At 62.5% G+C, this 42,468-nt stretch carries 39 protein-coding genes, 1 tRNA gene and 1 pseudogene (1 of these 41 cut by a window edge); 19 read left to right on the top strand and 22 right to left on the bottom strand.

All coding sequences use genetic code 11. The features are described from left to right. A protein-coding gene (locus KVT39_RS18715; protein ID WP_217589951.1) for an acyltransferase crosses the window boundary here: on the bottom strand, positions 1-528 show its 5' portion. The gene continues 648 nt to the left of window position 1, outside the view; only the first 528 of its 1,176 coding nucleotides appear in the window; it begins with the start codon at positions 526-528; its stop codon lies off the left edge, out of view. Between the two features lie 228 nt (positions 529-756). Between KVT39_RS18715 and KVT39_RS18720 the strand changes: the two genes are divergently transcribed. After that, positions 757-900, top strand: a complete 144-nt coding sequence (locus KVT39_RS18720) for a hypothetical protein (protein WP_006479318.1) — start codon at positions 757-759, stop codon at positions 898-900. 230 nt (positions 901-1,130) lie between these two features. Then, positions 1,131-2,018, top strand: a complete 888-nt coding sequence (galU, locus tag KVT39_RS18725; RefSeq protein ID WP_034179975.1) for a UTP--glucose-1-phosphate uridylyltransferase GalU — start codon at positions 1,131-1,133, stop codon at positions 2,016-2,018. Between the two features lie 387 nt (positions 2,019-2,405). On the opposite strand, the gene KVT39_RS18730 is transcribed toward galU, so the two are convergent. After that, a complete protein-coding gene (locus KVT39_RS18730) occupies positions 2,406-3,524 on the bottom strand; it encodes an acyltransferase (RefSeq protein WP_034179974.1) in 1,119 nt (372 codons plus the stop codon). 261 nt (positions 3,525-3,785) lie between these two features. Here KVT39_RS18730 and KVT39_RS18735 point away from each other — a divergent pair, with 261 nt between their 5' ends. Together KVT39_RS18735 and KVT39_RS18740 are read left to right on the top strand one after the other, a co-directional pair. After that, positions 3,786-4,235, top strand: a complete 450-nt coding sequence (locus tag KVT39_RS18735) for an HU family DNA-binding protein (protein WP_034179973.1) — start codon at positions 3,786-3,788, stop codon at positions 4,233-4,235. 359 nt (positions 4,236-4,594) lie between these two features. Further along, the gene (locus KVT39_RS18740; protein ID WP_217589952.1) at positions 4,595-5,386 is read left to right on the top strand and encodes an AadA family aminoglycoside 3''-O-nucleotidyltransferase; all 792 of its coding nucleotides are present in this window, start codon (positions 4,595-4,597) and stop codon (positions 5,384-5,386) included. A 172-nt stretch (positions 5,387-5,558) separates the two neighbouring features. On the opposite strand, the gene KVT39_RS18745 is transcribed toward KVT39_RS18740, so the two are convergent. The 3 genes from KVT39_RS18745 to KVT39_RS18755 all read right to left on the bottom strand — a co-directional run bounded on the left by KVT39_RS18745 (position 5,559) and on the right by KVT39_RS18755 (position 8,933). Continuing rightward, on the bottom strand, positions 5,559-6,032 hold the full coding sequence (locus tag KVT39_RS18745; protein ID WP_217589953.1) for a VOC family protein: 474 nt from the start codon (positions 6,030-6,032) through the stop codon (positions 5,559-5,561). A 388-nt stretch (positions 6,033-6,420) separates the two neighbouring features. Next, positions 6,421-7,578, bottom strand: a complete 1,158-nt coding sequence (locus KVT39_RS18750) for a porin (RefSeq protein ID WP_217589954.1) — start codon at positions 7,576-7,578, stop codon at positions 6,421-6,423. Positions 7,579-8,012: 434 nt separating this feature from the next. Then, positions 8,013-8,933 carry a YihY/virulence factor BrkB family protein gene (locus tag KVT39_RS18755; RefSeq protein WP_131949288.1) on the bottom strand — a complete coding sequence of 307 codons (921 nt, stop codon included), beginning with the start codon at positions 8,931-8,933 and terminating at the stop codon, positions 8,013-8,015. A 141-nt stretch (positions 8,934-9,074) separates the two neighbouring features. On the opposite strand from KVT39_RS18755, the gene fdnG reads away from it, so the two are divergent. From fdnG to KVT39_RS18795, 8 genes are all read left to right on the top strand, one after another. Beyond that, positions 9,075-12,146, top strand: coding sequence for a formate dehydrogenase-N subunit alpha (gene fdnG, locus KVT39_RS18760; protein ID WP_217589955.1), 3,072 nt, complete (start codon positions 9,075-9,077; stop codon positions 12,144-12,146). A 10-nt stretch (positions 12,147-12,156) separates the two neighbouring features. Continuing rightward, positions 12,157-13,071, top strand: a complete 915-nt coding sequence (fdxH, locus tag KVT39_RS18765) for a formate dehydrogenase subunit beta (protein WP_034179967.1) — start codon at positions 12,157-12,159, stop codon at positions 13,069-13,071. Next, the gene (locus KVT39_RS18770) at positions 13,068-13,694 is read left to right on the top strand and encodes a formate dehydrogenase subunit gamma (protein ID WP_059599523.1); all 627 of its coding nucleotides are present in this window, start codon (positions 13,068-13,070) and stop codon (positions 13,692-13,694) included. The genes fdxH and KVT39_RS18770 overlap by 4 nt, the downstream gene beginning before the upstream one ends. A 107-nt stretch (positions 13,695-13,801) precedes the next feature. Next, a complete protein-coding gene (fdhE, locus tag KVT39_RS18775) occupies positions 13,802-14,737 on the top strand; it encodes a formate dehydrogenase accessory protein FdhE (RefSeq protein ID WP_217589956.1) in 936 nt (311 codons plus the stop codon). A gap of 75 nt (positions 14,738-14,812) precedes the next feature. Continuing rightward, the gene (selA, locus tag KVT39_RS18780; RefSeq protein ID WP_105390814.1) at positions 14,813-16,252 is read left to right on the top strand and encodes an L-seryl-tRNA(Sec) selenium transferase; all 1,440 of its coding nucleotides are present in this window, start codon (positions 14,813-14,815) and stop codon (positions 16,250-16,252) included. After that, positions 16,249-18,174 (top strand): selenocysteine-specific translation elongation factor, encoded by a 1,926-nt coding sequence (selB, locus tag KVT39_RS18785; protein ID WP_034179963.1) that lies wholly within the window; start codon positions 16,249-16,251, stop codon positions 18,172-18,174. Before selA ends, selB begins: the two co-directional genes overlap by 4 nt. A 31-nt stretch (positions 18,175-18,205) precedes the next feature. Continuing rightward, positions 18,206-18,301, top strand: a tRNA-Sec gene (locus KVT39_RS18790). A 170-nt stretch (positions 18,302-18,471) separates the two neighbouring features. Further along, the gene (locus KVT39_RS18795; protein WP_193093043.1) at positions 18,472-19,725 is read left to right on the top strand and encodes a site-specific integrase; all 1,254 of its coding nucleotides are present in this window, start codon (positions 18,472-18,474) and stop codon (positions 19,723-19,725) included. 347 nt (positions 19,726-20,072) lie between these two features. Here KVT39_RS18795 and KVT39_RS18800 read toward each other — a convergent pair whose 3' ends face one another. Then, positions 20,073-20,366: an H-NS family nucleoid-associated regulatory protein gene (locus KVT39_RS18800; protein WP_107313287.1), complete on the bottom strand. Its 294-nt coding sequence runs from the start codon at positions 20,364-20,366 to the stop codon at positions 20,073-20,075. A 684-nt stretch (positions 20,367-21,050) separates the two neighbouring features. On the opposite strand from KVT39_RS18800, the gene KVT39_RS18805 reads away from it, so the two are divergent. Further along, positions 21,051-21,617 (top strand): hypothetical protein, encoded by a 567-nt coding sequence (locus KVT39_RS18805; RefSeq protein WP_199855888.1) that lies wholly within the window; start codon positions 21,051-21,053, stop codon positions 21,615-21,617. 65 nt (positions 21,618-21,682) lie between these two features. Here the strand turns inward: KVT39_RS18805 and KVT39_RS18810 are convergent, their stop codons facing one another. The 12 genes from KVT39_RS18810 to KVT39_RS18865 form a co-directional block, all read right to left on the bottom strand. Next, positions 21,683-22,336 (bottom strand): acyl-homoserine-lactone synthase, encoded by a 654-nt coding sequence (locus KVT39_RS18810; protein WP_107313286.1) that lies wholly within the window; start codon positions 22,334-22,336, stop codon positions 21,683-21,685. Between the two features lie 225 nt (positions 22,337-22,561). Next, positions 22,562-23,362, bottom strand: a complete 801-nt coding sequence (locus KVT39_RS18815; RefSeq protein WP_107313285.1) for an autoinducer binding domain-containing protein — start codon at positions 23,360-23,362, stop codon at positions 22,562-22,564. Between the two features lie 344 nt (positions 23,363-23,706). Beyond that, positions 23,707-24,633 (bottom strand): 3-oxoacyl-ACP synthase, encoded by a 927-nt coding sequence (locus KVT39_RS18820; RefSeq protein WP_107313284.1) that lies wholly within the window; start codon positions 24,631-24,633, stop codon positions 23,707-23,709. Beyond that, the gene (locus tag KVT39_RS18825) at positions 24,630-25,679 is read right to left on the bottom strand and encodes a 3-oxoacyl-ACP synthase (RefSeq protein WP_242448963.1); all 1,050 of its coding nucleotides are present in this window, start codon (positions 25,677-25,679) and stop codon (positions 24,630-24,632) included. The genes KVT39_RS18820 and KVT39_RS18825 overlap by 4 nt, the downstream gene beginning before the upstream one ends. After that, on the bottom strand, positions 25,667-26,218 hold the full coding sequence (locus tag KVT39_RS18830; protein WP_242448962.1) for a GNAT family N-acetyltransferase: 552 nt from the start codon (positions 26,216-26,218) through the stop codon (positions 25,667-25,669). The genes KVT39_RS18825 and KVT39_RS18830 overlap by 13 nt, the downstream gene beginning before the upstream one ends. A 38-nt stretch (positions 26,219-26,256) precedes the next feature. Continuing rightward, complete coding sequence (locus tag KVT39_RS18835) at positions 26,257-27,366, bottom strand: acyl-CoA dehydrogenase family protein (protein ID WP_217589957.1); 1,110 nt, start codon at positions 27,364-27,366, stop codon at positions 26,257-26,259. Between the two features lie 28 nt (positions 27,367-27,394). Continuing rightward, positions 27,395-28,603, bottom strand: a complete 1,209-nt coding sequence (locus tag KVT39_RS18840; protein WP_217589958.1) for a pyridoxal-dependent decarboxylase, exosortase A system-associated — start codon at positions 28,601-28,603, stop codon at positions 27,395-27,397. Next, positions 28,600-30,219 carry an acyl-CoA ligase (AMP-forming), exosortase A system-associated gene (locus KVT39_RS18845; protein ID WP_217589959.1) on the bottom strand — a complete coding sequence of 540 codons (1,620 nt, stop codon included), beginning with the start codon at positions 30,217-30,219 and terminating at the stop codon, positions 28,600-28,602. The genes KVT39_RS18840 and KVT39_RS18845 overlap by 4 nt, the downstream gene beginning before the upstream one ends. A 50-nt stretch (positions 30,220-30,269) precedes the next feature. Beyond that, positions 30,270-31,217: a 3-oxoacyl-[acyl-carrier-protein] synthase III C-terminal domain-containing protein gene (locus KVT39_RS18850; RefSeq protein WP_217589960.1), complete on the bottom strand. Its 948-nt coding sequence runs from the start codon at positions 31,215-31,217 to the stop codon at positions 30,270-30,272. Beyond that, positions 31,214-32,113 (bottom strand): 3-oxoacyl-[acyl-carrier-protein] synthase III C-terminal domain-containing protein, encoded by a 900-nt coding sequence (locus KVT39_RS18855; RefSeq protein ID WP_217589961.1) that lies wholly within the window; start codon positions 32,111-32,113, stop codon positions 31,214-31,216. Before KVT39_RS18855 ends, KVT39_RS18850 begins: the two co-directional genes overlap by 4 nt. A gap of 121 nt (positions 32,114-32,234) precedes the next feature. Next, a complete protein-coding gene (locus tag KVT39_RS18860; protein ID WP_043177519.1) occupies positions 32,235-32,513 on the bottom strand; it encodes an acyl carrier protein in 279 nt (92 codons plus the stop codon). A 32-nt stretch (positions 32,514-32,545) separates the two neighbouring features. Then, entirely contained in the window at positions 32,546-33,805 is a 1,260-nt protein-coding gene (locus KVT39_RS18865) for an acyl-CoA dehydrogenase family protein (RefSeq protein ID WP_217589962.1), read from the bottom strand. Between the two features lie 230 nt (positions 33,806-34,035). On the opposite strand from KVT39_RS18865, the gene KVT39_RS18870 reads away from it, so the two are divergent. Next, the gene (locus KVT39_RS18870; protein ID WP_217589979.1) at positions 34,036-34,872 is read left to right on the top strand and encodes a FadR/GntR family transcriptional regulator; all 837 of its coding nucleotides are present in this window, start codon (positions 34,036-34,038) and stop codon (positions 34,870-34,872) included. A 41-nt stretch (positions 34,873-34,913) separates the two neighbouring features. On the opposite strand, the gene KVT39_RS18875 is transcribed toward KVT39_RS18870, so the two are convergent. From KVT39_RS18875 to KVT39_RS18885, 3 genes are all read right to left on the bottom strand, one after another. Next, positions 34,914-36,338 carry an amidase family protein gene (locus tag KVT39_RS18875; RefSeq protein ID WP_217589963.1) on the bottom strand — a complete coding sequence of 475 codons (1,425 nt, stop codon included), beginning with the start codon at positions 36,336-36,338 and terminating at the stop codon, positions 34,914-34,916. 359 nt (positions 36,339-36,697) lie between these two features. Next, entirely contained in the window at positions 36,698-37,024 is a 327-nt protein-coding gene (locus KVT39_RS18880; protein ID WP_217589964.1) for a helix-turn-helix transcriptional regulator, read from the bottom strand. A gap of 64 nt (positions 37,025-37,088) precedes the next feature. Further along, on the bottom strand, positions 37,089-37,439 hold the full coding sequence (locus KVT39_RS18885) for a helix-turn-helix transcriptional regulator (RefSeq protein ID WP_217589965.1): 351 nt from the start codon (positions 37,437-37,439) through the stop codon (positions 37,089-37,091). A gap of 181 nt (positions 37,440-37,620) precedes the next feature. Between KVT39_RS18885 and KVT39_RS18890 the strand changes: the two genes are divergently transcribed. Genes KVT39_RS18890 through KVT39_RS18910 form a run of 5 tightly spaced genes read left to right on the top strand, consistent with a single transcriptional unit; the run spans position 37,621 to position 42,251 of the window. Beyond that, the gene (locus KVT39_RS18890) at positions 37,621-38,496 is read left to right on the top strand and encodes a branched-chain amino acid ABC transporter permease (protein WP_217589966.1); all 876 of its coding nucleotides are present in this window, start codon (positions 37,621-37,623) and stop codon (positions 38,494-38,496) included. A 3-nt stretch (positions 38,497-38,499) separates the two neighbouring features. Next, a complete protein-coding gene (locus KVT39_RS18895) occupies positions 38,500-39,573 on the top strand; it encodes a branched-chain amino acid ABC transporter permease (protein ID WP_217589967.1) in 1,074 nt (357 codons plus the stop codon). Continuing rightward, entirely contained in the window at positions 39,573-40,307 is a 735-nt protein-coding gene (locus tag KVT39_RS18900) for an ABC transporter ATP-binding protein (protein WP_217589968.1), read from the top strand. The genes KVT39_RS18895 and KVT39_RS18900 overlap by 1 nt, the downstream gene beginning before the upstream one ends. Beyond that, a complete protein-coding gene (locus KVT39_RS18905) occupies positions 40,294-41,064 on the top strand; it encodes an ABC transporter ATP-binding protein (RefSeq protein WP_217589969.1) in 771 nt (256 codons plus the stop codon). The genes KVT39_RS18900 and KVT39_RS18905 overlap by 14 nt, the downstream gene beginning before the upstream one ends. A gap of 8 nt (positions 41,065-41,072) precedes the next feature. Further along, on the top strand, positions 41,073-42,251 hold the full coding sequence (locus tag KVT39_RS18910; protein WP_217589980.1) for an ABC transporter substrate-binding protein: 1,179 nt from the start codon (positions 41,073-41,075) through the stop codon (positions 42,249-42,251). Positions 42,252-42,307: 56 nt separating this feature from the next. Here KVT39_RS18910 and KVT39_RS18915 read toward each other — a convergent pair. Further along, positions 42,308-42,468: pseudogene (locus tag KVT39_RS18915) on the bottom strand (IS30 family transposase); the annotation flags it as partial.

A 42,468-nucleotide genomic window follows, 5' to 3' on the forward strand; every position in this document is an offset into this window, starting at 1 on the left:
CGTCCACAGCGCGCCGTTCGACCCGTATGTGTAGCCGGCGACGCCCTGCAGCGAGAACAGGTTCACGAGGAACGCGGTGATGCCGATGTCGCGGATCTTGTGGCTGACGGGCTCGATCTGCAGGCTGACCAGGTCGAGCGCGAGCGTGAACAGCAGCGCGGCGAGCAGCACCGGGTAGATGCGGGCGAACCGGCGTGCCCAGAAGTTGGGCGCGTCGAGCCGGTACGCGGGATCGGCCGCGAGCTTGAGCGCCGCGTTGCGGTGGATGCAGTAGCCGCTGATCACGAAGAAGATCGGCACGCCGGCGGAGCCCCACGCGAACGGGAAGGTCAGGTAGCCGACGATCACGCTCGGGTCGAGCGCGCGACCGTAAGCATGATGGAAGGTCTGCATCCCGACCCAGACGACCTGGCGGCAGTGGAAATAGGCGACGAGCAGCGCCGCGAAGCCGCGCATCGCGTCGATGACGTGTTCCTTGTGATCGGCGACGGGCGGCGCGGTCAGAGACGATCCGCTGAATGCTTGCATGCGATTCGATTCCTTGCGACGGATGGTGTGGAAGACGGACGAACGGGAAGTCTCATCGTAATGCGCAAGAATTCGATCAATGAATAAAAAAATCTCGCCCGGAAATAACGGAATTCCGCATGATGGTTTTATCTGGATTCTGAAAGCGGTTCCGCAGGCGCGTCAATTATTTGCCGATTTTTTTCTGATAGTTTGAAGCTCCAGTTGATTGATGCAAGGAGCGGCAAGATGGACATGCATTGGATCGCGAGCGCTGCAGTACTGCTGGTCATGGCCGTGCTGTCGGCGTACCGCGAAGCGCTGAAGAACGAGCCGATTCGCCCGGGCCTCGAACGGGGCGGCGTGCCCTATATCGAGGAATTCGAATCGTAAGAATTTGTATCTGGAAAATCGGTAATTTGTTTCTGCTTCGGCACTCGGTCCGGCAATATCGACCGGATTGAAAGGATTATATTTTTTTCGGAAACATTGGGCAATCAGTCCATATCGAAAATGAGCGGAGTGGAATTGGCAGTGCCGTCGATTCTCGATATGCCGTTCGGAACACAATCGCGCCGGGTCGCAGGTGGACGCGGCGCAGTCAACGCAATCAGGATGCGAACATGTTGAAAGTCACCAAGGCCGTGTTCCCCGTTGCCGGTCTCGGCACGCGGTTCCTCCCGGCAACGAAGGCGAGCCCGAAGGAAATGTTGCCCGTCGTCGACAAGCCGCTGATCCAGTACGCGGTCGAGGAAGCGATCAACGCCGGTATCACCGAGATGATCTTCGTCACCGGGCGCAGCAAGCGCGCGATCGAGGATCATTTCGACAAGTCGTACGAGATCGAGGCCGAACTCGAGGCGCGCGGCAAGGAAAAGCTGCTCGAACTCGTGCGCGGCATCAAGCCGAGCCACGTCAACTGCTTCTACGTGCGCCAGCCGGAAGCACTCGGTCTCGGCCATGCGGTGTTGTGCGCGGAGAAGCTCGTGCACGGCGAGCCGTTCGCGGTGATCCTCGCCGACGACCTGCTGCACGGCGAGCAGCCGGTGCTCAAGCAGCTCGTTGACGTGTTCGACCACTATCACAGCTCGGTGATCGGGGTAGAGACGATCCCGCGCGAGGACAGCCGCTCGTACGGCGTCGTCGAAGGCCGCGAATGGGAGGAGGACATCATCAAGCTGTCGGGCATCATCGAGAAGCCCGCGCCCGAGGATGCGCCGTCGAATCTCGGCGTGGTCGGTCGTTACGTGTTCATGCCGACGATCTTCGATCACCTGCGCAAGCTCAAGCCGGGCGCGGGTGGCGAACTGCAATTGACCGACGCGGTCCAGACGCTGCTCGCGAACGAGCAGGTGCTCGCGTACCGCTACTACGGCACGCGTTTCGACTGCGGCAGCAAGATCGGCTATCTCAAGGCAACCGTCGAGCTCGCGCTCCAGCATCCGGAAGTGAGCCGCGAATTCGAGGCGTACCTGCGTACCTGCTTGCCCGCGCTGGCTGCCGTCGCGTAGGCGGCTGCGCGCTCCGTTGTTTCAGGTGGTGGTTGTTCCGTTGGCCCCGGCCGCTCAGGCGCCGGGGCTTTTTTGCATTTGCCGGTGCGCGATCGTGGTGCGTTCGGCCGGCTTGTCGTGCGGTCGGGTTCGCGTGGAGCGTGGTGCCGTGTGTGGAACGGGGCGCTCCGGCGCGGTCCGGCGTCACGCCTGAAACCGGTGCCGAAGCACTTGCCGGGGTGTGCGGTGCGGCGTTGTTGTCGTTGCGCGATGCATTGTCGACGTTCGCGCCGGCGTCGGTCCGCCGGTTTATGACGCAGCGCCGCCGCGCGTCAGCTTCCCGGCGCTACCTGCCTCGCGGTCTTCCCGCGCATTTCCCGCCCGGTGTTTTCCGCTTCCGCGTGGCGCTCAACGCGCCGACGTACTCGGCCGCGCGACGAAATGCCGGGCGAGCATCGCGGCGATCGGCTTCTTGAAGTCGAGCAGTCTTTTTTCGAGATAGCGCCAGGACAGGTGCGCGAGCAGCACGGCGAGCGCGAATTGCAGCATCTCGGGCAGCGCTTCGCGGACGATTTCCGGCATCGGCACGTGCGCGAAGAGCGCGGGCATCACGCCGAAGCGCGTCGGAATCAGGTTGTGGAACAGGTAGAAGCCGTAGCTGATCGTGCCGAGATAGACGAGCGGCGCCCAGTCGAGCAGTGCGACGACGGGATGCTCGGGCTCGCTGACGATCCACAGCATCAGCGCGCCGAGCGACGCGGACAGGCCGAGATCCGCGAGCCCCGCGACCGCGTCGGGCAGTGCCGTGCACGCAGGCAGTGCGAGGAAAAACACGACGCCTGCCGCGCCGAGCCAGCCGGGCGGGACGCGGCGCACGGCGGCCGGGCCGTGATCGGCGAGCGCGATCGCGCCGACGCCGCCGAGCGCGATCAGCGCGAAATTCCACGGGGAAAACGCGTAGATCAGCACCGGCGACGCATCGGACAGGTAGAGCGCGAGATGCGCGGCCGCGCACAGCGCGACGGCCGCGACGCCGAGTGCGACGTGTCGCGCGGCGGGCACCGCGAGCAGCGCGAGCGGTGCGATCAGATAGAACTGCTGTTCAACCGCGAGGCTCCAGAAGTGCGACGTGGAGCCCGGCCAGCCGTCCTTGACGACGCCGATCCAGTAATTCGACAGGAACGCCGCGTGCCACGCGAGCCCGAGGTTGACGCCGCGCTGGTAGAAGAGCGCGTGCGCGATCGCGAGCGCGGCGAGCAGCAGGTAGTACACGGGGAAGATCCGCAACGCGCGCTTCGCGAGGAACAGCGCGAGCGCATGGCGGCGCGTCATGGTGCCGCATTCGACCGCCCGGCGGTTGCGATGCAGTTCGCCGACGATCAGGAATCCGCTGATGAGGAAAAACGTCCACACGCCAAGCTTGCCGACGTCGACGGCAAGGACGTGGCCCTTGTGGGACAGGAAAACGAGAATGACGGCGATGGCTCGCAGGCCGTCGAGTCCTTTGACGTATCTGACTTCGCGCATGGAGGCATCCGGGCATTGAGCGAGCCCAGTATAGGTGCGCAAATATCGAACGTAATTCGCGTTCGGACGCATACGTGAAGGCGTTTTTTGACGCTCGAGCGTCGGCGAAGTCGGTCGCGCGCAACAAAACCTGCGGGAAACCCCGCGAAAACGCATAAAAGTACTGCACGAAGCGTCAAGGCGCTTGTAGAATCCGGCGTTGAAGCGTGCGCAGTGCACGCTTCGTGTATCCAACGAACGACCACACCTGGTAGGAGAAACATGGCGACTTCCGCAAAAAAGGTGGCCAAGAAGGCTGCCGCCGCACCGGCCAAGAAAGTGGCTGCTAAGAAAGTAGCGCCCGCGAAGAAAGTAGTGGCCAAGAAGGCCGCCGTCGCGAAGGCGCCCGCTGCTCCGACGCCGCTGAAGGACAAGTTCACGAAGGCATCGCTCGCAACGCACATCGCTGAGCGTGCAGCCGTGGAAGTGAAGGCGGTCAAAGCAGTGCTCGTCGCACTCGAGAACGTCGTGCTGGGCTCGGTCCACAAGAAGGGCGCAGGCGAGTTCACGCTGCCGGGTCTGCTGAAGATCACGGCACAAGTCGTGCCGGCGAAGAAGAAGCGCTTCGGCAAGGATCCGTTCACGGGCGAAGAGCGTTGGTTCCCGGCGAAGCCGGCCAGCGTGCGCGTGAAGGCACGTGCGCTGAAGAAGCTGAAGGACGCGGCGGCGTAATGCCGCGCAACGGCTGCCGAATGCATGTCGGCAGCCGTTGCGATGTCCTGCGATCCCCGTACGCGAAAGCGTGCGGGGATTTTTATTGCGCCGCGCAAATCGCGCGGCAGCGAAAACGCGAAGCGCCGGCGATGCGTGGTTCGATGCGTGCCGCGTGCCGCGTGCCGCGTGCCGCGTGGCGAATGGCGAATGGCGAATGGCGAATGGCGAATGGCGTGCCGCGCTTGCGCAATGACGGACGGCAATCGTCGTCCGCGCGTGCCGTTATACCGCCGCAGCCCGTCGCTCTCGTCGCCTCACCTCGTTACCTCGTCGCTCCCGCTGCATCTGTTGCGTGCGTATCGTGAGGCCCGCGCATCGTGACTGAATTCGTCCCGTCTGAAATCGCCGGGCAGGTCGCCACCGCGCGCGCCGCGCTCGAGCGGCATCTCGGTGCGACGCTGGATGCGATCCACCTGTTCGGTTCGGCGCTCGACGGCGGCTTGAAACCGCGCAGCGACATCGACCTGCTGGTGACGGTGGCCGTGCGACCCGACGAAACGGCGCGGCGTGCGCTGATGTTCGACGTGCTCGCTGCGTCGGCGCCGCCCGGTCACGCAGGCGGCATGCGCGCGCTCGAGGTCACCGTCGTCGCGCACGGCGACGTGGTGCCGTGGCGTCATCCGGCGCGACGCGAACTGCAGTTCGGCGAGTGGCTGCGGCGCGATCTCGAAGCAGGCATCGTCGAACCGGCGCTCGCCGATCACGATCTGGCGATCCTGTTGACGAAGGCGCGGCAGCACAGTGTCGCGCTGGTCGGTCCGCCGGCGGCCACGCTATTCGAGCCGGTGCCCGCCCGCGACTTTGTCGCCGCGCTTCTCGCTACCGTTGCGCAGTGGAATGCCGAACCGGACTGGCGCGGCGACGAGTGCAACGTGGTGCTAGCGCTCGCACGCATCTGGTACAGCGCGGAAACCGGCAGGATCGCGCCCAAGGACGTCGCCGCGGCATGGGTGCTGGAGCGCCTGCCGGCCGCTTACCGGCCGGTTGTAGCGGCTGCGCGTGCCGCCTATTTCGGTGGCGAAGCGGGCGCGGCGATCCTGTCGGGCGAACCGCTCGCCGCGTTCATCGGCTACGCGCGGCGGACCGTCGAATCGATGCTGTCGGCGTAGCGGCGGATGCCACGGTGCGCGCGATCGGCTTGCGGGCCGGCGCCTTGGTGGATCATGAGCGCTTTCGCCGCCGCACGCGCAAGCCGCCGATCCGGGCCGCCCGCCGGCGATTCGCGGTTCGCGACACGCTTGACCGGCACGCCGTCACGCATCCGCGGCACGACGCGCTTCGTCAACCCGCCGTGCCCGCATAGGCAGCCTTCAGCGCGGCGTCGTCGAACTTGGTCATCTGCATCATCGCTGCGGCCACGCGTGCCGCCTTGACCGTGTCTCGATCGGCCATCATCGGGATGAGCGCTTCCGGAACGATTTGCCACGACACGCCGTAGCAGTCCCTGAGCCAGCCGCAGCCGTCGGCCGTGCCGCCGTTGTCGAGCAGGGCGTTCCAGTAGCGGTCGAGTTCCGCCTGGTCGGCGCAACTGACCAGCAGCGAAATCGCGTGGTTGAACGTCTCCGTGCGTTTGTGGCTCATCGCGATGAACGGCTGCCCGAACAGCTCGAACTCGACCATTCGCGTACCGTCAGTGCCGGACACCGACGTGACGCGCACGACGCGTGAATCCGGAAAGATGCCCGCATAGAAGGCCGCTGCTTCCTCGGCTTCCGTCGAGTACCAGAGAAAAGGCGTGATCTTCTGAATCGTCATGGCGAATCTCCTGTCTGTAGTGGCCGGGCCGCAAACCGCGTGCCGCTGTCGATACGACGGACGACGGCCGCCGAATTCGACACACGTGGGGCGAATGGCCGTCGCGCCGGATGAGCGGCGCCGACAGTGCGGATGGTAGTCGCCTGGAGGAAAGACGGCGACCTGGCCGGACACCCGGAAGCGGCATTTGCAGCGCTTTGCAGCCGCCAGGCGCCGTTGCCGGCCCGCCGACGTGCGGTCGGGCATCGGCTTCGTTCGCCGGCCCGTACAGGCGCTGTGGGCACGCGTGAGACGGACGAAAAAAAGCCAGCCGCGGCCGAAACCGGGGCTGGCTTTCCAGTTCGGCGGCAAGGCGTCGGAGACGCCATGCACGCCGGATACATCGTTTTTAGAACTTGTGGCGAATGCCGAGTGCGACCATTTCGGCCGAGCTCTTGCCGGCGAAGCCGTACGAAGCGATCGACGCTTGCGCGCTTTGCTGCACGCCGTCGACGAGCTGCGTGCCGCTCGCGTGCTGGTATGCGCCAACCAGGTAGATGTCCGTGCGCTTCGACAGCGAGTAGTCCGCGCCGACGCCGACCTGATGGTACTTCGCCGACGTGTCGCCGCTTGCCTTCGTGTACGAGTAGCCGAGGCCCAGCAGCAGCGGCGGCGTGACCTGGTACGTCGCGAAGCCGCGGATCGTGTTGTACTTCTCGGTCGAGCCGAAGCCCGAGAACGCGTCCGGCTTGTACTGTGCGTTGCTGTAGCCGACGCCGAACGTCACCGGGCCGATCGCGTACTGACCTGCGACTTGCGCGATGGCGATCGACTTCGCCGTGGCGTAACCCGAGTTGATCGGGCCGTCGAAGATCGCGTCGGACGTCGTCGAACCCCAGCCGCTGCGCAGGGCCGTGGCCGTCGGCGACGGGTTGTTCGCGTAGAAGTAGCCTGCGGCAACGCCGACCGGGCCGTTGTTGTAGGCGGCTGCGACCGACCAGGTCTGGCCCGCGCCCGTCTTGCCCGCTACACCGCCGAGGCCGTACATGCCTTCGACCTGGAAGCCTGCGAAGACCGGCGACGTGTACTTGATTGCGTTGCTGACGCGCAGGCTGTTGTCGTTGTTGTCGACGTCGCCCGGCGTGGCCATCACGCTGCCGAAGTAGTTGTCGGCCGTGACTGCCTGGACCAGGTCGACCAGCGGGTCGTACTGGCGGCCGAGCGTCAGCGTACCGTATTGCTTGCTGTCGAGACCGACGAATGCCTGACGACCGAACATGCGGCCGCCCTGGTTCAGCTTGCCCGTACCCGGATCAAAGCCGTTTTCCAACTGGAAGATCGCCTTCAGGCCACCGCCGAGGTCTTCTGCGCCCTTCAGGCCGAAGCGGCTGCCTTGCAGGTTGCCCGACAGCATTTGCCACGAGTTGTTGGCTTGACCGTCATTGCCGTGCACCCATGCGATCGACGTATCGATCACGCCGTACAGCGTCACGCTCGACTGAGCGTGCGCAGCGCCAGCGGCGCCCAGCAGGGCGAGCGAGAGGGTCGAGAGAGCAAGTTTCTTCATCGTTGAGATTCTCCACGCAAGTGATTCATCGTTATTTGTTGCGGATTGGAGAATAGCTCAGTGCCATCCACGCAAGAAAGCTTAAAAAATAAAGTGTCTCGAAAAGGTAACAGCGTGGAAAAGTCCATATATATCAAGCACATCAACGACTGTTCCTGTTTTTGAAATAGTTGACAATTGCTGCGGCGCGATTGTTTCAATGCTTGATGCACATTGCGGCAGACGTACTGTTTCGGCCGGTTGGAGCAGCGAAATGAGTGCTTGCAAACGTTTGCCGTTGCAACTGCGAACGCGCCGACGTACGAGAAACGCGTCAACGCCGCGCGAATGCACGGCGGACAGCGTGGTTGCCAGGAGTCGGGCGGATGTGCGAGGGGGCATTGGCGGCGCGCGCGATGCCGGCGCGCAGCCGCTTTGCGGAGGAGGCGGGTGAATCAGTCGTTGTGCATGCGATCGGTCTGAGCGTGTACGGCCGGTGCGATACCGGCGGGCCGGTGCGCGTTGCCGCGGGCCGCCGCGAATTCCGCGCCGAGCAGCAGCACGATCGCAGAGAAGTACAGCCACATCAGCAGGACCGCGAACGATCCGGCCGCGCCGAACGCACTGGCCGTGCCTGCATGCGCGAGGTACAGCGCGAACAGCTTCTTGCCGCCGGAGAACAGGATCGCGGACACCACGCCGCCGACCGCGGCGTCGCGCCACGCGACGCGCGCATCGGGCAGGAACTTCATCAACGCGGCGAACGCGCCGGCGAGCACCGCGATGCCGACGAAGAACTGCACGAGGTTCGTGACGACGACATACGGCGAATCGCCCAGCAGCCAGGTGCCGACGAACGTGATCGCAGTGTCGAGCACGAGCGACACGATCAGCAGGAACGCGACGCCGAGCACGAGCCCGAACGAGATCAGCCGCACGCGCACGAGCCCGAGCATGCTCGACCAGCGGTTTTCGGTGGCCGGCCAGATCACGCTGAGCGCGGCGCTGAGCGACGCGAACGTGGCCGACGCGCCGACCGCGAGCGCGGCGAACGAGATCAGCGTCGCGAGGCCGCCGCGCTCGCCCGCGCGGTGCGCGTTCTGCACGATCGTCTGGATGCTGGCCGCCGCGTCGTCGCCGATCAACTGGTGCGCCTGTTCGAACACCTGGCCGCGCGCGGCGTCGTCGCCGTAGAACCAGCCGGCCACCGCGATCACCATTACGAGCGTCGGCGCAAGCGAGAACGCGGAGAAAAACGCGATGCCCGCGGCCATCGACGAGCAGCGGTCGGACGAGAAGCGCTTGAACGCGGTGAGGGCCCAGTTGGCCTGTTGCTGGGCAAGACGGGTTGCTTCGGAAGTGATCTGTCGTTTCATGACGGTTAGGTTGCGCGCGGAACGCGGATCATCGTTGGTAATCAGACAATTCAGCATTGATCCGAGGATTCGATCATAGTTGCTCGAACTGTCTATAATTCCTTTCAGTTTCCTCCACCCCACAATAACGCCGAGACCACCATGCTACAAATGTCCCGGCGCCAGTTCCTGAAGGTGACGGCCACGTCGCTTGCCGGATCGAGTCTTGCCCTGATGGGCTTTTCTCCATCCGAAGCGCTTGCCGAAGTCCGACAGTACAAGCTGGCGCGCACCGTCGAAACGCGCAACACCTGTCCTTACTGCTCAGTGGGTTGCGGCATCCTCATGTACAGCCTCGGAGACGGCGCGAAGAATGCGCAGCCGAGCATCATCCATATCGAGGGAGATCCCGACCATCCCGTCAATCGCGGCACGCTGTGCCCGAAGGGCGCGAGCCTGATCGACTTCATCCACAGCCCGAACCGCCTGACGCACCCCGAATACCGTGCGCCCGGCTCGGACAAGTGGGAACCCATCTCGTGGAACGACGCGCTCGACCGGATCGCGAAGCTGATGAAGGCCGACCGCGACGCGAACTTCGTCGAGACGACGGAAGACGGCGCGAAGGTCAACCGCTGGCTCACGACCGGCATGCTGGCCGCGTCGGCGGGCAGCAACGAGGTCGGCTACCTGACGCACAAGACTATCCGTAGTCTGGGAATGCTCGCATTCGACAATCAGGCGCGTGTCTGACATGGCCCGACGGTGGCAGGTCTTGCCCCGACGTTTGGCCGTGGAGCGATGACGAACCATTGGGTCGACATCAAGAACGCGGACGTGATTCTCGTGATGGGCGGCAATGCAGCCGAGGCCCATCCGTGCGGTTTCAAGTGGGTAACGGAGGCGAAGGCGCACCGCAAGGCGCGGCTGATCGTCGTCGACCCGCGCTTTACGCGTACGGCCTCGGTGGCCGATTACTACGCGCCGATTCGCACCGGCACCGACATCGTCTTCCTGGGCGGCGTCATCAACTATCTGCTGACGAACGACAAGATCCAGCACGAGTATGTGAAGAACTACACGGACTTCACGTTCATCGTGCGCGAGGATTTCGCGTTCAACGACGGCATCTATTCCGGCTATGACGCGGAGAAGCACGCGTACCCCGACAAATCGAGCTGGGACTACGAGCGCGGCGACGACGGATTCGCGAAGGTCGACCCGACGCTGCAGCATCCGCGCTGCGTGTACAACCTGCTGAAGCAGCACTACGCGCGCTATACGCCGGACATGGTTGCGCAGACCTGCGGCACGCCGAAGGAGAAGTTCCTGAAGGTGTGCGAGATGCTCGCGACGACGGCCGTGCCAGGCCGCGCCGGCACGATCCTGTACGCGCTCGGCTGGACCCACCACTCGATCGGCGCGCAGATGATCCGCACCGGCGCGATGGTGCAGCTGCTGCTCGGCAACATCGGCATCGCCGGCGGCGGGATGAACGCGCTGCGCGGCCACTCGAACATCCAGGGGCTGACCGACCTCGGGCTGATGTCGAACCTGCTGCCGGGCTACATGACGCTGCCGATGCAGTCCGAGCAGGACTTCGAGGGCTACATCAAGAAGCGCACGCAGCTGCCGCTGCGGCCGAACCAGTTGAGCTACTGGAAGAACTACAAGGCGTTCCACGTCAGCTTCATGAAGTCGTGGTGGGGCGATGCGGCGACCGCCGAGAACAACTGGGGCTACGACTACCTGCCGAAGCTGGACAAGCAGTACGACCTGCTGCAGGCGATCGAGCTGATGAATGCCGGCAAGATGAACGGCTACATCTGCCAGGGCTTCAACCCGCTCGCGGCGGCGCCGTCGAAGGTGAAGACGGCCGCGGGGCTCGCGAAGCTGAAGTGGCTCGTCATCATGGATCCGCTCGCGACCGAGACGTCCGAGTTCTGGAAGCATCACGGCGACTACAACGACGTCGATGCGTCGAAGATCCAGACCGAGGTGTTCCGTCTGCCGACCACGTGCTTTGCGGAGGAAAACGGCTCGCTCGTCAGTTCGAGCCGCGTGCTGCAATGGCACTGGAAGGGCGCGGAGCCGCCGGGCGACGCGAAGAGCGATCTCGAGATCATGTCGGGGCTGTTCCTGCGCATGCGCAAGATGTATCAGGCAGACGGCGGCAAGTATCCGGACCCGATCGTGAACCTGACCTGGCCGTATGCGAACCCGGCAAGCCCGACGCCCGAAGAGCTCGCGATGGAGTTCAACGGCAAGGCGCTCGCCGACTTGCCCGACCCGAAGGATCCGACCAAGACGCTCGTGAAGAAGGGCGAGCAGCTCGCCGCGTTCGCGCAACTGAAGGACGACGGCACGACCGCGAGCGGCTGCTGGATCTTCTGCGGCGCATGGACGCAGGCCGGCAACCAGATGGGGCGGCGCGACAACTCGGATCCGACCGGCATCGGCCAGACGCTGAACTGGGCGTGGGCGTGGCCGGCGAACCGGCGGATCCTGTACAACCGCGCATCGTGCGACGTGAACGGCAAGCCGTTCGATCCGACCCGCAAGCTGATCGGCTGGAACGGCAAGGCGTGGGCGGGCCCCGACATTCCGGACTTCAAGGCGGACGAGCCGCCCGAGAACGGGATGGGGCCGTTCATCATGAACCCGGAAGGCGTCGCGCGCTTCTTCGCGCGCGCGGGGATGAACGAAGGTCCGTTCCCCGAGCACTACGAGCCGTTCGAGACGCCGATCGGCACGAACCCGCTGCACCCGAACAACCCGCAGGCGCTGAACAACCCGGCCGCCCGCGTGTTCCCGGATGACCGCGCGTCGTTCGGCAAGGCACCGGAGTTCCCGCATGCCGCGACGACTTACCGCCTGACCGAGCACTTCCACTACTGGACCAAGCATGCGCGGCTGAACTCGATCATCCAGCCCGAGCAATTCGTCGAGATCGGCGAAGACCTCGCGAAGGAAGTCGGCGTCGCGCATGGCGAACGCGTGAAGGTGTCGTCCAAGCGCGGCTACATCATCGCGGTCGCACTCGTCACGAAGCGGATCAAGCCGCTGACGGTCGACGGCAAGAAGGTCCAGACGGTCGGCATCCCGTTGCACTGGGGCTTCAAGGGTCTGACGAAGCCCGGCTATCTCGCCAATACCCTGACTCCGTCCGTGGGTGACGGCAACTCGTACACACCGGAATTCAAGTCGTTCCTGGTGAAGGTCGAAAAGGCGTAAGGGGAAAGAGATGGCATTGCAATCGCTGGATATCAAGCGCGTCTCGGCCACCACGACGCCACCGCCCACGGTGCGCGAACCGGTGACCGGGAGCGTCGCGAAGCTGATCGACGTATCGAAGTGCATCGGCTGCAAGGCATGCCAGACGGCGTGCATGGAGTGGAACGACCTGCGCGACGAGGTCGGCACCAACGTCGGCGTGTACGACAACCCGGCCGACCTGACCGAGCACTCGTGGACGGTGATGCGGTTCTCCGAATACGAGAACCCGGCAGGCGACCTCGAATGGCTGATCCGCAAGGACGGCTGCATGCACTGCGAGGATCCGGGCTGCCTGAAGGCGTGTCCGTCGCCGGGTGCGATCGTGCAGTACAACAACGGGATCGTCGATTTCCACGAGGAGAACTGCATCGGTTGCGGCTATTGCGTGACCGGCTGCCCGTTCAACGTTCCGCGGATCTCGAAGAAGGATCATCGCGCGTACAAGTGCACGCTCTGTTCCGACCGCGTCGCGGTCGGCCAGGAACCGGCCTGCGTGAAGACCTGCCCGACGGGCGCGATCGTGTTCGGTACCAAGGAGGACATGAAGCAGCACGCGGCCGAGCGGATCGAGGACCTGAAGGAGCGCGGCTTCGAGCATGCGGGGCTGTACGACCCGCAGGGCGTCGGCGGCACGCACGTGATGTACGTGCTGCACCATGCCGACAAACCGTCGCTGTACCACGGGCTGCCCGACAACCCGTCGATCAGCCCGATGGTGAAGCTGTGGAAGGGCATCGCGAAGCCGCTCGCGGTCGCCGGCATCGCGCTGACGGCGCTTGCCGGGTTCTTCCACTATGTCCGGGTCGGTCCGAACGAGGTGAGCGACGACGAGGAATCGGCCGCGCGCGACGAGGCGCGACGCATCAAGGAGGACGCGAAATGAAGCACGACGACCCCAACCTGATCGTCCGCTACTCGGCGAACGAGCGTACGAATCACTGGATCACCGCGATCACGTTCGTGCTGCTCGCGCTGTCCGGGCTCGCGCTGTTTCATCCGTCGATGTTCTGGCTGACCGCGCTGTTCGGCGGCGGCCAGTGGACGCGGATCCTGCATCCGTTCGTCGGCCTCGTGATGTTCGTGTCGTTCGCGATCCTGGTCGTGCGCTTCTGGCACCACAACGCGCTCGACGCGGACGACCGGCAGTGGCTGAAGCAGATCGGCGACGTGCTGACCAACCAGGAAGACAAGCTGCCGCCCGTCGGGCGCTATAACGCCGGGCAGAAGCTGCTATTCTTTACGTTGGTGGCATGCCTGCTGTTGCTCCTGCTGTCGGGGATCGTGATCTGGCGGCGCTACTTCTCGTTCTACTTCCCGATCGGGGTGATTCGCGCGGCCGCTGTCGTGCATGCCGTGGCGGCCTTCGTGCTGATCGCGAGCATCATCGTGCACATTTACGCGGCGTTGTGGGTGAAGGGCTCGATCGGCGCGATGGTGCGTGGCACCGTCACGCTGGGCTGGGCCCGCAAGCACCACCCGAAGTGGTTCCGTGAAAGCGTGAAATAACGCACCGGAGCGGGGCGGTTCGCCGATCGCGGCGGGCCGCTCCGTCAGCCGTCGGAACTGCCCGAAGCGCCGATCCGTCGGCGCTTGTTTATTTGGAATACATTTCTGTGACACAACGCATTCTCGAACCGACCGAGATCTCGGCACTCGATCATTCGGCCATTCCGCGCTTTCGCCTGCCGGAGCGCGCCACCGCGTTTGCGGCGCGCGCCGCGCGGCTGCGCAAGCTTGCCGACCTGAACCCGATCAGCGGCTACCTGCGGCTGATGGCCACCGTCGCCGATGCGCAGCACGCGACATTGCAGACGCTGGAGCTGCCGCTGCCGTCGAAGGAAGCGATCGCGCGTGCGCAGCAGCATTCGATGCCGCTCGTGCCGGCGCTCGACGGCGAGCGCGATCCGCGCTGGCGCGCCGTGCTGTACGAACTGCTCGATCGCGTCGAAGGCGCCGGGCTCGTCAATCCGTCGCTCGCGAAGCTGCTCGACCGGCTGCGCCTGATGGCGCCCGCCGAACTCGACGCGCAGGCCGACGCGATCCTCGCGCTGCGTTTCGCCGAGGTCGACCCGGCCACCGCGCCGTTCCTGATGGCCGCGCTGCAGGTCGTGTGGACCGATCTCGCCAGCCGCGTGACGCCGGCCGACGTTCCGTATCTCGACCAGCCGGGGCTGTGCCCGGTGTGCGGCTCGCATCCGGTCGCGAGCGTCGTGCGGGTCGGCGGCCAGTTCCAGGGCTACCGTTTCCTGCAATGCGGGCTGTGCACGACCGAGTGGCACATGGTGCGCACCAAGTGCTCGCACTGCGATTCGACGAAGGGCATCGCATACCACGGGATCGAGGGCGGCAGCGAAGCCGTCAAGGCCGAATCGTGCGACGAGTGCAAGACCTATCGCAAGATCGGCTACCAGGAGAAGGACTACGAATTCGAGCCGCTGGCGGACGATCTCGCGAGTCTCACGCTCGACCTGCTGATGAACGAGGCCGGATACCAGCGCAGTTCGCCGAACCCGCTGCTGTGGCCGGACGTGTCGCGGGAAGCGGATTGACGGCACGGGGCCGGGGGCGGTGCGCGAGCGCCGGCCCCGGCCGACTGCGAAGCATGAGACTGGAGCCACTACTACGTGACCGAACCGGGTGTGAATGAACTGAATGCGGTGCTGGCGCGCGTGCCGTCGGTCGAGCGCGTGCTGTCGTCGGCACCGCTGCAACCGCTGCTTGCCGACCATGGCCGCACGCGCGTGCTGAATGCCGTGCGCGCCGAACTCGAACGCTGGCGTACCGCCGCGCAGCACGATCCGGCGGCGGCCGAGCCGCTCGACGAGCCGCGCATCGCCGCGGCCGTCGCGCGCACGCTGGCCGCACAGAGCGCCGGCGCCGTGCGCGCGGTGTTCAACCTGACCGGCACCGTGCTGCATACGAACCTCGGGCGCGCGCTGCTGCCCGACGAAGCGGTGCGCGCGGTGATCGACGTGCTGACGCGGCCCGTCAACCTCGAATTCGATCTCGCCACGGGCCGTCGCGGCGATCGCGACGACCTGATCGACGATCTGTTGTGCGAACTGACGGGCGCGGAAGCGGCGACCGTCGTCAACAACAATGCGGCGGCCGTGCTGCTGACGCTGTCGGCGCTCGCGACGAAGCGCGAAGTGGTCGTATCGCGCGGCGAGCTGGTCGAGATCGGCGGCGCCTTCCGGATTCCCGACATCATGAGTCGCGCTGGCGCCAGGTTGCGCGAGGTCGGCACGACCAACCGCACCCATCTGCGCGACTACGCGGACGCGATCGGCCCGCGCACCGCGCTGCTGATGAAGGTGCACTGCAGCAACTATGCGATCAGCGGCTTCACGAAGGAGGCGACGCTCGCCGAACTCGCGCCGCTCGCGCGCGAGCATGGGCTGCCGGTCGCCGTCGATCTCGGCAGCGGCACGCTCGCCGACCTGTCGTTATGGGGACTGCCGCACGAGACGACCGTGCAGGAAACCGTCGCCGCCGGCGCAAACGTTGTCACCTTCAGCGGCGACAAGCTGCTTGGCGGGCCGCAGGCCGGCCTGATCGTCGGCGATCGTGCACTGGTCGCGAAGATCAAGAAGCATCCGCTCAAGCGCGCGCTGCGCGTCGGCAAGCTGACGCTCGCGGCGCTCGAGCCCGTGCTGCGTCTCTATCAGGCACCCGAATTCCTGCGCGACCGGCTCACGACTTTGCGCCTGCTGACGCGTCCGCAGCGCGAGATCGCCGAGGCTGCCGAACGCGTGCGCCCGGCGCTGCAGGCCGCGCTCGGCAACGGTTTCGACGTGACGGTCGAACCGATGTTCAGCCAGATCGGCAGCGGCGCGCTGCCGGTCGACCAGCTGCCGAGCGCCGGGCTCGTCGTGCGCACGCCGGACGGCAAGCGCAGCGGCCGCGCGCTTGCGCAGCTCGAGAAGCGGCTGCGCGAATGGCCGCGCCCGGTGATCGGCCGCATCGCCGACAACGCGCTGCGGCTCGACCTGCGCTGCCTCGAAGCCGCCGACGAAGCGGCATTCGTCGCGCAATGCGTGCCGCCCGCGGAGCCCGCTGCATGATCGTCGGTACCGCGGGACACATCGATCACGGCAAGACGACGCTCGCGCGGGCGCTGACGGGCGTCGATACCGACCGGCTGAAGGAAGAGAAGGCACGTGGCATCTCGATCGAGCTCGGCTACGCGTATACGCCGCTCGAGAACGGCGACGTGCTCGGCCTGATCGACGTGCCGGGCCACGAGAAGCTGATCCATACGATGGCGGCCGGCGCGTGCGGGATCGACTTCGCGCTGCTCGTGATCGCCGCCGACGACGGCGTGATGCCGCAGACGCGCGAGCATCTCGCGATCCTGCAGCTGCTCGGCGTCACGCACGGCGCGGTCGCGCTGACGAAGTGCGATCGTGTCGACGCCGCGCGCGTCGCCCAGGTGCGCGACGAGATCGCCGCATGGCTGCACGACTCGACGCTGGCCGGCGCGCCGATCTTCGAAACCCGTGCGACGGCCGTGGACGATCCGGGCGTCGCCGCGTTGAAGCGTCACCTGGCCGACGCGGCGATCGCGTGGCGTGCGCGCCGCGACGACGGCCTGTTCCGGCTCGCGGTCGATCGCGTGTTTACGCTCGCGGGGCAGGGGACCGTCGTGACGGGCACCGCGTTCGCGGGCCGCGTCGCGACGGGCGACACGCTCGCGATCGTGCGCACGGGCGGCGCGGCGCGCGTGCGCAGCATCCATGCGCAGAACCGGCCGGTCCAGGCCGGCCGCGCGGGCGAGCGTTGCGCACTGAACCTGGCCGGCGTCGACAAGGCCGACGTCGAGCGCGGCGATACCGTCGCCGATGCGCGGCTCGCCGCGACGTCGCCGCGCGTGGACGTCGAGCTGACGCTGCTCGCGGACGCGGGGCTGACGCTGACGCACTGGGCGCCGCTGCACGTGCATCTCGGCACGCTGCATCGCGTCGCGCATGTCGCGCTGCTCGACGGCGATACGCTCGCGGCCGGCCAGCGGATGCGCGTGCAACTGGTATTCGACGAACCGGTGTTCGCGCTGCCGGGCGACCGCTTCATCGTCCGCAATCCGCAGGCGACCCGCACCGTCGGCGGCGGTCGTGTGCTCGATCCGTTCGGGCCGGCGCGCAAGCGCCGCACGCCCGCGCGCCGCGCGTGGCTCGATGCACTTGCCGAGTGGCTCGACGAAGGGTGCCTCGATGCGCTGCTCGCGCAGGCGCCGCTCGGCATCCCGCGCGCGATGCTCACGCACCTCACCGGTTTCGCGCCGGATGCGCTCGCGTTGCCGGACGACGCGCAGGCGATCGGGCAACGCGATGCCGCGTCGAACGACGGCGCGGTGATTTCGCATGCGCACTGGCGCGCGCTGCAGACGCGGGCGATCGAGACGCTGCGCGCGTATCACGAGCGCATGCCCGACGAACAGGGGCTCGACGCCGCGCGCCTGCGGCGGATGGCTGCGCCGCTTGCCGGCGATGCGTTGTGGCGTGCGCTCGTCGATGCGCTGGTGTCCGGCGGCGAAGTCGCGCGAAGCGGGCCGTGGCTGCATCTGCCGTCGCATTCGGTGAGCCTCGATTCGCGCGAGGAAGCGCTGGCGCGGCAACTGCTGCCGCTGATTCATGCGGGGCGCTTCGATCCGCCGTGGGTGCGCGACCTGGCCCGCGACACGGGCGCGGCCGAGGACGCGGTGCGCACGCTGCTGCGCAAGCTCGCGCGGCGCGGCGACGTGCACCAGGTCGTGCGCGACCTGTTCTATCACGCGGATGTCGTACGCGAGCTGACGGAACTGGTCGCGCACCTCGCGCCTTCGAGCGGCGGCGGGCTCGATGCCGCGACGTTTCGCGACGCGACGGGGCTGGGCCGCAAACGTGCGATCCAGATTCTCGAGTTCTTCGATCGGGTTGGGTATACTCGCTTCCGCCGCGATCTTCACTTCCTGCGGCCTGACAGCGGTTGGGTGGGTATTCAGGCGTAGGCGCTCGTTGTTCTTTGGGTTGTTTCCCCGAGGAAGGCATTCGTATCCGGTGGTACGGCTGGACTTCAAATCCAGTTGGGGGTGTCAGACACTCCCGGGTAGGTTCGACTCCTGCTGCCTTCCGCCATGCCGGGCTTCCGCGGCGTTCCTTGAACTTCCTCTGAAAGTCCGCAAGCCTATGATTTTGCGGAGTTTTGTGGGTAAGGATGTGCTTGCGACGTCCAGCCGCGTCCTCCACAATTTCCTCACGAAACATGGGTAGCAACATGGGTTTTGTGGGTAGGAAAGGAGGGCGGCATGGCGGGACGACAGTTGCATCGGCTTAGCGCGCTGCGGGTCGCGAAGGCGGTGGATCCAGGACATTATGCCGACGGCGGTGGCCTCTTCATGCAGATCGCCGGCAGTGGCGCACGCTCATGGGTGTTTCGCTTCACGCTCGACAGGCGAGTGCGCGAAATGGGCCTCGGACCGCTTTCGCGAGTCTCGCTTGGTGAAGCGCGAAAGCTGGCCACTAGGTACCGCGAGATGGTCCGGGATCAGGTCGATCCCATCCTGGCACGGCGCGAAGAGCAGCGTCGTCGATTGCTCGACATCTCCGTCGATGCCAACGTGACGTTCCGTGAGGCAGCTGAAGCGTTCATTCGAGCGCACGAATCGGAGTGGCGAAACCGGAAGCACAGTCAGCAATGGGACAATACGCTGAAGACCTACGCCTATCCCATCATCGGCGATGTGCGTGTGCGCGACATCGACACAGCAATGATTGTCCGCATTCTGCAGCCGATTTGGACCAAAAAGGCAGAGACGGCGCGCCGTGTGCGGGGGCGCATTAAGGCGATCCTGGACGCGGAGACCGTGATGGGCCACCGCGCCGGTGGCAACCCTGCTCGTTACGTAGACCATCTCCAACTGGTGTTACCACGGTCAAAGAAACGCTCGCAGGTAAAGCATCATCCGGCGTTGCCTTGGGAAGACCTTCCGACGTTTATCCGGGAGCTGGAGCTTCGTCCCCGACGCGCGGCACGGGTGCTGCACCTGCTTATCCTCACGGCGACTCGCACGAACGAGGCGCGGTTTGCGCGGGTTGAGGAGTTTGATCTCGACAATCGTGTCTGGAGTATCCCGGGAGATCGCACGAAGAGCGGTCGGCCGCTGCGCGTGCCACTTTGCAAGCGGGCCGTCGAGATCGTACGCAGTGCGCTACCGAAGGCGAAGTATGGATATCTGTTTCCCGGTTGCACGGAAGGGCGCCCACTGTCGAACATGGCGATGCTGTCACTGCTGAAACGCATGTCGTACTCCGGCATCACCGTGCACGGTTTCCGGTCGACATTTCGTGACTGGGTCGCCGAATGCACCGACTATCCGGATTCTTTGGCAGAGGAAGCGTTGGCGCACATCATTACTTCGCAGACGATAGCGGCTTATCGGCGTCGCGATCAACTCGAAAGACGGCGGCTCATGATGGAGGACTGGGGGGCGTATTGTTCAAGCGGACACATGCTTGAAGCGTCAATGGCACCGGTCATGCCGCAAACGTTTGCTGCCTAAATCGACGCTGCCTCTGTTCTGGAAACGGTGCTGCGGGCCGGGTGGGTTCGCACTTGCACGGTACCGCGAGTGCGAGGCTGTGCGTCGGTATGTCGCTTGATCCTGATGCAATGCAGGCCGAATTCATCGACATCTGTCGATATCGCTGCTATGTGTGAAATAGAGCTGCCCCGGAGACGAACGGTATGGATTCCAATGGACCGCAGGGAGTCTTCAACGTTGGTCAGATAAGGCGGATCTGAATCTGTTGGGTCGGCACGGCTTGATACAGATTCAACTGGGCCTGCAGCATGAAGCCGCGTGCCCAGAGGGTGTCCGTAGGACGACCGATCGCTACGCTGCCGTGATCATTCGGCGATCAAGAAGCGATCGCGTTTCTTACCCTTGATCCATGACGGTTCGCGACCGCGCCCACTCCATGTCTTGCCCGTTTTCGGATCCTGATACTTCGGCGTTGCGGGTTGGCTGCCATTCGCGCTACGTACGCGCTTACGGCCGAAGATCTGGTCTGGCGTGAGTCCGTACTCCTGAACCCGCGCGCGAACTTCTTCAAGCACAGTCTCTAGTTCGGCCTGCCGAGCTTCTTCCGCTTGCACGAGCAGTGCATCAGCCTTGGCTTTCAATTCTTGATAGGTGGCCATTCTTCACTCCACGTGGTTAAAAGAAACAGTATTGAAATCGTCGCTTCGAAGAGTCCAATTCGGCGCGGCGCATCGGGTCTGCGACATGTCATTGTCGGAGGCGCAATTGGAACGATTGCGCGATTTTCTCATCGTTTTGACCAGGAGTCGATCATTTATCGTCTCCGAGGCCGCGAATTTGGTGGGACATCGATGCCGTACATTGGACCATTGCGGTTGGGTATGCAAATTCCGACGATCATCAGCAAACAGTCGTGCGACCGTACATCACCCACCAATGTACGGTCAACCGCTCCGATTCAGCAGGGGGCGACGGCCCTCTCTATTGAATTACGTCGCAGGCACAATGAGGAGAGCTATTTTTGTGTTCGCCAGGCCGTGTCAAAGAGTAAAACGTCAGACAAGCCACGTTACTTTTTCTGGACGTGCGTGACCTCGTGCAACGGACAGTCCAACTCTGCGTCAATGTTTTGATTGGACGTTCCGTTTTTCCATATCGTTCGACTTCGCAGACGCGCTGATCGGTGCCCCCCAATCTTCACAGTTGACACTGTTGCGAGAAGGAACGAAAAAAGATGAACCGATTTGCGCCGGCGCGATGAGTCCGGCCAGGTCGGTGCATCATCGGTCCGATTTCTCGCGGTGTGTGGAGTACATATCACCATGTTCGAGGCGAGGCCTGCTATGGAGCAACGCGATAATGTTTGGCGATCGAGTGATACAAGCGCATGCTCGGCACCGGCCTGCGATTGCGCGACCTTACAGATCCGTTTGCGAAGGGCCGAAACGCAGATTCGTCGTCTCACAAGATGCGTTCAACTGAAAGACGAGAAGCTGTGCGAGCTTGGCAAGGTCCTGGCGAACTCGGCGACCGCGCATTACTGCGTTGAAGATCGATTGCAGCGTGAACTTGACGCGCTGCGGATAGACCTGCCGGCCGACGTGCCGAGCGATCACTACGGTCCCGGTGATGGCAATTCGATGGGAGGCGGTGTAGTCGTTCGCCTGCCTTACCTGACCGCGATCCTCTCAGTTTTGTTCGACGCGATGCATGTGTTCTGGACGGATTGCGATGACGGCCGTCTGCCAAAATCTTCGACTGTCGCGCATGCGATTGATGAACGTCTCGGACTGAGGGCACAGGCAAGCGGCGAAGGTTCACGCACCGGACAGGCCTACGCATCCGCCATCCGGCCGGATTGGGTAAAGGATGCGGATAACCGGCATCACCACCGGCGATCCACATCCTAATTGTAGTCGTGGAAGTCGAGCGCACTAATTTCGGCGAAGCGCGACTGTCGTCGCCGGGAGGGGACCTATTGCACGTCTGCCGCGCAACGAGCAGCGCGTGGTACCGTCTCCACCACCGAGCCACGAACATTCGGCGTGAGCGGACGATGCCACGTGATTGAAGAGCGGAGACTATCGAGATCGGATCCAAGTTTGGCGAACGCGGCGGGCGTCAGATCAATGGCACAGACGACGAACGGGGAGCTAGCGGTCTCCGGATGAGGTCCCACATACTGAAGATCGAGGCCAAAGCGGCGATACAGTCGTGCGATGGCCTGGGTGACGACACCAATGATGCGGGTCGCGCCGAGGGATGCCGCGACGGCCATAACATAGGGAAAGAGTTGCATGCCCGAGCCGGCGAACCGCGATAGCTCCCATACGGTGGGTGACGAGGGAAAGTCGAGGTCTGACGATCGAGGAAGTAGTTCTCGGAGCAGGTATGGGGCGGTAGTCGGCATCAGGCGTGCGCAACCACATATCTGCCGTTCGGGTGTAAGTTCAACAATCTGAATGGTGTTTTCGCCATCGAAGTGATCCCATTCTATGGTTTCATTTTCCTTAACATCGGGTAGCGGCCAGCCGAGGCGGCGCACGAACACGTCGTACCGGAATGCGCCGAGTCCATCACGAAGTTCAAGCGGTAAGTCGCTCAACCTACCCGCGATAATGAGTGGCATTTGCGTTCTCCATCATTTATTGATGGGCGCCACCGTATCAAGTCGAAACAACAACGGGAACTAGTTAGGTAGGGAGGAGGCGCAGATGAATATTGGACGCGCATCATCCGTGCGAGATTGAAGATCTCTGGTTGGTCCAGAATTATTCAATATATGGGATTCGAGAGGCCCGGGGGCATGGTTAAATCATGCCGGTGACGCGCTCACACATTATTCGGAAAATTTTTACTGAAAATAAGAGGGCCAATCAAGTAGGCCGTAATTGGAGGCAATGACGGCGGCTGCTATCCTGCTATTCACGTTCAGGACCTTCATTGCTTCAGTGATATGATACTCGACGGTATGGCGGGATATTTCGAGAATCATGCAGATATCCGTCGATGTTTTTCCTTGTGCGACCCATGAAAGACATTGGCGCTGACGCGGGGAAAGCTGAATGAACGCCCTCGGATGGGGAGGAGCGAACCGATCCAGCTCCAAACGGAATAGATTGCTGATTACGCTCGCGAGCTGCCGACTCGTCCCTGCATTGATACGGGATGACGGCCCTGACAGATTGATGAGCAAAACACTGCCCCCGATCTCACGAATTGGAATGCTCAGCCCGTTTTTGAGTCCGGCGTCGCACGCTTCCACGAGCACATGTCGCTCAGCATGGTTCAAGTCGGTAATATCGCCCCAGCGATAAGGTCCTGAGGAAGTAAAAGCCACTCGATGTACGGGATCAACGGGGCCATAGTTGTGCTGTAGATAGTGCTGCACCCAGTTATTGGGATAATGTGAGCAGATTGCCTCCATAGACATGCTAGGTCTAGAGCGAATGCAAGTCAGGGAGATCCGTGTGACGGCGTAACATGGAAAACCCAATGGAAGCACCGCATTGCCAAGCAAGTCGGAAAGCGAAGAAATATCCTTTGCATCGGTAAAGAGAGACAGGATTGGCGCCATTCGGGTGGCTAATGTGACATTCCATGGTGGCGGCTTGGACGCTTTTTTGCTTGTGCGATGCCGAAATCGCGTTCTCATGACTTCTGCCTCACTTATTGCCTAGTGGCATTCAAGAGAAATGCTGGAGCAGGGCGCCATCACTGTGGCAGCGACTCCGGCAAACGGTATGGTAGTGGGGTACTGAATACCTGCGCACCCGCTATGCGATGGCCGACGTCGGAGGTTACGTCGAGATGGACGTTGGGTGCGTAGCTAATGTGGAGTCTAATGGTTTGAACCGGAACGTCATCCAATAGATTGTAATAATTTAATACGCAATTTTATTTTTAAAAGTCACCGTCTCGGAACGAGAACGATATTGCAACGTATTTAGCGATCGCGTGCCGCGCCATTAGCGAAATTTCCTGAATTCAACGATCCTGTTAGCGAACGAAGAGTGCCGCCGCGGAAAATCCTCCCACTCCGCGGGCGCATAGCAGGAAAGGCTTACCGGGAACCAGATCATCGCAGTCGGCGAGATTGATGAATGGATCGCTGACCGTCACATGCGCGACGCGGGCAAAGTTGTCAGCAAACAGGCATCGTGCGGGAAGGCCGAGCGATGCGACAGTTCTACGCCAGGTTGGCAGATCAAGATGGGAAGGAAAGATGCGCTGAATATCGGCTGGGGGCACGTTTGCCTCGGCGCTGGTTTGCGTCGCGAGCCGACGCGCGGCAAAGAAGTACTGAGCTGCGAATCGCGATTCGTCTTCTTCCAGTGTGCCGCGCCAACCTTCTCCACTCGCGTGAAACGCCAGCGAGACCAATCGATTGATCGAGGCATTGCGTTCGACCAGCACAGCACATGCGCCATCGCTGAGCAATCCGGCCCCGGCGATTGACCGGTCGTTTGCGAGGGGTATGACGTCTGCGCCCACCAGCAGGCCGCGGTTGATGGACGGACGGGCGGCAAACATCGCGCGAATGATCCGTAGCGCGCCCAGTGATGAGGCGCAATGCTGTTGCGCAAACGAGAATGCCTCTGCCTGCTCGAAACCAAAGTGTTCGCATAGCAGGCGTGGCAGGGATAGCGGCGGAGGGGCGACGCTGCCCTGAAGCGTATGAACGTAGACGAGAAAGTCGATCGTGTCGGGAGCAAAATGGGTCGCACGAACGAGCGATTGGATGGCGTTCGCGGCAAGCGAAAGCGCAGTCTGTCCCCGAGCGTCATAGAACAAGCGCACCCCCGCTTTTTCGAGGCGTTTGACGGTCTCGGCGGACTGCTTCGTTCGTTGGGCCCAGCTGCGGACGTCCTCGGCCGGCTCAGGCAGATAGTAAGCGGTATGGACGATCCCGATAGAAGTGCTCACGGCGGAACGAGATATAGGAGCGGCCGACCATGCGATTCGAACAGTGCGCAACCGACGAAACCGCCCAGGCCGACGCCCCACGTCAGGATTCGATCGCACACTGACAGGTCGTGAGATTCGAGTGCGTTGGCGAGCTGCACGATAGGTTCGGCTGCTCCTAGATGGGCGCGGCGGCGGTCGGAAAATTCAACGACACGGCGACTGAGATGTCGGCAAATAGCTTCATCAAGCTGCGGATCTATTCCTGCTCCTACGACGGTGTCGAGGTCGTTCGGCTGAAGCGCGTGTCGGAGCAGTATCGCGTCGATCGTCGATTGCAGCGCCGGAACCCAATCGGTGCGGATGTCTAGCCTTGAGAGCGGGGCGGGTGGCGCGAACCGGTGGAGGCAGCTGGCGCGTGCGTCGATCACCACCAGTCCGCAAGACGCGGGTCTGGAACGTTCCACGAGGATGGCACCGGCTGCATCGCCCTGCACAATTCCCTGATCCGTCCATCGCGAAAACGGCGAACACCACTTTTCGGCAGCGACGACCAAGATGGTGTTGATTTCGGGCTCCGCAATCAGCAGATCACTCGCCAGCTGGAGGGCCGTGAACGTGGAGGCCCCCTGCTGTTGGGAGATGGAGAACGGGAAGCAGGGCGTGCCGATTACTGCACGCAAGCGTCCAGCGGTCGTTGTGGACACATGCTCGTTGAGGCTACTGTGACAGAACATTGCAATATCGATCGGGGCTTCATTGGCTGGCCGCGCAGCACATATTGTCTGCGCCACTTTCGCGGCGAGCCCGGATAGATCGGTATCGCGCTCAACAGGGACACAACGAAATTCGTCCGGCGCTGCGCTGATTGCAGCGCTTCCGGTTGAAGCCGCCTTCTTTGTGGGGTGAGGGGCGTAATCCGCTTGCCACGACGTGACCCAAGCGTGCCAACCGGACCGCATCGGAGCACTGAGCGTCGGCTCGATTCCGCGCTCACGCTGTACAGCGACTGTGTGCGGCACATAGCTGGCAAGTGCCGTGATCACCGGTGTATTCATGGTGCGCATGGTAGCGCGAGGTCGTCGGGCAGCAGGTCGTAAAGGAGCCGCCCGACGCGCATGCCATCGACGAGATGGCAGTCTCGTTGCTGTCCGATCAGACGAAAACCCAGGCGCGCGAGCAGACGTTGCGACGGAACATTGCAGTCGACAGCCCATGCAGTGATGCACCGCAGCCGATCAAGGACGAACGCTTCATGAAGGAGGTATGTCGCGGCGTTGAAAGCCATATTGACGCAGGTTGGCCGCAACCGGTCGCGAAGGATCCAGAATGAGCCCGTCGCGAAGCGATGCGTGACATCACTGACGGCGACTATACCGCTCGGCACTGTATAGCCAACCGAACCGAATACGCGTATTCGATGCTGTCTGCTATGGACCATTGCTTGCACCGCCAATGCGGGTAGGGTTTGGCGGCCGAGCCCGAAGTCGAACCACCGGCTGATGGTCGGCTGGGCGAGCCAGGCGACGATGTCGTCGATGTCATTCAGCCCTGGTTCGCGTAGCCAGAAAGTAGAGGACGTTGCATGCGATGCAGCGTTGTCCATTGAGGGCTGAGGCGTGCCATCCGTAGGGGCGCAGCCATTCATCCGTCGACCTCGTCATTCGCCATCCGCGGCTCCGCGAGCCAGCCGAGCGCTGTGTCGATGCGCTGCAGCAGGAAGGAAAACCAGTGGCCCGTCTGGAAGCGGGCTGCCGGCGGGAGCCCTTCAACATAACCATGGCCGCCGCAAAGCTGCACGAATTCGCGACTGACGCTGACCGACTCGGCCGCGACGTGTCGCAGTAACTGACGGACCAGCGGGACCGGCGCCGACGGGCGAGCCGTACTTACTGCCTGCAAAAACAGGTGGGTGCCATGGGTGACGATCAGCATGTCGGATAATCGCGCCGCGACGAGCTGGTGGCTTGCTAACGGCTTTCGGAACGCTTGCCGAGTCGTCGCGTAATCGAACGCGAACCGGACGCTATGTTGCATGGCGCCCGTCAAGAGCGCAGCGAGATAGAGGCCGATTTCCGTCATGTACGTTTGCGCGGGAGGAACGCTATCGCTGTCGGCTCGCGCAATTACGGCGAGGGGCGTTTCGGCCGCGGCTTCGTCGGAATGCAATTGCTCCAACACGAGGGTGCCGAGCGTGGCGATGCCTGTCGATCTCGAAGGTCGCTGATCACGTGGGCGCTCGGTGAGGAGGAGGCGCCGCTTCTCATCTATCCGCATGGCGAGGGTCACAGCGTCGCCCAGTGGACCGAGTTGCCATATTGTTGTGTTGTCGATGCCGGGCACGGACAATGCGATCGCTGTTGTGCCGTCGAAATACGCCTGAACTGGCCGAGCCAGAACTGGACCGAGTGTATTGTGCATCCGGAGCACCATGAGCGCGGGTGCCGTCAGCGTCAACTCCAACGCACGCTCAAGCGGTCCGGCGGCGAGCGCTTCGACAACAAGTGCCAGACCGTGACGGTCGATTCCGAGGCCGCCGTGTTCCTCGGGTAGGACCATTGTTCCAAGATCAAGTGTTGCGGCAGCGAGTCTGACGGTTTCTTGCCACGCTGCTACGCTGGGTGAACCGGCAAGCAAAGGCTCCAGTCGGTTGCGCGCGAAGCATTGGCTCGCGATATAGAGGTTGCGTTGATCATCGGTCAGTGCCCACGGCGCCGGAGCGGGCCCTGGCGGGAAGGAATCGGGGGAGAACATCACAATCCTCCACAAAGGACGAGGGTGGTCAGACGAGCATCTCGATCGCATCAGGGTGGCCGAGAAAGTCCCTGGGGCTGGCCGAGCGTCCATACGCACCTGATTGGAAGACGACCACAAAGTCCCCAATGCGAGCCTCGGGAAGCAGCACGTCGTCGGCGATCCGGTCGAGCGGCGTGCACAGGCATCCGACGATGTGGCAACGCTCCGTCGGGACTTGTGTTTGGCGATTCCCGATGGCGACCGGAAAATTGCGGCGCAGGATCTGCCCGAAGTTTCCCGATGCAGCCAGATGGTGGTGCAGGCCGCCATCGGTAATCAGGAACGTTCGGTTTCGGGATACCTTGCGATCGATCACTCGGCAGACATAGATGCCGGCTTCCCCGACCAAATATCGCCCAAATTCCAGGATCGCGCGCGTGTCCGGTAAACGACCGCGGAATACGCCGAGCCAATCGTGCATGGCATCGGTGACCGCAGCGAGGTCAAGTGGTGTTTCACCCGCGAAATAGGGGATGCCGAAACCGCCTCCGAAGTTCACGTATTGCGGGGCGAGCGACAGGCCAGCGGCCAATCTCACGACGAGATCCGCGCTTTTCCGTTGAGCCTCGATGACGGTCGGGGCGTGCAAACACTGGGACCCCCAGAAAATATGAAAACCGGCCAACGATACTTCTCTGGCATCGAGCTCGCGCAGTAGCTCGGGCACCTGCTCCACATCGAGCCCAAAAGGGGTGGCCCCCCCACCCATGCGCATCCCGCTGTGATTCACGTGAAAGTCCGGGTTGACTCGAACGGCGACCTTCGGCTGCACACCGAGCTCCCAGCCGAGTGCTGTCACGAGGTGCAGCTGGGTGATCGATTCGAGGTGAATGTTGACACCGCTTGCGACGGCGCGACGCAAGTCGTCGCGGCTCTTGCCTGGGCCGGCAAAGCCGACCAGTTCTGCGGGCATGCCCGCATTCAGCGCAAGTGCCATCTCGTTGGCCGATGCCACGTCGAACCCGTCCATCTGCGGCGCGAGGTGATAGACGACCGCGGGCATTGGGTTCGCCTTGATCGAATAATGCAGGTCGATACCGGGTGGCAGCGTATCGCGCAGCGTGCACACACGCTGGTCGAGCGTTGCGCGATCATAGGCGAAGAATGGTGTGCGCCCTGCGCGATCGGCTAGGCGATTGATCTCGACGCCGCCGACGGTGAGGACGCCTTCGCGCTCGCCAAACAGTCCGTTCATGATTGCCTCACTTCGGCGGCGGCGTTCGGACTGGAGAAGGCGGCGCGCAATGCGGCTCGATCGAATTTCCCGTTGGGGTTGCGTGGAACCATCTCGCGAACCACGATGCGATGCGGCACCATGTAGCGCGGCAGATGTTCCACACACCAGGCCTGAAGCGTTTGAGCATCGAAGCCAGTGGCGGCCGGCACGACCAACAGGACGATAGCTTCGCCAAGTTCATCGTCAGCGATGCCGAAGGCAACCGCTTCCGTGACAAGGCCGCTGTCGTGAACGACTTCTTCGATCTCTTCCGGGCTGATGCGATAACCAGAACTCTTGATTTGGGCGTCGTTGCGTGCGACGAAGTACAGGAATCCTTCTGCATCTCGCAGTACCAGATCACCTGACCAGACAGCACGATCTCGCGGCGCGCCACCGGGTTTCAACTCGGGCGAAGGTCGATAGCGCTGGGCTGTGCGCGTCGCGTCATTCCAATAACCGAGCGTGACGCAGGCTCCGACATGGACGAGTTCTCCGGTTTCGTCCGGTCCGCAAAGCGAGCCATCATCGCGAACGACCAGAATTCGGGCGTTAGGTACGGCTTTCCCAATGGAATCGGGCCGCCGATCGACCTCTGATGGGTCGAGAAACGTGGAGCGAAATGCCTCGGTCAGGCCATACATTAGAAAGGGTTTGGCCTGCGGAAACAATGCCCGGAGTTGCTGCAAGACGGGCGCCGGCAGCTTGCCGCCGGTATTCGCGAAGTAGCGTAGCTTCCGGCGTGCCGTTTCGGGCCAAGCCGCACGGGCCAGTTGCATCCACAATGGCGGTACGCCCGTGATCGCTGTAATGCGTTCGCTCGCGCAGGCATCAATGACGTCTTGCGGTGCCAGATAGTTGATGAGCACGGCGGTGGCTCCCGCCGCCCAGGCCGATGTGAGCTGACTCAGGCCAGCATCGAAACTGAGCGGCAGGGCGGCGAGGATTCGATCGGATGAGACGTTGTTCAGATAGTGAGCAACGCTCCAGGCACCTTCGAGCAGGTTGCGGTGGCTCAGCATCACGCCTTTCGGCAATCCAGTCGAGCCTGATGTGTAGAGAATGGCGGCCAGATCCGTGTCGACATTGGCCGACGCCGGTGATTGTGGTGGATTTTCACTATCGCGTTCCGTGCGATTTCCGCTCGCGGACTCGGGCCAGCTTTGAACGTGCGTTGTTGTTCGGAGATGTCGGCTTGCGGAGCCGGCATCGTCCACGATGATTGTGTTGGAAACGCCGGTAAGACCATGTTCGTCAAGGACCCGCGCGCGCAGCGCGCTGGTAATCAGGCAATCGGCACCGGAGTCGAGCAGGATATGATCGACCTGCTGGGGTTTGAGGAGCGGATTGATAGGAACGAACACGCATTGCGCGGCAGCCGCACCAAGCATCGACACGACGGTTTCGACACGTTTGTCCAGATAGATCGCAATGCGCGCGCCGGCCGTGAACCCGAGTGCGTGGAGCGCGTCACCCATACCGCGCGCGCGGAGAGCCAGATCCTGGTAGCTTACTCGGGCGGAACCGCAGACGAGCGCTTCCGCATCAGGTTTGCGGCTTGCAGCGGCTTGCACGAGGTCGAGTATGTTTCTCATGATGGTATCCGGATCGAATGTCGAGCGTTGAAAGGAAATCGATGGGCTGATCAGTGGCGGACCACCATCGCACCAAAGCACCCTACCAGGCCACACGAGAACAGCAGCGACCAACCGCCCGGTTCCCGGTTCGAACATGTCTGGAAGTTAATGAAAGGATCGGCGCCAAAGACGTGGCCGATTGGCGCGAAGTTCGCCGTGAAGAGCCGCTCGCGAGGGATGGCTAGCATTGCCATCAGCCTGGACCAGCCCGGAAGATTGGCGTGATGCGGGAGTACGTGTGTAATCTCGCGTGTCGTGACGCCCGCTTGCTGAATGGCGGCACGCATGGTCGTGAACGCAGACCAGTAGTATCGATCGTCGGGAACCGGCTGCAGATCCTCGTCCGTACCGCGGAAGGATCGTCCGTCTGTATACAAGTGCAAGCCCGCGATGGCGTTTCGGTGACCACCTCGTTCTAGCAGCAGCGCACAGGCACCGTCGCTATGGAGTGCAAGATCCTGGATTGCTCGCAGCCGATCGCAGTGGGATCCGATCACATCGGCGCAGACCACAATTGCGCGCCGGAATGCGGGCCGTCGCAGAGCGAGCACCTGCAACACACGGATTGCGGCCATTGGTGAGACGCAGTGCTGTTGCGTGATTGAAAATGCCAGCGCACGGTTCAGATTCATTTGGGACTGGATCTGTTGCGTAGTACTCGCGGGTGGTGCGATAACGCTGGTCTGAATCGTGTGCGTGTACACGAACGCATCGATCGTTTCGGGTGCTGTTCTGGTGTTGCGCAGCAGGGACGAAATAGCGTCGACGGCAAGTGTCACGGGCGATTCGCCAGCTGCGTCGTGGAACTGCGTTACGCCGTTTTCGATCAGTGCACGCGCACGAGTCGACGGCTGACCACAGCGCTCCGCCCAGCGATGCGCATCCACAGTCCGATCTGGCAGGCTGAACGCGATGCCAGACAGAGCAAGGGAGCTGGCTTGTTGCGACGCAATCATGATCCACCTCGACGAAATTCAAGGAGAGCGCAACCGGCCTGCCCTTGGAAACCGGCAGACCAAACGAGGGCATGTTGTCCCTCGTTAGGGTTGATCGATTGCAGCAGCGCGTCGAATCGCGCGGGTGTGTCGGCTGCGCAGAAATGGCCGGGCGCATCCATGCGTATGTGGCAGATACGTTCGGGCCGCAATCCACAGCGCGTGTGGATTTCGCGGGCCAGATGAGTGTCGATTGGCGCCGGAAGTACCCAGTCGACATTGGCAGGTTGAAAACCTGCGCTTGCGCACGTCTCGCTAATGACGTCCGTGAGCGTCGATGTACAGATGGGTTCGCGCCCACTTGCGAGAGGTGGGATTCCGGGCGTTCGTACCGTGAGCCCGCTGATCCGCCATCCGGGGCCGGCGTGTCTCGAGATCAGTACGGCACCGGCCCCGTCGCCCATGTCGATCAGTGCACCTATCCGACGTGAGAATGGCCGGCGCCAGCGCTCCGCGGCGACAATCGCGACGGTATTCAGTCGGATGTCAGCGGCCATCGTCGCCATGGCAATGTCCAACGCCATCAGGAACGACACGCCTTGAAGCTGCCCGACCGCCAGAGGTGCTCGGCTTGATCCAAGTTCGCTGTGGAGACGGCAGGCGCACGACAATGCCAGATCATGCTCGAAGCTCGTTGTGCATACGATGATTTGATCGGGTGTGAGCGCCTCGACCTGAGACGACGAGTCAAGCAGCGTTCGCACTGTGGCAAGTGCCATGTCGGACAATGTCTGGTCCGATTCCACGGCGCCCCGGTTTTCAGTAGCCCGTGATGCTTGTGGCAACGGAATACCGGCTACGCCGAATGGGGCACCACTGTCGCGCCACCGCAGCGTATCGGCATACACTGCTTGCATCACATCCTCTCGTGCGGACCCACCGTAAACCATGAATGGTTCGGAATGTGCATCGGCCGGGACATCGTGCTGTGGGATATATCGCGCCGTTGCGACAATGCGCGGTTCGGTGCCAGTGAAGTTAGTCGAAGGACGCATGGGATTCAACGAAAGAGACGAGATTGCCGAAGCGCAGAAACAGATCGGCGGATAGATCCTCGGGGGCCAGCGTGAAACCGAAGCGCTGTTCGAGTTGCAACAGCAAGTCCGTCATATTCATCGAATCCACACCGACATCGAAGAGGTTGGTGTCGTCTACGATGAGATCGGTGCTCAGGGTGCTGCCAAGTACCGATAGCAAGCAAGCTTTCACTGTCTCGGACACGCTGGCGGAGCTGGGGGAAACGGGATGGGTTGCCATGAACGATCTCCAGTGCGAAGTTTCGGATGGGTTCAGGATGGGTGCGCTTCTGTAGAGCGGTGCGGCGCGGGAGAGGTGACCTCCCAGGGAAGAGAAGCCGAGCGGAGTGTGGAGCGAGCAATCATGAGCCGCTGCAGGTCCCCGGTACCTTCCATGATGTCGAAGGCCTTTGCATCGCGATAGCTTTGCTCAAGCGACGGAAAGGCAGCGATACCATCAAGGCCGGCGAGATCGATTGCAGCTCGGGTGATGCGGGCGGCTACTTGTGACGCGTACGCCTTGGCCATTGACGCGTCCTCCGAAGTGGCCATTCCTTGATCTGTTTTCCACGCCGCGTGTCGGCAGAGCAACTGGGCTGTAGTGATTTGCCGATCGATATCGAGCAGAGCTTCGTTCACGTCGGCAGTGCGATGGCGTTGATTCACAGGATGTCCGCCTGTGTCGAAGTAGGCCGCGAGATCGTCGCGTACTCGTCGACATGCGCCGACCATGACCGCGGAAAGTAGGGGGCGGAAGTAGTCCCATGCGTGTTGTGCGCCCGAAAACGCGTCGTTGAGAGGCTTTTCGTCACCGCGTCTGAGAAGTGCGTCGTCGGGTACTTCGCAGTCGTTGTAGGAGAGAACCGCGAGTTGACTGGCGCGCAGCCCCGCCATTTGCTCGACGCGATCGACGGAGAAGCCCGGGGTATTGCGATCGACATGGAACGCTCGAACACCGAAGCGACCAGCGTGCCGATTGATGGTGGCGAACGTGATGACATCGTCCGCGCGTGCGCCATTGGTGATGAAGCACTTGGTGCCGTTCAGCACCCAGCCGCGCGCCGTCTTGCGAGCGGTGGTCCGCATCGCGGTCGCATCCGAGCCGCAGTCTGGTTCCGTAATGGCAAACGCACCCCAGCGCGGTGTGTCGCTGCGAAATCGTTTGAAGAAGCGGGTCTGTTGCTCGCCGCTGCCGAGTGCGAGGACGGGCGGCATTGCGAGGCCGGGGCCGGGCAGCGCGAGTGCTAGTGCCGCGTCTGCATATCCGAGATATTCCATCAGTGTGGTGCGCGACATCAGGGATTGCACGTCCACGCAACCTCCATACGCGGCCGGAACGAGATTCAAGTTCAGCGCAGGTACGTCCGAGGGTGCACAAACTGCATCTGGAATCTGCCGTGTCCGGTCGGCTTCGGGGCAGTGCAAACGCATGCGTGCAGCAAGCTGATCCAGTTCCAGCCCGTCGGCCGCGAGGGTGGCCCGGATGGTCGCAAGCGTGGATTGCACCTGAGACGACTTCACCGACTGTGACATGAGGGATTTCTCCTGATGGCAACCAATATCGAGTGACCGACATGCGGGGAAGTGATGGGTATTCGGCGCATGGCGTTCGGGTTGCAGCGTAGGTCTTGGTCACCATCCCGGCTACTCCTAACATTGGGAGGGGGCTTGCATGGAGCCGGAAATCTGGTCGTGCTGAGCGCGGATGCCTGATAATGGCGCCGGGATACAGCAGTGAATGGCCAACGACGGACGTGACCGATATGGCAGGGCGAAAACCGACAACCGAAAAGAAGATGTCGCCGGCGCAGCCGGATAAGCGAGGCTCGCGCGCAATCAAGCGCGGCGACCAAGTGGCCGAGCAGATCAAGCGTTGGATTAACGACGGGCAGGCACGGCCAGGAAAGCGCTTGAACAAGGAGGCCGAGCTTCAGCAGATGTTCAACGTCAGCCGCGGCTCGATGCGCGATGCGCTCAAGGCGCTGGAGATGCAAGGGCTCGTGAGCCTGAGTACCGGGCCGGATGGCGGGGCGACGATTACGCGCGTGCCACTGGCCCGAGCATTCCAGTCGCTGCAGAACTATCTGTTTTTCGAGAGCGTCACGCTCGAGGACATTTATGCGGTACGCCGCACGCTGGAACCCATGGTGGCGGCGGGTGCGGTTCCCCATCTGAGCGACGCGGACTTCGATGCGCTCGAGCGCAGTGTGTCCGTCTGCGAGCCGTTCGAGGCACGTCACGCCGAGGCGCTCGACCAGCGACACGAGGATATCCATTTCCACGATGTACTGGCTGCTGCGCATCCGAATGCGTTTCTGCGCAGCCTGTGCCAGATCATTAACCAGATGCTGCACACGCTCGTGATCGTGGCGGGAAACGTGACGCAGCAGGACTATCAGGCATTCGGGCGGCACACGGTTGCCGCGCACCGCGCGATACTGGACGCCGCGCGACGCCGGGATGCCGACGCGGTCGCACAACTCATGACGGCGCACATGGACGAAGCGTATGCGCAGCTGCGCACAGTGCACGCTGCGCTGCAGCAGAAGCTGGTGCTGGATTCGGAGTTGGACCTGAGCTCCGATCGTGACGCCGGCTAACGCATCCAAGTGAGATCCAGTCCACTTCTGCTCCTAGCTCGTTAGGTGGGCGTTGCTCTGGCCGCAGCGGCGGAGAGCTCGCGTGTCAGCTCACCGAACGGGGCGCGCCCAAACGTGCGTTCGAACATATGGCTCGCCCACAACACCAATGCATCGGCATGGCGACTGCCTACTATCTGGATGCCAACGGGCAGGCGCGTGGCGGTCATACCGGCATAGAGGCTTGCCGCCGGCAGTCCCAGCTGATTGCACCAAGCCGTGAAATGCGGAAACGACGCTTCGTTCAAACTCACTTCGGTAAGTGAGGGGGCCACGTCGGGATACACCGGGCAGATGAGGAGATCGTGCCGCTCGAAAAACGCATTGACGGCGGCGCCCAGTTCTCCCCGTTCGATCAGCGCGCCCAATAGCTCACCCCGCGAGATGCAGTTGCCGGCTTGCGCGTATGCCTGCAGCGACGGGCCGAGTTCGGCCCACCTGTCGGTCATGCCGTCCGTGAGCTGACGGCAGCATGCACGCCAAAGTGTTGTGTGGACCGCATTGCATTGCGCGACGCCAGGCGGATCGGCGACGTGAACGAGTGCTCCAAGTTCGCGAAACATCGCTGCTGTTCGTACCACGGCATCGTGGATTGCGGTCTCGGCGATGACAGGTAATCCGAGCGTGGGACTGCACGCAATACGAATACCGCCCGGAACGGGAAGGCATGACAGCCCGCGCGCATAGTCTGCTCCCTCGAACGGTAAAGCGTACCAGTCGCGGCTGTCCGGGCGGCTGATGATCGTTAGGATCTGCGCGGCATCCTCAACGCAACGTGTCATCGGTCCGACATGACTGAGCAGACCGAAGGGACCGCGAGGTGCGTGGGGCACTCGCCCAAAACTGGGCTTGAATCCGAAGACACCGGTGAAGGAGGCTGGGATGCGAATGGATCCGCCGCCGTCCGTGCCAATGGCCACCGGGCCCATTCCGAGCGCAACGGCGACGGCCGCACCTCCGCTGCTGCCACCCGGCGTACGCGAGCGGTCCCATGGATTGCGCGTGGTGCCGGTGAGGGGACTGTCGGTGACGATCTTGTGTGCGAAATCCGGCATGGTCGTTTTGCCAAAGCAGATTGCCCCCGCCTCACGTAGGCGCGCCACGCTGGGACTGTCCGATGCGGCGGCTTCAGGCACCGTTGCCCGCGACCCGTATCGCGTGGGGAGTCCGGCAACGGCGATGTTGTCCTTGATGCTGACCGGGACGCCGTCGAGTTGGCTGAGGGGCGCGCCACGCTGCCAGCGCGCCTCGGACGCCCGCGCCAATTCAAGAACCTCATCGGCGACTTGACAGAATGCGTTGAGCGTCGGATCCAATGACTGGATCCGCTCCAAGGTGGTCTTCATCACATCGACGGGCGACGTCCGTCCGTTCGCATACAGCCCGCTAAGTTCCCACGCAGTCAGTTCACACAGATCGCTTCCCATGCTATTCTCCAATTAATTATAATAAATTAACGGTAGGCGTGATCGGCCGCGTTTGTCAAGCTGCGGGGCATCATGCCAGGTGGCGAAGTGCCGGGTAAACGCTCGGATGAGGCACGTTGACGAGTGATCGCGACGAGCGTAGATTTAATGATAATAAATAGGTGACGCGCCAAGCGTGATCCGCAGCGGAGACGCGGAATTCATGACATGCCGCGTATTTCGGGACGCAAGGTGTCCAGTCACCGAAATCGGCGACGCGTCGTTTGCTCTAGAGAACCGGGGCGTATTGGGAGGGTATGTGGTGTCGTTGCCGGCACAGAGGGTGCTGCGATGCGCCCGATGAGGAGCGTCTTTGAGCGCTATTCCTGCGCGAGTGCTTCCGCGCTCGCAACGAGTGCTCTTTTCTTTTCCTTGCTCAGTCGGCCGGCGATGGCAAGAAGGTTTGCGAGCAGGTCGTCGTCCTCATAGAGGAAGCTGGTGGGGACCAGCATCGCGCGCGCCAGACGTTGGCTGGTTTGAAGCGTGGGCGTATGTTTGCCCTTTTCGTATTGGTTAACGCGGGCGCTGGCGGAAAATTCGTCGATGCCAGCCTGGATGCCGAGCTGTTCCTGAGTAAGGCCCGAGCGCAATCGAGCCTGCTTCAGGCGCTTGGGAAACACGGAGGTAGAGGTGGCATCGCTGGACATTCACGGAGTGTCCAAGAAAGGCGTGCGGTTTTTACTAAGTAAATCTTAGTCTGTGGGCTAAAACTTACTTGGTCTTGGAGGTGAGGGTGGTAGTCTGCGTCAACGCTTCAGCGCTCTTGAGGAGGGTCTTTCTCTTTTCGCGAGGTAGCCTTGCGACAGTCGCGAGAAGACTTGCGAGAAGGTCATCTTCTTCGTAAAGGAAACTGGTCGGAACCTGCAGCGCAGCGGCCAGCCGCTGCCCCATCTGTACCTTAGGTGTGTGCTTTCCGCTTTCGTATTGATTCACGCGCGCGCTTGCGGAGAATTCGTCGATTCCGGCTGCGATCCCAAGTTGCTCCTGGGTGAGGCGCGAGCGTAGGCGAGCCTGTTTCAGGCGCTTGGGGAAAACAGCGGATGTCGATGAGGATCGAGGCATCCTAAGAGTTTCTTTAGTTATTGTGGGATTTTTACTAAGTATCTCTTAGCCTAAAAGCTAAGATTTCCTTAGGTGAATGGCGGCGAAGTGATGACTTCTCTGCTTGGTGAAACGACGACTCCGCAGCTTTTCGAGTTGGACAGGATTGGCATGGCGGACATGACATGACGGACTTTTGACGATGGCGACAATCTTGAACATCCTCAGCTACGTGAGCATCCTCGCGCTAGTCGTGCTGGGTCTCGCGATCATCTTCGGTTTGATGGACATCGTGAACCTCGCACACGCGGAATGGGTGACGATCGGGGCCTACACGTTGGCAGTGGCGCAATCGTTGGGCGGGCCGCATGCGTTCTGGCTCGCGTTGTTTGTGGCGCCGGTGGTTGGTGCGGTGCTCGGGTGGTTCCTTGAGCGCCTCGTGATCCGACTGCTCTACGACCGTCCGCTCGACACATTGCTCGCGACGTACGCGATCAGCTTGATCGTCCAGAAAGCCCTCGAACTGATTTTCGGCACACATCCGATGTTGGTGTACGCGCCCGTCGATGGGGCGATTCCCGTGCCGGGGGGCAGCTATCCGGCGTATCGACTCTTCGTGATTGGCGTTGCAGCGGTCATGACGGTCGTTTGCTGGCTGCTATTTGCCTATACGCGCTTCGGAACTCAGTTGCGTGCTGTGATCCAGCACCCAGCGATGGCAGAGGCAGTCGGTATCGACACGCGACGGCTGAACCGGCTGGCGTTCTGTGGCGGTGCCGCACTCGCGTCGCTGGCCGGTGTACTTGTCGCGCCGATGATATCGGTGGAGTCCCACCTTGGCGTCGCTTATCTGGCCAAGGCGTTCTTCGTGATCGTGTTGGGCGGTATCGGTTCGATCACCGGCAGTCTGCTGGGTAGCGCCTTCGTCGGCACGGCCGAAACGCTGCTCAGTTATCGCGTGGATCCGTCGCTCGCCTCGGCGATCGTGCTGATTCTGTCCATCGTTCTGATCCGTTTTCGGCCACAAGGGCTGTTGCCCGGTTTCAGCGCCGCCCATCAGCTCCACGGTAAAGGTTGAATCATGCTCCGACAACTTCTTTCGAGTACGCGCCGCTGGCTGTTTCAGCCAGCGCTCGGTATCGAAGACATCTCTCCGATGGCAATCGGCGCCGCGATCGTTGCTGCCGCATTGATCTTGCCGTATTGCCTGGGGAGCTATCCGCTTTCGACCGTGCGGGATGCGCTGATCATGGGACTGCTGGCGCTGAGCTACGACGTGCTGTGGGGCAGGGCTGGTGTGCTCACGCTCGGACACACGACCTTCTTCGGACTCGGCGCGTACGGTTTCGCAATCGCCACCGTGCAATATGGACAGACGTCCGCCGTTGGAGTGATCGTAGGGCTGATCTGTGCCATGGTCGTCGCGGTCGTGTTGGGCTATTTCCTGTTGTTCGCCGGTGTGCGGTTGCATTTTTTCGCCATTATCAGCATGGCCGTGCTGATTGTCGTCCAGCAACTGGCGACAAGCTGGCAGTCGGTCACGGGCGGTGACACGGGCCTCCTCGGCATTCCGGGATTGTCCTTCTCACCGGTCGGGCAGACGCTCGATTTGAGCGGGGCGCGCGGGTCCTGGTACACGGTCGTGACCGTGCTTGCCGTGCTGCTCGTCGCGACCTGGCTCGTATGTCGCAGCCGGTACGGCAAAGTGCTGACCGCGATCGCGACGAACGAATGGCGCGCAAAGGCGTGCGGCTATCACACGTCCGGGCACCTTTTGCTGGTGTTCGTCGCATCGGCCGGACTTGCCGCTATTGCAGGAACGTTGATGGCCGCCTGTTCGGGGGTAGTGGCGCCCGATGTGTTCTCGCCGGTGCTGGCTACCGAAGTCATTCTATGGGTGGCGATCGGCGGTAAAGGCACGCTCGGTGGTCCGGTACTCGCCGCCGTTGGGTTGACGCTGCTTAAGCAAACGGTATCGAGCGCAACTACTGACGGATGGCCGCTGCTGCTCGGCGCATTGTTCCTCTGCTGCGTGCTGTTCCTGCCCAACGGCGTACGACTCGATGGCTTGATTGCCGGGACAAGTCGGATCGATCGAATTCGACGGGGACGTAGCCCCTTACATCGTGCCGAACGCGTGGAAGGAGGCCGGTAATGGATACGCCGCTGATAAAGGGTGAAGGGTTGCAGCGCGCGTTCGGTGGCATTCACGCGGTCGACAACGTCGATGTGTCGATTGGCTCACACGACCTGCTGTGCGTGATTGGCCCGAACGGCGCTGGCAAGAGCACTTTGGTCGGGCTGTTGTCCGGTGCGATCGCGCCAGGGGCCGGAGAGTTGTATCTCGCAGGTGAGCGCATGACGGGGCGGCCGATGCACCGATTCTGCCGACGCGGCGTGGTTCGCAAGTTCCAAGGCACGAACACATTTCTTTCAATGAGCGTGCGCGAGAACCTCGTCGTCGCGGGCCTCGGTGTTACCGCGTACCGGCACACGCCGATGCCGAACCCGGACGCCATTCTGGACGAGATAGGACTGTCGGACCAGGCCAACTTATGTGCGATGACCCTGCCGCATGGTGAACGCCAGTGGCTGGAGATCGGTATGGCGATGATGTGCCAACCCGCGTTGCTCTTGCTCGATGAACCGGCCGCTGGCCTCTCGGTCGCCGATGCGCAGCGGCTCGTATGCCTGATTCACCGTCTGCGCGAGCGCTGCGCGGTACTCGCGATCGAGCACGACCTGAGCTTTGTCGAAGCGCTACGGTGCGAGACCTGGGTCATGCACCGCGGCCGGATCGTTCGACGGGGCTCCTATGCGGACATCGCGCGCGATGAAGAGATCCGGCGCATCTATCTCGGTCAGGGAGCGGGTCATGCTACACATTGAGAATTTGTCTGCCGGATATGGCGACGTAGCAGTGCTGCATCAACTCGACCTCGATGTCGGGCCAAACGAAGTTGTCGGAGTACTCGGCTGCAATGGCGTGGGCAAGACGACCCTGGTCAAAGCGATCATGGGCTTGCTGCCACGCGTGACAGGTGACGTGCGGTTTCAGGGGCAATCCATCAACGGCTTGCGCACCCATGCGATTGCCCGACGCGGCATCGGACTGGTTCCTCAGGGGCGCTGGATTTTTCCCAAACTGACCGTGCGCGAAAACCTCATGATGGGCACGCAGGCTGTGGTTGGTGGGGCGATTCTCGACGAGGTGTTCGAGTATTTCCCCATTCTCAAGTCCCGACTCTCGCAGCACGGCGGCACGCTGTCCGGTGGTGAGCAACAGGTGCTCGCGATTGCCCGCGCGCTGTGCGGTCGGCCGAAACTGCTGTTGCTGGACGAACCGTCCGACGGTGTGCAGCCGAATCTGGTCGAGCTGATCGGCGAGGTCATCCCAACGCTGTGCCGCCGATCGCAGCTCGCGGTGCTGCTCGTCGAGCAGAACCTCGATCTCGTGCTGCGCAGCGCGCAGCGCTGCATCGTGCTCAAGAATGGACGAGTTGCCCATGCCGGCCGCATCGAGCCACGAAGCGGTTCGGCGGGGGCTCATCCGTTGGCGCAATACCTGTCGCCGGCTGCCGAGCCTGACACGTCTTCAATCTCTTCACCACATTCGATGCATTCCCACCTGGACCTCACCCGATGAAGACTCCGATGAATCGTCGCGCCTTTACCCGAACCGCCTTATTCAGTGCCGTCGGCGCACTCACCACTTCTGCCATGCCGTCGTTGGTACGAGCCACCACGCCGCTCAAGATCGGCTTGCTCGCGCCTTTGAGCGGTCCGCTCACCCGCGTGGGCGAGACCAACCGCAACTGCGCGCAGTTGGCTGTCGACGAAATCAACGCCGCCGGTGGATTGCTGGGACGCCCGTTGCAACTGAGTGTCGAGGATACCCAGATGTCCACCGCCGTGACGCTGCAGAAGGCCCGGCAACTGTTGATGCGCGATGAGGTCGCTGTCCTGACCGGCATGGTGCTACCGTCCGAGCGCGAAGCAGCGTTGCAGGCCGCCAAGTCGGCTGGGCGGTTGGTGATCTACCCGAACTTCGACGAGGGGCGCTGCGATCCGAATCTGTTCACTACGGGCCTGACTGTCAACCAGCGCGTCGATCCACTGATCGATTGGCTGATGCGCAAGGGTGGTCGCACGGTCTGCGCGGTGGTCTCGGACATCGGCAGCAACCGCAAGGTGCTGGTGCCCGCGCTGCAGGCAGCGGTGAAGCGTTACAGCGGGCAGTTTCTCAACGTGTATTGGTTGCCGTTCGGCACACGCGATTATGGTGCGGTGTTGCAGCAGATCGCAAGCCAGCGCCCACAGATCGTCTGGCACAGCATCGGCGACGACCCGGTCACCTTCGTCAAGCAGTACCGCTCGTTCGGCATGAAACCGCAACTGGTAACTGACATTGCGCACGAGTCGCTGTCGATCGCGACCACGGGCGCGTCGACCGGGATCGTTGGCGTTTCCTCGTATTTCATGAGCGTCGACAACCTGGAGAACCGGGACTTTCTCGCGCGTTACACGGCGCATGAAGCTGGCCCGAACGACCCTCGGTTAGGGCAGTTGGCCGTGGTGCTACCGCACGGCGAGTGCACGTATGCCGGACTTCGCCTGTTTGCGGCGGCTGTCAAGGTGGCCGGCAGCGTCGACGTCACCCGCGTGAAAGCCGCGCTGTCGGGTGTTTCGTTGAATTTGCCGCGTGGCAAGGCGGGCGTGAGCCAGGACGGCGACCATGTGTTGTGCCAAACCCGTATCGGCAGGGCGCTGTCGGACAACGGTTTCGCGGTGTTCGACTCGGCCGGACCAATTCCACCGCAGTGCGAGGGATAGGCATGAGGTAATTAAACACGTGGCGGTTTCAAGGGCGAAGTGCAACACCTCGCGGGTTACTGAACAGGAACTCGATCCGTGGGGTTAGCCAGAATCTGAGCAAGGATTTGCAGAGGCGTGTGCCAGTTCAGCGTGGCCCACGGTCGTGTGTTGAGCTTGTCAGCAATCGCGTCGAGGTCTTTTTGAGAGTAGACGGACAGATCCGTACCCTTGGGCA

It is taken from the genome of Burkholderia sp. GbtcB21, assembly GCF_019091065.1.
GTDB classification, from domain to species: domain Bacteria; phylum Pseudomonadota; class Gammaproteobacteria; order Burkholderiales; family Burkholderiaceae; genus Burkholderia; species Burkholderia pyrrocinia_C.

Bases quoted from the DNA above. Each gene is read 5' to 3' on its own strand.
- KVT39_RS18745 (WP_217589953.1), bottom strand. From the start codon at position 6,032: ATGACGATTCAGAAGATCACGCCTTTTCTCTGGTACTCGACGGAAGCC.
- KVT39_RS18860 (WP_043177519.1), bottom strand. From the start codon at position 32,513: ATGGCAACCCATCCCGTTTCCCCCAGCTCCGCCAGCGTGTCCGAGACA.
- KVT39_RS18750 (WP_217589954.1), bottom strand. From the start codon at position 7,578: ATGAAGAAACTTGCTCTCTCGACCCTCTCGCTCGCCCTGCTGGGCGCC.
- KVT39_RS18865 (WP_217589962.1), bottom strand. From the start codon at position 33,805: ATGTCACAGTCGGTGAAGTCGTCTCAGGTGCAATCCACGCTTGCGACC.
- KVT39_RS18850 (WP_217589960.1), bottom strand. From the start codon at position 31,217: ATGATTGCGTCGCAACAAGCCAGCTCCCTTGCTCTGTCTGGCATCGCG.
- KVT39_RS18910 (WP_217589980.1), top strand. From the start codon at position 41,073: ATGAATCGTCGCGCCTTTACCCGAACCGCCTTATTCAGTGCCGTCGGC.
- KVT39_RS18730 (WP_034179974.1), bottom strand. From the start codon at position 3,524: ATGCGCGAAGTCAGATACGTCAAAGGACTCGACGGCCTGCGAGCCATC.
- KVT39_RS18855 (WP_217589961.1), bottom strand. From the start codon at position 32,113: ATGCAAGCAGTGTATGCCGATACGCTGCGGTGGCGCGACAGTGGTGCC.
- KVT39_RS18835 (WP_217589957.1), bottom strand. From the start codon at position 27,366: ATGTTCTCCCCCGATTCCTTCCCGCCAGGGCCCGCTCCGGCGCCGTGG.
- KVT39_RS18810 (WP_107313286.1), bottom strand. From the start codon at position 22,336: ATGCCACTCATTATCGCGGGTAGGTTGAGCGACTTACCGCTTGAACTT.
- KVT39_RS18880 (WP_217589964.1), bottom strand. From the start codon at position 37,024: ATGTCCAGCGATGCCACCTCTACCTCCGTGTTTCCCAAGCGCCTGAAG.
- KVT39_RS18815 (WP_107313285.1), bottom strand. From the start codon at position 23,362: ATGAGAACGCGATTTCGGCATCGCACAAGCAAAAAAGCGTCCAAGCCG.
- KVT39_RS18845 (WP_217589959.1), bottom strand. From the start codon at position 30,219: ATGAGAAACATACTCGACCTCGTGCAAGCCGCTGCAAGCCGCAAACCT.
- KVT39_RS18720 (WP_006479318.1), top strand. From the start codon at position 757: ATGGACATGCATTGGATCGCGAGCGCTGCAGTACTGCTGGTCATGGCC.
- KVT39_RS18795 (WP_193093043.1), top strand. From the start codon at position 18,472: ATGGCGGGACGACAGTTGCATCGGCTTAGCGCGCTGCGGGTCGCGAAG.
- KVT39_RS18735 (WP_034179973.1), top strand. From the start codon at position 3,786: ATGGCGACTTCCGCAAAAAAGGTGGCCAAGAAGGCTGCCGCCGCACCG.
- selB (WP_034179963.1), top strand. From the start codon at position 16,249: ATGATCGTCGGTACCGCGGGACACATCGATCACGGCAAGACGACGCTC.
- KVT39_RS18890 (WP_217589966.1), top strand. From the start codon at position 37,621: ATGGCGACAATCTTGAACATCCTCAGCTACGTGAGCATCCTCGCGCTA.
- KVT39_RS18800 (WP_107313287.1), bottom strand. From the start codon at position 20,366: ATGGCCACCTATCAAGAATTGAAAGCCAAGGCTGATGCACTGCTCGTG.
- fdxH (WP_034179967.1), top strand. From the start codon at position 12,157: ATGGCATTGCAATCGCTGGATATCAAGCGCGTCTCGGCCACCACGACG.
- KVT39_RS18770 (WP_059599523.1), top strand. From the start codon at position 13,068: ATGAAGCACGACGACCCCAACCTGATCGTCCGCTACTCGGCGAACGAG.
- KVT39_RS18830 (WP_242448962.1), bottom strand. From the start codon at position 26,218: ATGGACAACGCTGCATCGCATGCAACGTCCTCTACTTTCTGGCTACGC.
- KVT39_RS18805 (WP_199855888.1), top strand. From the start codon at position 21,051: ATGGAGCAACGCGATAATGTTTGGCGATCGAGTGATACAAGCGCATGC.
- KVT39_RS18905 (WP_217589969.1), top strand. From the start codon at position 40,294: ATGCTACACATTGAGAATTTGTCTGCCGGATATGGCGACGTAGCAGTG.
- KVT39_RS18875 (WP_217589963.1), bottom strand. From the start codon at position 36,338: ATGGGAAGCGATCTGTGTGAACTGACTGCGTGGGAACTTAGCGGGCTG.
- KVT39_RS18885 (WP_217589965.1), bottom strand. From the start codon at position 37,439: ATGCCTCGATCCTCATCGACATCCGCTGTTTTCCCCAAGCGCCTGAAA.
- KVT39_RS18900 (WP_217589968.1), top strand. From the start codon at position 39,573: ATGGATACGCCGCTGATAAAGGGTGAAGGGTTGCAGCGCGCGTTCGGT.
- KVT39_RS18895 (WP_217589967.1), top strand. From the start codon at position 38,500: ATGCTCCGACAACTTCTTTCGAGTACGCGCCGCTGGCTGTTTCAGCCA.
- KVT39_RS18755 (WP_131949288.1), bottom strand. From the start codon at position 8,933: ATGAAACGACAGATCACTTCCGAAGCAACCCGTCTTGCCCAGCAACAG.
- KVT39_RS18825 (WP_242448963.1), bottom strand. From the start codon at position 25,679: ATGCGCACCATGAATACACCGGTGATCACGGCACTTGCCAGCTATGTG.
- KVT39_RS18870 (WP_217589979.1), top strand. From the start codon at position 34,036: ATGGCAGGGCGAAAACCGACAACCGAAAAGAAGATGTCGCCGGCGCAG.
- galU (WP_034179975.1), top strand. From the start codon at position 1,131: ATGTTGAAAGTCACCAAGGCCGTGTTCCCCGTTGCCGGTCTCGGCACG.
- KVT39_RS18840 (WP_217589958.1), bottom strand. From the start codon at position 28,603: ATGAACGGACTGTTTGGCGAGCGCGAAGGCGTCCTCACCGTCGGCGGC.